Source organism: Streptomyces sp. NPDC050617, assembly GCF_040654795.1.
Classification (GTDB): Bacteria; Actinomycetota; Actinomycetes; order Streptomycetales; family Streptomycetaceae; genus Streptomyces.
Map to the genome: position 1 here is coordinate 114,672 of NZ_JBFAIS010000001.1, position 57,671 is coordinate 172,342.

Genomic DNA, 57,671 nt, shown 5'->3' on the forward strand with positions numbered 1-57,671 from the left:
GACATCATCCCCGGCGACGGCGACGTCGTCGAGGGCGTCGCGTCCGTCGACGAGTCCGCCATCACGGGCGAGTCGGCGCCGGTCATCCGCGAGTCCGGCGGCGACCGGTCGGCGGTCACCGGCGGCACCAAGGTGCTCTCCGACCGCGTGGTCATCAAGATCACGACGAAGCCGGGGGAGACCTTCATCGACCGCATGATCAACCTGGTCGAGGGCGCCGCCCGGCAGAAGACGCCGAACGAGATCGCGCTCAACATCCTGCTCGCCTCGCTCACCATCGTCTTCCTGCTCGCCGTCGTCACCCTCCAGCCCTTCGCGATCTACGCCAAGGCCGAGCAGACGATGATCGTGCTCGCCGCCCTGCTGGTCTGCCTCATCCCGACCACCATCGGCGCGCTGCTCTCCGCGATCGGCATCGCGGGCATGGACCGGCTGGTGCAGCGCAATGTGCTGGCGATGTCCGGGCGCGCGGTCGAGGCCGCGGGCGACGTCTCCACCCTGCTCCTCGACAAGACCGGGACCATCACCCTCGGCAACCGCCAGGCCGCCGAGTTCGTACCGGTCAAGGGCGTGACGGCGGCCGAGGTAGCCGACGCCGCCCAGCTCTCCTCACTGGCCGACGAGACGCCGGAGGGCCGCTCGATCGTCGTGCTCGCCAAGGAGGAGTACGGGCTCCGGGAGCGCCACGAGGGCGAGCTGGAGCACGCGGAGTGGGTGCCCTTCACGGCGCAGACCCGCATGTCGGGCGTCGACCTCGAAGAGAACGGGGTGGCCCGCAAGGTCCGCAAGGGCGCCTCCGGTTCGATCATCGCGTGGGTCCAGGAGCGCGGCGGCGCCGTCGCCGAGGACGCCCGGCAGCTCACCGAGACGATCTCCGAGGCGGGCGGCACACCGCTGCTGGTCGCCCTGGAGGACGCGGACGGCGCACGCGTGATGGGCGTCATCCACCTCAAGGACGTCGTCAAGGAGGGCATGCGGGAGCGGTTCGACGAACTGCGCCGGATGGGCATCAAGACCGTCATGATCACGGGGGACAACCCGCTGACGGCCAAGGCGATCGCCGAGGAGGCGGGCGTCGACGACTTCCTCGCGGAGGCCACGCCCGAGGACAAGATGGCGCTGATCAAGCGGGAGCAGGCGGGCGGCAAGCTCGTCGCGATGACCGGCGACGGCACCAACGACGCCCCCGCGCTGGCCCAGGCCGACGTCGGCGTGGCCATGAACACCGGCACCTCGGCCGCCAAGGAGGCCGGGAACATGGTGGACCTGGACTCCAACCCCACCAAGCTCATCGAGATCGTCGAGATCGGCAAGCAGCTCCTGATCACCCGCGGCGCGCTGACGACGTTCTCGATCGCCAACGACGTCGCGAAGTACTTCGCGATCATCCCGGCGATGTTCGCGGTGGCCTACCCCGGCCTCGACAAGCTCAACATCATGAGCCTGCACTCGCCGCAGTCCGCGATCCTCTCGGCGGTCGTCTTCAACGCCCTGATCATCGTGGCGCTGGTGCCGCTCGCCCTCAAGGGCGTCCGCTACCGCCCGATGAGCGCCGACTCCATGCTCCGCCGCAACCTCGGCCTGTACGGGCTGGGCGGGCTCGTCGCCCCGTTCATCGGCATCAAGATCATCGACCTGCTCATCTCCCTCATTCCTGGCATCGGGTGACGTCATGAACAACTCCCTGCGCAGCACGGTCCGGCTGCTGGGGGCGGGCCTGCGCGCCATGCTCGTCCTCACCCTGGTCTGCGGCGTGATCTATCCGCTGGTCGTCACCGGCATCGCCCAGACGGCCTTCCACTCCAAGGCGAATGGCTCGGAGGTGAAGGCCGACGGCAAGCCCGCCGGCTCGTCGCTCCTCGGCCAGACCTACACGCTCGACAAGAAGGACAAGGACGGCAACCCGCTGCCGGACCCGAAGTACTTCCAGCCCCGCCCCTCGGCGGCCGGCCTCAACACCGAGAACACCCAGTACCACCTCACCGTCTCCGGCGCCTCCAACCTGGCCGCCGACAGCAAGGTCCTGCTCGCCTCGGTGCAGCAACGCCGCGCGGACGTCGCGAAGTTCAACGACGTCTCCCCGTCCGCCGTCCCCCCGGACGCCCTGACCGCCTCCGCCTCCGGCATCGACCCGGACATCTCCCCGGCCTACGCCAAGCTCCAGACCGAGCGCGTGGCCAAGGCCAACCACCTGCCGGAGGCCAAGGTCGCCCAACTGGTCAAGACCCACACCGACGGCCGCCTCGCGGGCTTCCTCGGCGACCCGCGCGTCAACGTCCTGGAACTCAACATCGACCTCCAGAAGCTCACGAAGAACTGAGGCAGTCAGGGCGGCCACTACGGTCCTGAACGGCGTGCCGTGCCGCATCACTCGTCGCCTTCGGCGCACGAGACTGGTGCGGGCACGGCACGCCGCGCTGTCATGGGCCATGGACACTCGATACGCGGTACGCCGTGCACGGCGGTGGGCGCGGGTGCGGCGCCTGCAACTGCTCGCGGGCGCGGGCGCGGCAGCGTTCATGATCGCCGTGGTGTTGCTGATCTGGCGCGGGCCCTGGTGGGTCGACGGCGAGTACCTTGACGCGAAGGGGCTGCGGTCCGGCTCGGCGGCCCTGGTCACCGGATTCCGCATGGCGGTCGTTCAGATCGCCGCGGTCTTAGGGGCCGGGCTGGCCTTGCTCTTCACCATGTTCAACTACCGCCTCGCCCGCCGGGGACAAGTCACGGACCGGTTCACGACGGCGCTCGAACGTCTCAGTTCCGACGATCTCTATGGGCGAATCGGCGGCGTCCTCGCGCTGGAACAGATCATTCGCGACGCGCCCGAGCAGGGGCTGCACGCGGCTCAGGTCCTCAACGCCTTCGTCCGACAGCGCGCACCTCACCACCAGGGCCGGCCCGTTCCGCGCGGCGCCGGCACGGCAGGGCACCGGGCGGCGCTCCGGCGTTCCCTCTCGACGCCCGGCCCGAGGCTCCCCGCCGAACCGGCCCCCGATGTGCAGCAGGCTCTGACGGCCTTGTTGTACCCCCTGCTGGCGACTTCGCGGCACCAAGTGTCCGGTGCTGTCGTCGACTTGTCCGGGCTGCATCTGGCAGGTGCTTGCCTCACCGGGGAGAACGCGTGGGCGAGACGGGGCTTCCGCTTCACCGGCATGTACCGGGCCGGTCTCGCCTTCTCCGATTTCGCCGGATCGGACCTCTCCCGCGCTGATCTCGCCTATGCCGATTTGCTCGGCGCGGACTTCACGCGGGCCGTCTTGGCCCGAGCGAAACTCACGGGGGCGAACCTGATGCGGGCCCGGCTCGCCCACGCGGATCTCATCAGGGCGGATTTCGCCGGGGCCGACCTCAGGAAGGCTGACTTCACCGGCGCGGTGCTCGCGGGAGCGCAGTTCGCCGGGGCCGACCTTTCCTTTGCCGACTTCACGGGGGTTGACCTGGCGAACGTGAACTTCGGCGACGCGCTGCTGATGGGTGTGCGAGGCGTGAGTGCTCGGCAACTCGAGGCCCTCGACATCGTCGATACAGATTTCTGAACCGCGCGAGGACCCCGCGATGGACCCGGCGTTCGAGGAGAAGACGGCCGGACTGCCGCCCTATCGGGAAGGCGAGTGGGTCGGCCGCGCGCCCAAGGACCATATGCGGACCATCTCCCCGGAATTCGCCGCCGAGTTCGTGGTGTGGGCGACGCGAGCGCCGGAAGTCGGGGCGAGTGAATGCGACTTCTACCACGCGGAGGATTTCCATCTCGCGAGAACGGCGCGCTGACGCCCGTATCCACCCGGTGGGAAGACGCCCGGCCGCGCGGCGTGTTCTCGCCGGATGGATCGTCAGGTATCGGGATCAGTCGGCCGGCCGTTCCCTGACCGCCGTCGATCGGGCGCCGCGCCGCGCGCCCGGCAAGGGGGTCCGCAGGGCACCCTTGACGTGTGTCCCCACTACCTCAGCAGTCCCAACAGCTCGCGGTCGCCACCCGTATGGTCGTCTGCGGCGACGACGGATTGGTGCACCGGCTGGCCGCCGAGCTCTCCGGCGTCTACAGCGAGAGCGTCACCGCGCTGCTGCCGGGAGCCCGTACGGACCGCCGTCAGCCCTCCGTCATGGCGGTCCGGGCGGCGGCGCTGTTCGGGCGGGTGACCGGGGCGGTGGGCGTCAGGGGCCAGGCCGCGTCCGGTGGCGCGCCCGCCCAGCCCGTACGGATCGTCGAGGCCGCCGAACCCGACGACGAGGCGCTCATCGAGGCCGGGGTGCAGCACGCCGAGGCGCTGGCGCTGGTCTATGACGACGACGAGACCAACATCCACGCCGCGCTGCGGGCCCGGCGCCTCAACCCCCGGCTGCGACTGGTCATCCGGCTCTACAACCGGCGGCTCGGCCAGCACCTGGAGCACCTCCTCGACCAGGCCGCCCTGGTCTCCGCCCCCGACCTCGACCCCGAAGCCACCGACGCGTCCACCACCGTCCTGTCCGACGCCGACACCGCCGCCCCCGCGCTGGTCGCCGCGGCCATCGCGGGCAGCAGCAAGGTCATCCCCGCCGGCGGGGCGCTGCTGCGCGCCGCCGAGCGCCCGCCCGCGGCCGAAGGCGGCGGGGGAGCGGCCCGCGAGCGCGCCCTGTGCGCTCTCGCCATCCTCTCGGCCCCGCGCGATGCGGCCGCGGGCGGCGGTTCGGGTACGGACGGCGGCTCGGGCTCGGGCTCGGGCGCGGGCGCCGACGAGCCGCTGCTCCTGCCCGACGACGAGGAGGTCGCGCGGGCGGCCGACCGCGGCACGATGGTGCTGGAGACGGTCACGCACACCGGCCCGACGCTCCCGCCGTCCCGGTTCGCCGCCCGCGCGCTCCCGCTCGGCTCGTTCTTCTCGCGCCGCCTGCGCTGGTCGCTCGCCGGGCTCGCGGCCGCCGTCGGCGCGCTGGCCGTCGCCTCCTGGCTGGTCACCGACGAGGACCCGGCGCACGCCGCCTACCTCTCGCTGCTCGACCTGTTCGCCATCGACGACCCGGCGATCGGCGAACCCCTCGGCCGCCAGATCCTCCAACTCCTCTCCGGACTCACCGGGTTGCTGCTGCTCCCGCTGCTGGTCGCCGCCGCCCTCGAAGGGCTCGGCACCTTCCGCTCCGCGTCCACGCTGCGCCGCCCGCCGCGCGGGCTCTCCGGCCATGTGGTGCTGCTCGGGCTCGGGAAGGTCGGTACGCGCGTACTCGCCCGGCTGCGCGAACTCGACATGCCCGTGGTGTGCGTCGAACAGGACCCGCAGGCGCGCGGCATCGCCCTCGCCCGGAGCCTGCGGGTGCCGACCGTGATCGGCGACGTCACGGAGGAAGGCGTCCTGGACGCCGCGAAGATCCGTACCAGCCTCGCCATACTGGCCCTGACCAGCAGCGACACCACCAATCTGGAGGCCGTGCTCTCCGCCCGCGCCTCCAAGCCCGGCGTACGGGCGGTGATGCGGCTGTACGAGGACCGGTTCGCCGCCGCCGTCTACCGCACCCTGCGCGACTCGCACCCGCAGGCGCTGACGCGCAGCCGCAGCGTCTCCTCGCTCGCCGCGCCGGCCTTCGCCGGGGCGATGATGGGCCGCCGGATGCTCGGCGCCATCCCCGTCGAACGCAAGGTGCTCCTCTTCGTCGCCCTGGACGTCAAAAGCCACCCGGAACTGGCCGGGCTCAGCGTCGCCCAGGCGTTCCGGCCCGGCTCCTGGCGGGTCCTCGCCCTGGACACCACCGCCCCCGGCGACCGCCGCCCCGACCTCGCGGAACCCGCGCCCCCGCGGGGCGGCGAGCGCCGCTCCGGCCTCGACTGGAACCTCCCCGCCGACTACGTGCTGACCTCCGACGACCGCGTCGTCCTGGCCGCCACCCGCCAGGGCCTCGCGGACCTGCTGGGTCGCCGCGACCGCACCGCCCCGCCGCCGTCTGCTCCGGACGGCCGCACCGCCGACGCGGGACGGGGCTGACGCCGGTCCGGCCGAGGGCCGGGGGAGCGCCGCCGACCCCGGCCCATGCCCGCACCGCCCCCGCTGCCGGCCGCGCCCGTGACGGGGGCCCGTACCGTCGGCGCCGAGCCCGGTCGTAGGCCGGGGCGCGGGCTGGACACCGCTTTGCCTCCGGCCCGTGCCCGTCGGCCGCGGGGGCGGACCGTACCGCCGGCGCCCGGCCCGGCCGCAGGCCAGGTGAGCGCCGCCGACCCCGGCCCATGCCCGTACCGCCGGCGCCGGACGGGCGAGCCCCCGCCCGGCCTCAGCCGCAGGGGAGCCCTGGGACGACTCCGCCCCCGCTACCAGGCGTCCCCCGACCGCCAGTCGCACGCCAGGTCCCCGTCCAGCGACAGCTCCGTGGTCACGGGCAGGACGAAGACGCCGCCCTCCTCGTCCGGCAGCCGCTCGATGCCCGTCGGGGCGAGTACCGACGTGGTGCCGGGCCAGAGCTGCCAGCCGCGCGCCGAGTAGAAGCCGACCGCCTCGTCGGAGGCCGAGAGGGCCCCCAGTTCGTAGCCGCCGCGCAGCAGCCGTTCCGCCTCGTCCATCACCGCGGAGCCGTGGCCCCGGCCGCGCCGGTCCGCCCGTACGCCTACGCCCTCCACGTAGCCCGCGCGCACGGCCCGGCCCGCGTGCAGGAACTGCCGGCGGACCACCGCCCCGTGTCCGATCAGCTCCCCGTCCTCCCACAGCAGCACATGCATCCCGCCGAGTGTGTGGTCCCAGTCCTCGTCCGCCATGTCCCCGTCGAAGGCGTCGTCGAGAAGGGCCCGTACGGCGTTCAGCGTCGCCTGGTCCAGATCCGCCGTATGTGCGGTACGTACGTCAGCCATACGGGGCATCCTGGCAGCGCCGGACGGCGGAGGCAGCCGAATTACCGGCGGCGGGACGTGCGACGGGACCCCGGCAGGGGCGCCGCCTCAGCCGAGGCCGTACCCCTGCCGCGCCCCCGCGGCCCCGGCGTCAGAGCTGCGTCAATACCCGGCCGGACACCGTCCCCCAGGCCATTTGTCCGAATCCTTGGCCGTAAGGTCGACAGTGCGTGGAGATAAACAGGGCGCAGAGTCGGCCCGGGACAGAAGATGGGGCCATGGGACGCGGCAAGCTTCGGATCTATCTGGGGGCGGCACCGGGGGTCGGGAAGACGTACTCGATGCTGTCGGAGGCACACCGCCGCGTGGAGCGCGGCACCGACGTCGTCGTCGGGTTCGTGGAGTGCCATGACCGTCCGCGCACCGAGGTCATGCTGCACGGCCTGGAGGAAGTGCCCCGCCGCGAGCTCGAATACCGGGGGACCGTCTTCCCCGAGATGGACGTCGACGCGGTCATCGCCCGCCGCCCCGCCGTCGCCCTCGTCGACGAGCTCGCGCACACCAACGTCCCCGGCTCCCGCAACACCAAGCGCTGGCAGGACGTGGAGGAGCTGCTCCAGGCCGGCATCGACGTCGTCTCCGCCGTCAACATCCAGCACCTCGAATCGCTCGGCGACGTCGTCGAGTCCATCACGGGCGTGCGCCAGCGCGAGGCCGTGCCGGACGAGGTCGTGCGCCGCGCCGACCAGATCGAGCTGGTCGACATGTCGCCGCAGGCGCTGCGCCGCCGCATGGCGCACGGGAACATATACAAGTCCGCCAAGGTCGACGCCGCCCTCTCCAACTACTTCCGGCCCGGCAACCTCACCGCGCTGCGCGAACTGGCCCTGCTGTGGACCGCCGACCGCGTGGACGAGTACCTGCGCCAGTACCGCACCGAGCACAGCGTCTCCACCATCTGGCAGGCCCGCGAGCGCATCGTCATCGGACTCACCGGCGGCCCCGAGGGCCGCACCCTCATCCGCCGCGCCTCCCGGATGGCCGCCAAGGGCTCCGGCAGCGAGATCCTCGCCGTCTACATCGCCCGCAGCGACGGGCTGACGTCCGCCTCGCCCAAGGAGCTGGCCGTCCAGCGGACCCTGGTCGAGGACCTCGGCGGCACGTTCCACCACGTCATCGGCGACGACATACCCAGCTCGCTCCTGGAATTCGCGCGCGGCGTCAACGCCACCCAGATCGTGCTCGGCTCCAGCCGCCGCAAGAACTGGCAGTACATCTTCGGACCCGGCGTCGGCCAGACCGTCGCCCGCGACTCCGGCCCCGACCTCGACGTGCACATCGTCACCCACGAGGAGGTCGCCAAGGGCCGCGGCCTGCCGGTGGCGCGCGGCGCCCGGCTCGGCCGCCCCCGCATCATCGCGGGCTGGTGCGCCGGCGTCATCGCCCCGATCCTGCTCTCGCTCTTCCTCACCCAGCTGGAGGACGACGGGCCGGGCCTCGCCAACGACGTGCTGCTCTTCCTCTTCCTGACCGTCGTCGCCGCGCTCCTCGGCGGGCTGCTGCCCTCCCTCGCCTCCGCGGCCGTCGGCTCGCTGCTGCTGAACTTCTACTTCACCCCGCCCACGCACAACCTCACCGTCCAGGACCCGCAGAACATCGTCGCCATCGTGATCTTCTTCGCGGTGGCCGTGTCGGTGGCCTCCGTCGTGGACCTCGCGGCCCGCCGTACGCACCAGGCCGCCCGGCTGCGCGCCGAGTCCGAGATCCTCTCCTTCCTCGCGGGCAGCGTGCTGCGCGGCGAGACCAGCCTGGACGCCCTGCTGGAGCGGGTCCGCGAGACCTTCGCGATGGAGTCCGTGGCGCTGCTGGAGCGGGCCGGCGACGTCGAGCCCTGGACCTGCGCGGGCAGCGTCGGCGCCCGGACGCTGACCCGCCCCGAGGAGGCCGACGTCGACATGCCCGTCGGCGACCACATGGCGCTCGCCCTCTCCGGCCGGGTGCTGCCCGCCGAGGACCGCCGGGTGCTCGCCGCCTTCGCCGCCCAGGCCGCCGTCGTACTCGACCGGCAGCGCCTGGTCGGCGAGGCCGAGCGGGCCCAGGCGCTCGCCGAGGGCAACCGCATCCGCACCGCCCTGCTCGCCGCCGTCAGCCACGACCTGCGCACCCCGCTGGCCGGCATCAAGGCCGCCGTCACCTCGCTCCGCTCCGACGACGTGGCCTGGTCCGAGGAGGACGAGGCGGAACTGCTCGCGGGCATCGAGGACGGCGCCGACCGCCTCGACCACCTGGTCGGCAACCTCCTGGACATGTCCCGGCTGCAGACCGGCACCGTCACCCCGCTGATCCGCGAGATCGACCTCGACGAGGTGGTCCCGATGGCGCTCGGCGGCGTGCCGGAGGGCAGCGTCACCCTCGACATCCCCGAGACGCTGCCGATGGTCGCCGTCGACCCCGGCCTGCTGGAGCGCGGCGTCGCCAACCTCGTCGAGAACGCCGTCAAGTACAGCCCCGACGACGCGCCCGTCCTGGTGTCCGCCAGCGCGCTCGGCGAACGCGTCGAGGTGCGCGTCGCCGACCGCGGCCCCGGCGTCCCCGACAGCGCCAAGGACCGCATCTTCGAGCCGTTCCAGCGCTATGGTGACGCACCCCGCGGCGCGGGCGTCGGCCTCGGCCTCGCGGTCGCCCGCGGCTTCGCCGAGGCCATGGGCGGCACCCTCACCGCCGAGGACACCCCCGGCGGCGGAATGACCATGGTGCTCACCCTGCGGGCCGCGCCCGGCCGCCCGCCCGTACGCCCGGACCTCCCGGCCCAGGCCATCTCATGAACCCCCTCACCGACAGGACAACCCCAGAAAGGCGGGCCACCGAATGAACCGGGTGCTCGTGGTGGATGACGAGCCGCAGATCGTCCGCGCCCTCGTGATCAATCTGAAGGCACGGAAGTACGACGTGGACGCGGCCCCCGACGGCGCGACCGCCCTCCAGCTCGCCGCCGCCCGCCACCCCGACGTGATCATCCTCGATCTCGGCCTGCCCGACATGGACGGCGTCGAGGTCATCCGGGGCCTGCGCGGCTGGACCCGCGTCCCCATCCTGGTCCTCTCCGCCCGCCAGACCTCGGACGAGAAGGTCGAGGCGCTCGACGCCGGCGCCGACGACTACGTCACCAAGCCCTTCGGCATGGACGAACTCCTCGCCCGGCTGCGCGCCGCCGTGCGCCGCGCGGAGCCCGCCGGCACCCCCGACGACGCCGTCGTCGTGGAGACCGACGGCTTCACCGTCGACCTCGCCGCCAAGAAGGTCAACCGCGGCGGCCGGGATGTCCGGCTGACGCCCACCGAGTGGCACCTGCTGGAGGTGCTGGTCCGCAACACCGGCCGTCTGGTCAGCCAGAAGCAGCTCCTCCAGGAGGTCTGGGGCCCCTCCTACGGCACCGAGACCAACTATCTGCGGGTCTACATGGCGCAGCTGCGCCGCAAGCTGGAGGCCGATCCGTCGCACCCCAAGCACTTCGTCACCGAGCCCGGCATGGGATACCGCTTCGAGCAGTGACGCGGGGCGTTCACCGGGCCCGCCCCCGGTACGCTGGCTGCATGAGTGCCGTACCCCGAACCGACAAGCCGACCGGCCGCTTCCGCCGGATGCTCGACCGGCTGTCCACCTCACAGGAGGAGCTGCACTCCGCCGAGCTGCAGCAGGACACCCAGTCCGCCGGCTGCACCCGGATCTGCGACTGCGACGACCGCCAGATAGTCAAGGTCACGGGCACTCTCCGGACCGTCACGCTGCGGCCCCGGGCGGGCGTGCCCGCGCTGGAGGCCGAGCTGTTCGACGGGTCCGCCGCGCTCGACGTGGTGTGGCTCGGCCGCCGTTCCATCGTCGGGATCGAACCCGGCCGCAAGCTGATCGCCTCCGGCCGCATCTCCATGAGCCACGGACGCCGGGTGCTCTTCAATCCCAAATACGAACTCCGACCGCTCGGACAGGAGTAGCCGGTGCCGTCTACCGACAAGCCGACCACCACCGATGAGGACCCCGTCGCGCACGATCCGGCGGCGTCCGGCAAGGCGGCGGCCGACACCGCGCTGCTGGAGGCGTTCGGCGGCGTGTGGGGCATGGTGGACACCACCGTGCCCGGACTGGTCTTCGTGCTGATCTACACGATCAACCGCGACATCCACTCCGCCGCCATCGCCTCCCTCGCGCTCACCGCGGTCCTCGCCGTGGCCCGCCTGGTGCGCCGCCAGACCCTCAAGCACGCGCTCAGCGGCGTCTTCGGGGTCGCCTTCGGCGCGATCTTCGCGATGATGTCCGGCGACGCCAAGAACTTCTACCTGCCGGGCATGCTCTACACGCTGGGCCTGGCCGTCGCGTACATCGTCTCGGCGCTGGCCCGGTTCCCGCTGATCGGCGTGCTGCTCGGCCCGATGCTCAAGGAGAACCTCTCCTGGCGCACCCGCAATCCGGGCCGCTTCCGCGCGTACACGAAGTCCACCTGGGCGTGGGGCGTCATCCTGCTGGCCAAGTCGGCGGTGCTCTTCCCGCTGTACTGGTGGGGCGACGCCACGCAGCTGGGCTGGGTCAAGGTGGCGCTGGGCATCCCGCCGTTCCTGCTCTGCGTCTATCTGACGTGGATCTTCCTGGCCAAGGCGCCGCCGCCGATCGACGTGATCGCGGAGATGGAATCCGCAGAAAACGCAGAGAAGGCGGCGGCCGGCGACGGCGCCGCGCGCGACGCCGTCGTGACGACCGGGGCCGAGCCCCAGCCGCGCGGCCAGGCGCGCCACCGCCGCTGAGGCCCGTACGCCCCGTCTACGACCCGTGCCCCCGGAAACCATGTGGTTTCCGGGGGCACGGGCTTTGATACGGGCAAGGCCTGGCCGTCAGGCCGAGGCGTCCTCCCTGCGGACCGACAGCAGGTCCTCCAGCTGCTCCTCGCGCGCGGGCGCGGCCACGAAGAGCAGCTCGTCGCCGGCCTCCAGCGCGTCCTCCTGGCTCGGCGTGAGCACCCGGTTGCCGCGGATGATCGTGACGAGCGAGGTGTCCTCCGGCCAGTCCACGTCGCCGACGCGGGTGCCGGCCAGCGCCGCCTCGGGCGGCAGCGTCAGCTCGACGAGGTTGGCGTCGCCCTGGCTGAAGCGCATCAGCCGCACCAGATCGCCGACGCTCACGGCCTCCTCGACCAGCGCGGACATCAGCCGCGGCGTGGAGACCGCGACGTCGACGCCCCAGGACTCGTTGAACAGCCACTCGTTCTTCGGGTTGTTCACGCGCGCCACGACCCGCGGCACGCCGTACTCCGTCTTGGCGAGCAGCGAGACGACCAGGTTCACCTTGTCGTCGCCGGTCGCCGCGATCACCACGTTGCAGCGCTGCAGCGCCGCCTCGTCCAGCGAGGTGATCTCGCAGGCGTCGGCCAGCAGCCACTCCGCCTGCGGCACCCGCTCCACCGAGATGGCGGTGGGCGTCTTGTCGATGAGCAGCACCTCGTGCCCGTTCTCCAGCAGCTCGCCCGCGATGGAGCGGCCCACCGCTCCGGCTCCGGCGATAGCGACCCTCACAGCACCTCTCCGTTCGCTTGTGGGCGCGTCCGGCGCGGGCGCGCGCCGGCGGCCTGCGGCCCGGCGGCCGCGTCGTGCACGCCGCTCACCGCTGGCCCTCCTCGGGCCCGTCCGAGAACGCCGCCTCGACCTGTCCGACCTCGTCGGTGCGCATCATCACGTGCACCAGGTCGCCCTCCTGGAGGACCGTCTGCGAGGTCGGCAGGATCGCCTCGCCCAGCCGGGTGATGAACGCGACGCGCACCCCGGTCTCCTCCTGGAGCCTGCTGACCTTGTGGCCCACCCACGCGTCGGAGGTGGGCACCTCCGCGAGCTGCACGCCGCCGCTGGGGTCCCGCCACAGCGGCTCCGCGCCGGACGGCAGCAGCCGGCGCAGCATCTGGTCGGCGGTCCACCGCACGGTGGCCACGGTCGGGATGCCCAGGCGCTGGTAGACCTCGGCGCGGCGCGGGTCGTAGATGCGGGCCGCGACATTCTCGACGGAGAACATCTCGCGCGCCACCCGGGCCGCGATGATGTTGGAGTTGTCGCCGCTGGAGACCGCGGCGAAGGCCCCGGCCTCCTCGATGCCCGCCTCGCGCAGCGTGTCCTGGTCGAAGCCGATGCCGGTCACCCGGCGCCCGCCGAAGCCCGCGCCGAGCCGCCGGAACGCCGTCGGGTCCTGGTCGACCACCGCGACGGTGTGCCCCTGCTGTTCGAGGGTCTGCGCGAGGGCGGACCCCACCCGGCCGCAGCCCATGATGACGATGTGCATACGCCCTTACCTCGCACCTTCCCTGAGTGCTGTGATGTGGGCAGCCATCGTTCATCATCCTTCCGAGCCCCTGCCGGGGCCACCACGGGGGCAGTGCCGGTCGGCCGTGCCGTTTCGGCGACCACGCTACCTGGGATCGCGGCCACTGCCTCCATTCAGTCGTAGTGACGAGACTCGGACACACGGTCACGGGGGTGGTTAGGATGATCACCGCGTTCCGCTCGACGGCGGGCGCCGGGACGCCGACCCGTCTCCCCACACGCCCATGTCCCCTTCGTTCCTGAGGAATTGATGTCTGATCACATACCGGCGGCGGTGATCTGGTGCCTGGCGGCGGCTCTGGCGGTGACCCTGGTCCTGCTGGTGCGGCAGCGGCAGATCACCGCGGGCGCCCGTAAGCGCGCCGCCGCCCTGGAGAGCAGCCTGCGGGCGCGGGACGAGGAGATGCACCACCTGGCCACGGTCCGGCTCCCCGCGATCGAGGACTCCGCGAACCAGCCGGCGCCCCCGCCCGGCCTGCTCGACCAGCGGCTCACCGGCACCGCGTACGCGCACAGCCTGCAGACCGTGATGGACCTCTTCCACCGGGCCGGGGACAAGGCCAAGGCGCGCGCCGAGCAGTCGGCCAAGGCGGCCCTGAAGGCGTCGATGCGCGCCCTCCAGGGGCTCGCCCACGAGCAGCAGCTGTCCATCTCCGACATGCAGGACCGGCACGACAACCCCGACGTGCTGCGCGACCTGCTGGAGATCGACCACGCCAACTCGCAGTTCGGCCGCCGCGCCCAGGCCATCGCCGTGCTCTGCGGCTCCTGGCCGGGCCGCCAGCGCGCCGCCTCCGCCATGACCGACGTGGTGCGCGGCGCGAAGTCCCGCATCCGCGACTACCGCCGCGTCCAGGTCCACAGCCAGGCCGACATCGCCGTCGTCAGCCGGGCCGTGGAGCCCGTGGTGCTGGCCGTCGCCGAGCTGCTCGACAACGCGGCCCGCCACTCGCAGCCCAACACCACCGTCGAGGTCAGCCTCCAGCCGGTGCACAACGGCGCCTGCGTGGTCATCGACGACGCCGGCGTCGGCATGGACGGCCACGAGGTGCAGCAGGCCACGGCCCTGCTCAGCGGCGAGCGCGTCGCGGACGTCTCCCGGCTCGGCGACCCGCCGCAGTTCGGTTTCGCCGTCATCGGGGTGCTCGCCGCCCGCTACGGCTTCAGCGTCTCCGTCGATACCCGCTCGCCCTACGGCGGCGTACGGGCGGTGGTCTTCCTGCCCAGCGCCCTGCTCACCCACCTGGACGCGGACGCGCCGGGCGCCGCCCAGCCGGCCCCGCAGGCCGCACCGGCCCCGCACCCCCCGCAGCAGCGCCCGCCCCGGCGCGTACCGGCCCCGGCGCCCACGGCCGACGAGCTCCCCGACCCGTACGAGGCCCCGCGCCCGTACGAGGCCCCGGCCCCGCCCCAGGCCCCCTACGCGTCCCACTCGGGGCAGCCCGGCGCGGTCCACGGGTCCACCGCGGGCGGCCTGCCCAAGCGGCGCCGCAGACAGGCCGCGCCCCAGCCGACGGACGGGCCCGGCGCCGGATACGGCCACGACGCCGGATACGGAGCCGACGCCGGATACGGCGCGGCGCCCGCCGCCGGCCCCCCGCAGGAACGCACCGCGGAGGAGACCGCCCGCCGCATGGGCGCGTTCGCCCGCGGCACGAGGTCCGGCCGCAGCGCCGCCGACGCCACCGAAGACGAAGGGAACCCCCACGCGTGAACGACCACATGAACAACGAGCTGGGCTGGATGCTCGACGAGGTCGTGAAGATGCCCGAAGCGCGGCACGCGATCCTGCTCTCCGCCGACGGCATGCTCCGCGCCCACTCCCAGGGCATCGGCCGCGACGAGGCCGAGCGGCAGGCCGCCGGTCTCTCCGGACTCCAGTCGATCAGCCGCTCCACCGGCGAGTTCTGCTCGCACGAGGAGAGCCCCTGGCGGCAGACGCTCGTCGAGTTCGCGCACGGCTACGTCTTCCTGATCGCCGCGGGCCCCGGCGCGTACCTCGCGGTCTCCGCCACCGACGAGGTCGACATGGAGGCCGTCACCTACCGCATGCAGAAGCTCGTCGACCGGCTCGGCAAGGAGCTCACCAGTCCGCCGCGGCAGGACGCCCCCTGGCTGGGTACCGGCAGCCCGGCATGACCCCGCCCCGGCGCGACCCAGGACGCGACAAGGGACTCGTGCGGCCGTACGTCGTCACCGACGGCCGCGCCTACCCGACCCGCAACACCTTCGACCTCGTCACGCTGGTCATGGCGCACGGCGACCGGCCGCTCGGCGGCCTCAGCCCCGAGAAGCGCAGGCTCATGGACCTCTGCCTCGGCGGCGCCCTGTCGGTCGCCGAGGTCTCCGGCCACCTGATGCTGCCCGTCAGCGTCGTCAAGGTGCTGCTCGGCGACCTCGTGGACAGCGGGCATATCACCACCAGGTCCCCCATCCCCTCGGCCCAGCTGCCCGAGGCCCAGCTCCTTCAGGAGGTGCTCGATGGACTCCGCGCTCGCCTCTGACGGAGACCTCTATCTGCGGCAGAGCGTCCGTACCGCGGCGAAGCTCCTGGTCGTGGGGCATTTCGCGGTCGGCAAGACCACGTTCGTCGGCGCGCTCTCCGAGATCCGGCCGCTGCGCACCGAGGAGACGATGACCCAGGCCGGGGCGCACATCGACGACCTCGCCGGCACCGAGTCCAAGACCACCACCACGGTCGCCATGGACTTCGGCCGCCTCACGCTCAGCGACAGCCTCGTCCTCTACCTGTTCGGCGCGCCCGGACAGAAGCGCTTCACCCGGCTCTGGCAGGACATGACCCGCGGCGCCCTCGGCGCGCTCGTACTCGCCGACACCCGCCGCCTGGAGCAGTCCTTCGACGTCATGGGACTGCTGGAGGAGCACGGCCTGCCCTACGCCGTGGCCGTGAACCACTTCGACGGCGCGCCCGTCCATCCGGAGGAGGAGATCCGCGAGGCCCTCGACCTGCTCCCCGAGACGCCCCTGATCACCTGCGACGCGCGGGACCGGGTCTCCTCCACCCGCGCGCTCATATCGCTCGTCGAGTACCTGCAGACCCGTACCGCCCAGGAGTACGCGTGACCTACCGACCCGACACCGGCGCCCCGCCGCCGGGCTGCCCCGCCCACGCCGGCGGCGGCCCGCTCCCGGGGCTCGCCCAGCCGGGCCCCACCCCGATGTACGGGCCCGACTTCGCCGCCGACCCGTCCGCCGTCTACGAGCGGCTGCGCCAGTACGGGCCGACCGCCCCCGTCGAACTGTCGCCCGGCGTGCACGCCACCCTGGTCACCGACTACCGGGCCGCCCTCGAAGTGCTGCGCAGCCCGGAGAAGTTCGCCAAGGACGCCCGCCGCTGGCGCGCCCTCGCCGACGGCCGCGTCGGCGCCGACAACCCCGTCGTGCCGATGATGGGCTACCGGCCCAACTGCCTCTTCTCCGACGGCGAGGCCCACCGGCGTCTCCGCCAGGCCGTCACCGACAGCCTCGGCCGGGTCGACCCCGCCGCCCTGCGCGGCTACGTCGAGCGCAGCTCCGACACGCTCATCGACCGGTTCTCCCCGTACGGCGAGGCCGACCTCCTCGGCTCGTACGCCAAGGTCCTGCCGCTGCTCGTCTTCAACCAGCTCTTCGGCTGCCCGCCCGCCATCGGCGAGCGGCTCATGGGCGCGATGTCCGCGATCTTCGACGGGGTCGACGCCGAGCGCGCCAACGCGCAGGCCACCCAGAGCTTCATCGAGCTCATCGGCCTCAAGCGCGAGCAGCCCGGCGCGGACGTCACCTCCTGGCTGCTGGCCCACCCCGCGAACCTCGGCGACGAGGAGATGATCCACCAGCTCGTCGTGCTGATGGGCGCGGGCACCGAGCCCCAGCAGAACCTCATCGCCAACGCGCTGCGGCTGCTGCTCTCCGACGACCGGTTCGCGGGCGACCTCTCCGGCGGCGCCATGCCCGTCGAGGACGCCCTCGACGAGGTCCTCTGGCTCGACCCGCCGATGGCCAACTACGGCGTCCACTACCCCGTGCACGACCTCGACTTCGGCGGCGTCCGGCTGCGCGAGGGCGAGCCCGTCGTGATCAGCTACGCGGCCGCCAACAACGACCCCGGCCTCCTGTCCGACCAGCGCGGCGGCAACCGCGCCCACCTCGCGTGGAGCGCCGGCCCGCACACCTGCCCGGCCAAGGACGCCGCCCGGCTGATCGCCGCCGTCGCCGTCGAGAAGCTCCTCGACCGCATCCCCGACCTCGAACTCGCCGTCCCCGCCGACCGGCTCGTCTGGCGGCCCGGCCCCTTCCACCGCGCCCTCACCGCGCTCCCCGTCCGGTTCCCCCCGGTACCGGTGCCCATGCCCGCACCGGTACGCGACCAGTTCGACGAGACACCTGGAGACAGTCGATGGAACGTCAGACCTGCCCAGTCGCAATCGACCCCGCCGGCCACGACATCCACGCCGAAGGCGCCCGAATCCGCGAGCAGGGGCCCGCGGCGCGTGTGGAGCTCCCTGACGGCGTGGTGGCGTGGGCAGTAAGCAGCCCCGCCCTCCTCAAGCAGTTGCTCACCGATCCGCGGATCTCCAAGGACCCCCGGCAGCACTGGCCCGCGTGGATCAACGGTGAGATATCCCCCGAGTGGCCGCTGTTCACCTGGGTCGCGGTGCAGAACATGTTCACCGCCTACGGCAGCGACCACCGGCGGCTGCGCAAGCTGATCGCCAAGGCGTTCACCGCCCGCCGCACCGCGGCCCTGCGCCCCCGCATCGAGGAGATCGTCAGCGGTCTCCTCGACACGCTCGCCGCGACCCCGCGCGGCGAGACCGTGGACCTCCGGGAGGGCTACGCCTACCCGATCCCCATCCAGGTCATCTGCGACCTGTTCGGCATCGACGACGAGGCCACCCGCGAGGGCCTGCGCGACTGCGTCGACTCCGTCTTCCACACCTCCGCCGACCCCGCCGAGGTCACCGCCACCTACGCCCGTATCTACGAGATCCTCGGCGCCCTCGTGGCGGAGCGGCGCGAGAAGCCCGGCGACGACATGGCCAGCGTGCTGATCGCCGCGCGCGACGAGGACGACGGCGCGGGCCTCAGCGAGCAGGAGCTCGTCGACACCCTGCTGCTGGTCATCAGCGCCGGCCACGAGACCACCGTCAACCTCCTCGACAACGCCATCCACCTGCTGCTCACCCACCCCGAGCAGCTCGCCCTCATCCGCGAGTCCAAGGCCGGCTGGGGCGATGTGATCGAGGAGGCGCTGCGCGTCGAGGCGCCCGTCGCCAACCTGCCGCTGCGCTACGCCGTCGAGGACATCGAACTGGACGGCGGCGTCACCTTCCGCAAGGGCGACGCCATCATCGCCGCCTACGCCGCGGCCGGCCGCGACCCGCAGCGGCACGGCGCGGACGCCGACCGCTTCGACCTCACCCGCGCCGACAAGGAACACCTCGCCTTCGGCCACGGCGTCCACTTCTGCCTCGGCGCGCCGCTGGCCCGGCTGGAGGCCGAGATCGCGCTGCCGGCGCTGTTCGAACGCTTCCCGGACCTCGCGCTCGACTGCCCGCCGGAGGGGCTGCGGCCGGTGGAGTCCTTCATCTCCAACGGGCACCGCAGCCTGCCGGCGCGGCTGCACGCGACGGTGCCGGCGGTCTGAGCGTGATCCGCGGGCCCGGCCGTGATGGTACGGCCGGGCCCGCGGACGCGTCCGGGGCCGGACGGGGCGCGTGGGAAGGCTCGTACGGGCACGGGAACCCATCGGACGGAACGCCCCATGGGTGGCGGGTGGGCGACCGTAATCGCGAGCGCTTACGATCCTCTGCGTGTCCAAACTGACCGACGTGCCGAAACGGATCCTCATCGGCCGAGCGCTGCGCAGCGACAAGCTGGGCGAGACGCTCCTCCCCAAGCGCGTCGCGCTCCCCGTCTTCGCCTCCGACCCGCTGTCCTCCGTGGCGTACGCGCCGGGCGAAGTGCTCCTCGTGCTGTCCGTGGCGGGCGTGTCGGCCTACCACTTCAGCCCGTGGATCGCCGTCGCGGTCGTCGTGCTGATGTTCACGGTGGTCGCCTCGTACCGGCAGAACGTGCACGCCTACCCGAGCGGCGGCGGCGACTACGAGGTCGCCACCACCAACCTCGGTGCCAAGGCCGGACTCACCGTCGCCAGCGCCCTGCTCGTCGACTACGTGCTGACCGTCGCGGTCTCCATCGCCTCGGGCATCGAGAACCTCGGCTCGGCCATCCCGTTCGTCGCCGAGCACAAGACGCTCTGCGCGATCACCGTCATCGTGCTGCTCACGGTGATGAACCTGCGCGGCGTCAAGGAGTCCGGGAAGCTCTTCGCCATCCCCACCTACGTCTTCGTGGGCGGCGTCTTCCTGATGATCCTGTGGGGAGTCGTCCGCGGCCTCTTCCTCGGCGACACCATGAAGGCCCCCACCGCCGACTACACCATCCACGCCGAACACCAGGGCCTGGCCGGCTTCGCCCTGATCTTCCTGCTGCTGCGCGCCTTCTCCTCCGGCTGCGCGGCGCTCACGGGCGTCGAGGCGATCAGCAACGGCGTGCCCGCGTTCCGCAAGCCGAAGAGCAAGAACGCGGCGTCCACGCTGGCGCTGATGGGCGGCCTCGCCGTCACCATGTTCTGCGGCATCATCGCGCTGGCCATGACCACCAAGGTGCGGATGGCGGAGCACCCGGCCACCGATCTGCTCAGCAACGGCAAGCCCGTAGGCTCCGGCTACACCCAGAACCCCGTCATCTCGCAGGTCGCCGAGGCGGTCTTCGGCCACGGCTCGCTGCTGTTCGTCATCCTGGCCGCGGCCACGGCGCTCGTGCTGTTCCTGGCCGCCAACACCGCGTACAACGGCTTCCCGCTGCTCGGCTCGATCCTCGCCCAGGACCGCTACCTGCCGCGCCAGCTGCACACGCGGGGCGACCGGCTGGCCTTCTCCAACGGCATCGTGCTGCTGGCCGGCGCGGCGGCCGTGCTGACGTACATCTACGGCGCCGACTCGACCCGGCTGATCCAGCTCTACATCGTCGGCGTGTTCGTGTCCTTCACCCTCAGCCAGATCGGCATGGTCCGGCACTGGAACCGCCACCTGCGGATCGAGGGCGACCCGGCCAAGCGCCGCCACATGGTCCGCTCCCGCGCGATCAACACCTTCGGCGCGTTCCTGACCGGGCTGGTCCTGGTCGTCGTGCTGCTGACGAAGTTCACGCACGGCGCGTGGGTCGCCCTGCTCGGCATGGTGATCTTCTACGCGACGATGACGGCGATCCGCAAGCACTACGACCGGGTCGCCGAGGAGATCGCGGTCGAGGACGAGCGCGACGACGAGACGGTCCGCCCCTCCCGCGTGCACTCCATCGTCCTCGTCTCCAAGGTCCACAAGCCGACGCTGCGCGCCCTCGCGTACGCCAAGCTCATGCGCTCCGACTCGCTCGAAGCGCTGAGCATCAGCGTCGACGCCGCCGAGACGAAGGCGCTCCAGGAGGAGTGGTCGCGGCGCGGCATGGACGTACCGCTCAAGGTCCTCGACTCGCCCTACCGCGAGATCACCCGGCCGATCATCGACTACGTCAAGAGCCTGCGGAAGGAGAGCCCGCGCGACGCGGTCAGCGTCTACATCCCCGAGTACGTGGTCGGCCACTGGTACGAGCACCTGCTGCACAACCAGAGCGCGCTGCGCCTCAAGGGCCGGCTGCTCTTCACGCCGGGAGTGATGGTCACGTCGGTGCCCTGGCAGCTGGACTCGTCGGAGGCGGCGAAGAAGCGGGCGCGCAGGCGGGCGGAGTGGAACGCGCCCGGGTCGGTGCGGCGCGGCCCGGTGGCGCCGCCGAAGCGGGAGAAGACGGGGACGAAGAGGTAGGGCTGCGTGGACACGTAGACTGGTGGGCTGCTGCGCAGCGCGTACGCCCCACCCACCTCGCCCCACCCCAGCTCAGGAGCAATTCGCCATGCCGCAAGAGACCGAAGCACCGCAGGTAGCCGAATCGCTGGTGGGCGAGGAGTACGAGGTGGAGGTGGGGCCGGTCGCGCACGGCGGGCACTGCGTCGCGCGTACGGACGGCGGGCGGGTGCTGTTCGTACGGCACACGCTGCCGGGGGAGCGGGTGATCGCCCGGGTCACGGAGGGCGAGGAGACGTCGCGTTTCCTGCGCGCGGACGCCGTGGAGATCCTCGAACCGTCGAAGGACCGGGTGGAGGCGCCGTGCCCGTTCTCCGGACCGGGCAAGTGCGGCGGCTGCGACTGGCAGCACGCGGCGCCGGGCGCGCAGCGCCGCCTGAAGGGCGCGGTGATCACCGAGCAGCTGAGCAGGCTGGCGGGCCTGACGCCGGAGGAGGCGGGCTGGGACGGCACGGTGATGCCGGCGCCCGGCGACAAGGTGGCGAAGGGCGAGGTCCCGGCGTGGCGCACCCGCGTGCAGTACGCGGTGGACGCGGAGGGCCGCGCGGGGCTGCGCAAGCACCGCTCGCACGAGGTCGAGATCATCGACCGCTGCCTGATCGCGGCGCCCGCGGTCACGGAACTGGGCATCGAGCAGCGCGAGTGGCCCCAGATCGCCTCGGTGGAGGCCATCGCGGCGACCGGCTCCGCCGACCGCCAGGTCATCCTCACCCCGAAGCCCGGCGGTCGCCTCCCCATCGTCGAACTGGACAAGCCGGTCTCGGTCCTGCGCGTGGGCGAACGCGACAAGGCCGTCCACCGCGTCCACGGCCGCCCCTTCGTCCGCGAACGCGCCGACGACCGCACCTACCGCGTGGGCGAGGGCGGCTTCTGGCAGGTCCACCCCCAGGCCGCCGACATGCTGGTCAGGGCCGTCATGCAGGGCCTGATGCCGCGCAAGGGCGACATGGCCCTCGACCTGTACTGCGGCGTCGGCCTCTTCGCGGGCGCCCTGGCGGAGCGCATCGGCGACAAGGGCGCGGTCCTGGGCATCGAGTCCGGCAAACGCGCGGTGGAAGACGCCCGCCACAACCTCCAGGACCTCGACCGCGTCCGCATCGAACACGGCAAGGTCGAACAGACCCTCCCCCGCACCGGCATCAAGGACGCCGACCTCATCGTCCTGGACCCCCCGCGCGCCGGCGCCGGCAAACAGACCGTCCACCACCTCGCCTCCCTGGGCGCCCGCCGCATCGCCTACGTCGCCTGCGACCCGGCAGCCCTGGCCCGCGACCTGAAGTACTTCGCGGGAGAGGGCTACCACCCGGTCACGCTGCGGGCATTCGACCTCTTCCCGATGACTCATCATGTGGAGTGCGTGGCGATCCTGAAGCCGGTGGCGAAGGACGGCTGACCTGCGGTTTTGTCCGCGCGCAGTATGTGCGGTGTGGGCTCGCTCCAGCGGGGTTCTGCATTCGATGGTGGTCGCGCGGTGCGGTAGGCGGGTACTGCCACGACCCCGCGCGCGGGGTCGTGGCCTTGCGGTCTGGCCGACCTCTAACTGCTTTCCGGCCCGTGGTCCTCCGTCCGCTCGCCGTCCGCCGAGCTCGCGGCTACCCCGTGCATGCGGATCACCGCGTACGTTTCGCCGTCCCCCGGCGGTCTCGTCCACGAACGAGTGGCGAACGTGTGAAGCCGTCCGTTCACGAGAGCGTGGCGCGGCAGGCAAACACCGAACTCCCCGGTCACCGCTTCCAGTAGCGACCGTTCCGCCTCGGCACCGTTCTCCGGATCGCTGAAGAACCGTCCCGGATCCAGCGCCTGCGGTATCTCCCCGCTTTTGTGGATCTCTCCGTTGACGTACGTGAATGCGTACTGCTGGGCGCCGTCTTGCGCCACTGAAAGGTGGAAGAACGGGTCTCCGTACCATGACCGCAGGCCGCTCCACACCACCACCGCGCGGGTGCCCGTACTGGCGGCCGCGGCCGGGGAGACGAACCGCTGCGAGTTGAACGGGGCGGGGTCGCTGTCGAAGGCGAAACTCCATCCAGTTCCGGCCCGGCCGGCCGCCACGAGAGCCCTGTCGTCGTAGGACGAGAACTCTCTCCGACTGTGCAGCGCATGGTCGCGCGCCTCCCAGAAAGTCATGGGTTCGTTCAGTACGGTGCGGTCCCCGTCCGTGAGACGTCCGGGCAAGTCCTCAGGCTCCACCCCCTCCACCAGGACGAACCGGTAGGACGTGAGGCTATTGCCCGGGTCCGGCTCTGCGAGCCACACCAGGTCGCCCGGGTCGAGTCCGGCCGTCGGACTCGGCGGCTCACCCACGTGCCCGCCCCTTGGGCGGGACAGCAGCTCCTCGCCTCGCTCCGGGGTGAGCAGCGGTCCGAGGACCGGGTCGGCCACCCACCCCAGCGGCGCCAGATGGTCCGGTCCCAGCGGCTCCCACAGGGGCAGAGCGTCCATCATCGCCCGCCATGCCCCGTCGGTGTCTCCCCACCGCGCCAGCTCCCGCGCCCGCTCGACTGCTTCCCCGAACGGTCCGGTCGCCGTGTACCGATACGTGCCGCTGCGCACCTGTTCCAGCGTCGCGTAAGCCTGGGAGACCAGGTCGTCGTCGGCGCCCCGCAGATGGAACATCAGCGAGGAGTCGCCCCGGTATGAGTGCGCCGCGTGCTCGGCGACCAGCGGCGGCAGCAGTTCGGGTGCGTACCGCGGGTCCGCCACCAGTCCGTCGAAGTACACCATGTAGGTCTGTCCGAGCAGGCGGCGTATCTGGTCGCCCAGCCCCGCGGCCCGCGGCCTGCTGTACGCCTTGGCCTCGTCCAGCGCCTTCGCGGCCCGTTCCCAGCCGCCGCGCAGCGCCTCCAGCCGGGCTTCCTCCACCAGAGCGTCCAGCTCTCGTGTCGTGTCGCTGACGAACACCTCTTCCCCGTCGCTCGGGCGCGCGCGCAGGCTGTGGAATTCCCGGTACATGTCCCGCATGAAATCGAGGAAGTTCGCGTGCCGGTCGGGTGGCTCAGCCCGCCAGCTCGCCCAGGTGCGGACGGCCCACTCGCCGTCCTCACCCACATCCTCGGGATCCAAGAGGACGTGGGTCACGTCGGACTCCACGTCGAGCTGCAGCCCGCGCCGCCAGACATCCGCCTCCTGCCTTTCCTCGGGCTCGGCGTCCTCGTCCAGGTGCTCCTCGAACATGTCCGCGAGCCCCGACTCGTTGTTGTGCCAGTGCGCGTCCTTCGTCCCCGCTAGCAGCCATACGAATCCGCCCGCGTGCCGCCACCCGTCGGTGACCTTGAGGAACTCCCGGTACGACGGGGGCATCCGCCGGCCCAGGCGTGCCTCCATGGCTGCGATCCGCTCCTCGGGCGCGGGCGGGAACCCCAGCCACCGTGCCCGCCGTGCGGCCTTGTCGTCCTCGTCCCGTGTCTTGCTGTCCGGCAGGGAATCCGCCCACTCCCCGCTCCACCTGAGCAGGAAGGACCGCCAGTCGAATGCCGTGGTGTCTGTCATGCCGGCGATGCTGCCACCCGCCACTGACAATGCTCCGTCCCATGCCGCGGCCAACGGCTCCTCCCGTACGCAGGCCAAGCCTGCGGCTGATCGGCAGACGGGGAGGCAGCAGAGCCACGCGGCTTTGGCGAAGTTCGCTGTGGATCCCCGGATGCGGGTTCGTCGGGGCCGATGCCCGGCTCACGGTCCTCATAGATGGCCGCCGCCGCGGGCCAGATGTGCTCGATGTATTCACCGGAACTCCGCCTGCCTATCCCGGTGATGCGTTTCCCGCGTCCTGGCTCGACCAGCAGGGTGGTCGAGATGCCCCACCACCCACGTGCGGACTTCGCTGCCCCCTCGGCACTGGTGGCGGCATCCGCGGTGACCGAGGCCCACCGTCTGGCGTGGCTGGGGGACCGGCTGGGGGATCTGCCAGGTTCGGGAATCGTCTACACGCTGATGGTCGCGGCGGCGGAGGAGGTCGCGGCATTCCTGGGGCAGCGCGGATATCCGGTGGCCTCCAGCACGGGGAGACGGAGAACGCTGATCGGTTGCAGGCGGAGGAGGATCTGCTGGTGAACCGAGTGAAGGGCGGGTGGCGGCCTCGACGCTGGGGATGGGCTTTGACGAGCCGGAACTGGACGACGAGAAGCCGGCCCCGTGCGGTCGTTGCGACAAATGCGCCAGGCCCTGGTTGGAGGCGGGCCATGTCTCCCGCGGCCCTCGCGACGGCGGCAGACGAGCTGTCCCGCTTGGGTAGAGATCGAGCCTTGCAAGATGTGGCTGACCGGGCTCTCTCTCCGCGGTCGGGCTGGGTTTGAAGGGCCGTATTCCTGTTGCCAACAGGCGACCACCGGCACGCGCTGGGCACCGCCTGCGTCCTTTCCTGTCAGCGCAGGTTGGGGATGGGCCGGTCCCGGACGACGTGCTGGCCGTCCTCGTGACGGTGGTAACTGACTGGGCCCGCTCGCCGGGCGACTGTGCCGGCAATCCCCCCGACGCGGTGGCCTGGCCGGTCAGGGGCGTCGCCATGCCGTCCCACACCCGTCCACAGCTGGTCGCCTCACTAGCTGAGGCAGTGGCCCGGGTCGGTCGGCTCCCGTCGCTGGCCAGCCTGGCCTACACGCCGCAGGCGGACGAGTACACGGCACATCGCAGCAACTCCGCTCAGCGGCTACGCGCCCTGGCCGCCTCGTACGCAGTGCCCGACGAACTCGCCGCCGCCCTGGCCGGCGCCCCCCGGGCCCGGTTCTGCTCATCGACGACTACACCAACTCCGGCTGGACCTTGGCCGTAGGCGCACGCCTCCTGCGCCGAGCCGGTGCCGGACAGGCGCTCCCATTGGTCTCGCCCTGGTCGGCAGACACCGGCACTTGAATCGCGCACTGGCCCACACGTGGCGCGGGACGACGCCATTTTTGAGGCCAAGCCAGAGCTCTGCTATGGAGTGTGAGCTGCCCAGTCGGTGGGGTTGACCTTGCCCTCAAGAATGAGTACTCGAGTCGCCACGCCTAATCGGCGTGATGACTGTCGGGGCCGCACCGCTTTCGCGTGCGGCCCCGACAGTCCACATCTGTTAAGCCTCGACTTCTTTCAAGCGCCGAGTTTCAGCTCAGCGCCATTCAGGAAGGATGTTCGCTAGCTGCGCCACCAGATCCCAGTCCGCTGGCTTATCGCTTGGCCTGAACCATTCTGCACTGTGGCACACCCAGTATCCGCGAAATTCTCGTACGCCCTGGAGTGTAGTGTCTTCAATTCCCGATTCCGAGCCGCAACAACCGCATATGACATTGAAAGCGCACCCTTCGTTCCAGAATGGCGTGTCCTCGATGAAGCCGCAGATGCGACATGTGTACTCTTCGCCGCAATCTTCCACGTCTCTTCTCCTGCCAATTCTTTCGGTTTATTGCTCGCTGTCGAACCGGGAGTTCCTCGCAGCGGACCAGTTCGAGGCGTGGGCCAAGGGTGAGGCGGACGCCGCTGCCGCCCGCTACAGGCCCGCAAGGGCCACGACGGCGACAAGAGCGGCAAGGACGGCAAGGACGGCAAGGACGGCAAGGACGGCAAGAACGGCAAGGACGGCAAGGGCGCCGAGTCCGTCACCGACAGCCCGGAAGCCGCTGGCGCCATCGGTGGCACTGCTCCGCTCCCTCCCCCGGGGGCGTTGGCGGGATCGCTGTAGCCCGCATCGCCGGGGCGGCCTTCATACTGGCCATCCGTCGTCGCCCCTCCGCCGAGCGCTGACGGCTCCGGCCCTGTAACCGCACAGCTCTGGCGGAGCCGCCGGCCCAACAACTCATAGCTCCCGGCCGGAAGCACTCGAATAGCAGACAAGCATTTCTAAACATGGAACTCGGGGCCGCACCGTGTCGCGTGCAGCCCCGACGACCCTACCTACTACGCTCCGACCCCTTTTCAGGGGCAGGTTTCATCGCCATTCGGGGGGCACGTTGGAAATCTGCTTCAGCAGATCCCAGTCTTCCGGCTTGTATTCAGGCTCGGACCACGGAGCACCCTGACCAACCCAGTATCCCCGAAACTGACGTACCCCTTCCAGCATGGTGTCATTAAGTCCTGATTCTGACCCACAAGCGGGGCAAATGTCATTGTCGGGGACTCCGTACGCCCAGATGGGTTCACCACCGTCGAATCCACAGACGCGGCATACGCATTCACAGTCTTCGATGTTCGCCATCTCCACCTCCATCGTGATGCCGATCAGTGTCGACGTTCAGACCCAAAATGACCCTGTGTCTCCAAGTGTCTTTCAAGGCTTGGCTCCTTGTAACCTCGCAGGTTACTCGGCGAATAAGGGGATGGTCTGTACATGGTAGAGGGAATTCCGTCCTTAGTGAAAGCGGTCAGCGTGTTCGTTTTCTCTTCGTAAACCGCCCACCCTGAGTCTATCCCCCGATTATCCTTTCGGTCCCACACTCGATACCCTTTCGGTGGACGCCCCGGATCTGTATACTTACAATAGCCGTGCGCTTTCGTGACATAATCACCTATCTGCTTCATCTCAGGAAACTCACTTGTGTGATTTCTGAGATGGATTGTCGCGAGCTGAATGTGCGTCCTGTTCCTCTTCTCGGCCCAGATCGCGGCCGGTCGGCCAGCGTCACGGTTCGCCCTGAGGTAGGAAAGAAGGCTATCGGCGCCCTTCTTTCCCAGCTGCTCTTGGACGGCCTGGATGTCCTGTTTCGTTCCCCAACTGAGCCCCTTGCTGCCTCCGGCGACACCTCCCACCTTGCCGAGGATGACGGCTATGCAGGATGCGCTGGCATCAGCTTGCATCCCTCTGGCGCTGTAGACGGCGCAGTTGAATCCGTCGAAAAATTTGCCGAGAACGGGGGCGTTGCCGGCCCATTCGCTCCCAGTCTGGAAATCGTCTAGGGCATTGGAGAGGTCGAAGAACTTTTCCCAGAACCCGCGGGCGTCGTTATCGTTCAGGGCGAGCCGGAGCTGGTCTTCCAGGAGTTGGAGTTGGTTGTAGTCCTGCTTCGCCTTGTCGTCGCTTCGCTGGCTCTCTTCCTGCTTCCTGTACAGATCGGAGACACGCTTCAGAGTGTCCCCGACTGCCTTGTTGGCCTCGTCGCGGTCCTTGCCCGCTGCTTCGGCAGATTTACGGGCATCGGCGGCCGCAGTCCACGCCGCGTTTGCCGAGACCTGGGCCCACTCTGCTGACAGCTCAGCATGGGCCGCTGCATTGGTTGCTTTAGCGGCGGCCTGGTGGGCGTCCGTCTCGGCATTCCGGGCAATCCTGGCCGACTCGGCGGCACGGGCAGCGGATGCCTCGGCGTCCCTGGCCGAGCTCTTTGCCTCGGCAAGATATTTGTCAGCCAGCTGGGATGACTAGAGTAATTGTCAAGAGTTGTGGATGGGGCCGTTGATGTCTATCGAGGCTGTTCCCACTCGGTCAGGGTGAGTTCGTACTCGACTTCACCGTGCTCGGAGCCCTCGATCGCCTCCGGCCAGTCCCCGGTGAAGTTCCGGACGAAGGACAGGCCCGACTTCTCCATGACGCGACGTGAACGGCTGTTGACGGCCATCGTGTTCGCCGTGACCCGCTCGACCCCCAGTTCCGCGAACCCCTTGTGGACCAGGGCCCGGGACCCCTCGGTGGCATAGCCGCGCCCCCATGCCACCTGGTTCAACCGGTAACCGAGTTCGACCACGGCGGGGCTGTGCTCCTCCAACGGCCGGAACTCGAACCAGCCCAGGAAGGTGCCGGTGGGCTTCTCCTGCGCGGCCCAGTAGCCGCGGGTCTTCCAGCATGGGTAGTCGTGCAGGAGCCGTGGGAGGGTCCTTGTCTCGATCGACTCCCGACTTGTGGGGCGGCCACCGTTGATGAAGCGCATGACCTCGGGGTCGTCGTCCAGAGCGAGCAGGTGGTCGGTGTCGGCCGCCGTGAACGCGCGCAGGACGAGCCGGTCGGTCTCCAGGAAGTTGGCCATGCCGCGATCTTCACCACGGGCGGGCCGGGCCTGCCACCGATTTTCCGACCTGTGGCAGGCGGTGATGTTCATGCCGCGCGGGCCTCGGATCGCTCGACCAGGACGCCCCGCTCGAAGCGGGCGCCGGCCCGGACCAGGGCGACGAGATGGGGCGCATTCACGGCCCGCCGGCGTTCCTGGGCTGACTCGATGAGCTTGAAGACCATGGCCAGGGGGGGCGGCCCGGCTGCCGGCGCCCTTGGTGACCTTGGTCCGCAGGCGCACAGTGGCGAAGGCCGACGCGATCGGGTTCGTGGTCCGCAGGTGGATCCAGTGCCCGGTGGGGAAGTCGAAGAACGCCAGCAGCTCTTCCTCGTCGTCGGTGATCCGCTTGACGACCTTGGGGTATTTCGCCCCGTACTGCTTGGCGAACGCGGCGACGGCCTTGGCCGCACGCTCCTCGTCCTCGGCGTTGTAGATCTCCTGGATCGCGCGCTTGGCCGCGGGCTGGGCCGACTTCGGCAGCGCGTCGAGGACGTTCGCGGTCTTGTGGACCCAGCACCGTTGACGGCAGGTCTGGGGGAACACCTCGTTCAACGCGTTCCAGAAGCCGAGTGCCCCGCCGCCGACGGCCAGGACAGGGCCCCGCATGCCCCGGCGGGCGCAGTCCCGCAGTTGTGCCGCCCATGCCTCGGAGGATTCGCGGTAGCCGTCGGTCATCGCGATCAGTTCCTTGGTGCCGTCGGCCCGCACGCCGACCATGACCAGGACGGCGGCCTTCGCCTCTTCCAGGCGTATGCGCAGATGAACACCGTCGGCCCAGACGTAGACGTAGTCCGTGGCGGACAGATCGCGGTCCATGAACGCCTTGTGGTCGGCCTGCCACTGCGCGGTCAGCCGCGTGATGGCCGCTGGTGAGAGGCCGGCGGGAGAGCCGAGGAACTGCTCCAGCGCGGGCACGAAGTCGCCGGACGACAGGCCGTGCAAGTAGAGCAGCGGCAGCACCTCGCTGATCTTCGGGGATTTCCGCGCCCAGGGCGGCAGGATCGCCGAGGGGAACCGCCTGCGCTCGCCCGGCGTCTCGTCGACGCACTCGACGACACCCCGCAGACTGACACTTTGGAACGGTGGGATGTGGCCCCCGGAGGTGGCCCACTTCGGGACGATAACTGTCCACGGGGCAGATGGAATGGCCGGGGCGGGGGGGGCGATTGACGGCGTCAGAGGGGTACGGCCGTGGCGGTCATGTGACGCTCCGATCCGGGGCAGGCCGTTCCGGAGCCGGGAAAGGCCCTCTTACCTGCGGTTTTCTCCGGATGGGGAATTCGGACATATTTCCGATGACGCACCATGTGGAGTGCGTGGCGATCCTGAAGCCGGTGGCGAAGGACGCCTGACCTGTGGGTTTGGGTGATGCGCGCTATGTGCGGTGTGGGCGTCGGGGGTGTCGCGAGCGATATCCGACGGCGCCCTCAGTCCGCCGTCTGCACCAGCCGCACCCGGCGCTTTTCTGAGGTTCGAAGGGGCGATGCCCCGTGCGGGTTTACTGGTGCATGGGGCTTGTAAAGGTCATGGGCACCCTGTCACTCTCCACATGTTGACCGATCTTGTCAGTCATCACGTGCTGTCTCATTTGATATGAGGAGGAACCATGCTCGATCAGGATCGTTCCCAGGACATTTTCGACTTGGACGTGCGCGAGATCGTGGACGCGAACGAGAGCACGATGCCTGTCGCCATGACGCAGACCGAGGCTGTGACGTGCCCCCAGACGTGTGCGTGGACGTGCGCGTGATCCGCTGTCGCTCGTCTCTGTTCTGTACCTGCGCCAGCTGATGAGCCTTAGCTGAACAGGAGGCGACTGCCCGAGCCGGAGAGGGGAGTCGCCTCCTCTTTGTCGTTTTTGTTGATGCCGACCGAACGCCGAAGAGAGCGACGTGCCTGACGGGATTTCCTTCTCATGCGCTGGTGTTGTCCTGCTCCGTGCTCCGGCTCAGTCCGTGCGCCACGCCGCGGTTACTCACGCCGACATCGTGGAGGGCGACGCGGACGAGGTTTCCAAGAGCGTGGGGTACTTACGTTCCCTGGCCCGAGACGCGCTGTTGCGGGAGGCGGTGGGAGTTTCCAGTCCGTCTTTGGCGCGTCGTTGGGATGAGATTCTGCGCGGTGAGAAGGATCGTCTTTCCGACGTGCGGCGGGTTGTGCGCGCGCTGACCGCGTACCGGTTGCGGATGGCGACGCGGTGCACGCCGTTCGGACTGATGGCCGGGGTCGCCGTGGCGCGATTCGCTGCCGCCGCGGAGTCCGCTGAGGTACGGCTGGGAACGGCGCATCGGAAGTCGGTTCGGCTGGAGCGCGGTTGGATCACGGCGCTCGCGGCTTCTTGGGCCGGCAGAGCGGATGTGCTGAACGAACTCCGGGTCTCGGCCAACAATTTGTGCCGTGTGCGAGGCGACCGTCTCGCGTTGTCGTATCTGCCTCTGGAGGACCAGAGCGGCGAGGCGGCTGTCCCGCAGGAGAACGTGCGTGAAGTCAGCGTGCGCTACACCGCCGCGGTGCGGGCCGCGTTGGAGGCAGTGCGCGGCAGGACGTTGCGCTACCCGGAGCTGAAGCGGCAGTTGACCCAGCGGTTCCCCGCGGCCCCCGTGGGCGCGGTCGAGCGCATGCTGACCGACCTGATCGGAAAGGAGCTCCTGCTCACCGATCTTCGTCCGCCGGCGGAGACATCGGACGCGGGGCAGTACGTACGGGACGCTCTCGCCGCTGTGAACTCTGCCGAGTTCTCGGCCCCGGCCGCGCTGGACGACGTCGTCCGCTCCCTCGCCGACTACGCGGCCGCGCCGCTGGGGCAGGGGCAGGACGCCTGGCGCGACGTCGTCTCGCGCATGCGTCGGCTGCGGTCCGCGCAGCGGGGTGTGCAAGTGGACCTGGCTCTGGACGCGAGCGTGCGACTGCCGCCTGCGGTGGCGGTGGAGGCCGAGCGGGCGGCGGACCTCCTGTGGCGGCTCGCCCCGGCCTCCTCCGGTTCCACGGGACTCGACCAGTACCACAGGGAGTTCGTGGAACGCTACGGCACGGGGCGGGCCGTTCCCGTGACGGAGCTGCTGGATCCCGAAGCCGGGCTGGGCGCCCCCGCCGGGTACATGCAGCCGCCCGGTACGCGGATCGCCCCGACGGCGCCTTCGGACGCCACCGAGCGGGACCGGCTGATGATGGAACTCGCCCAGGAGGCGCTGCTCTCCGGCGCCGATGAGGTCGTGGTCGATGAGACGCATCCGCTGGTGGCCCGGGTCGCCGACCGCCGGGAACAGCGGCCGCCGTCGGCCGAACTGTTCGCCCAGCTACTGGCCGCCTCGGTGGAGGCGCTGCGGGAGGGGGAGTTCCGGCTCGTGCTGACGGGAGGCGCGACTGGTTCGGCCGTCTCGACGTTCGGCCGGTTCGCCTACCTCCTTCCTGACGAGCTACGGGCCTCGTTGGGCCGGCTCGCCCAGGCCGGCGGCGCAGGGGATGCGGCGCCGGACGCCCTGCGCGCCCAACTCGTGTTCCAGGCCCGCCACGGCCGCGGTGACAATGTGGCCCAGGTTCCCCGACTGCTGGAGCACATCATTCCGGTCGGCGTGTTCGCCGACGACTCCGCGCCCGGCACCCTGCCTCTGGAGAACCTCGCCGTCTCCGCCGGTCCGCACCGGCTGCGGATCGTGGAGGCCGGCAGCGGCCGGGAGGTACTGCCGACCGTGCTGCACCGGCTCAACACCCACTCCCTGGCCCCCAACGCCGTACGTCTGCTGGCCGAGATCGGCCGAGGCGACGTCCGCGGCGTCCACTGGGACTGGGGCCAGGCCGGGAACCTGCCGTACGTACCGCGAGTACGTTACGGACGCGTCGTCCTCGCTCCGGCGCGCTGGCGTCCCTCCGAGGCCGTCCGGGACCAGGACGCGCCGTTCGGCGAATGGGCCGATGCGCTGCACGCGTGGCGCAAGCTCTGGCGGGTGCCCGACCGGGTCTGCTCGGTCTACACCGATCAGCGCCTCGAACTCGATCTGACCCGACCTCTTCATCTGCGGCTGCTCCGGCACGAGTTGAAACGCCGCCCCGCCACCGTCGTACAGGAACTGCTGGATCCTGACGGCACCGGCGCGGGGTGGCTGACCGGACCGGACGGCTCGCACCGCAACGAACTGGTGATTCCTCTGGTAGCTCGGTCGGCGCCGGGCGCGCCGCCTGCCGAGCAGCACTCGGCACCTCTCCGCCGGGAACCGGCCCGCCCCTCGCCGCGGCGGCTGCACGACTTCGCACACGCCCCGGGCGGCGAATGGCTGTACGCCACCGTGCACTGCAGCGCCGCCCGGCACGACGAGCTGCTCGCGCACTCCATGAATTCCCTGCTCGCCGGCCTGCCCGACGAGGTGGACCGCTGGTTCTTCATCCGCTACCGGGATCCGGACGACCACCTCCGGCTACGGTTCCACGGCACGTCCGAGGCGCTGACGACAGCGGTGCTGCCGAGCCTGCACCACTGGGCCGGTGCACTCCGGGCGAGCCACCTGATCCGCGGGTACGCCCTGCGCACGTACGACCCCGAGCTGGAACGCTACGGAGGCCCGGAGGCCATCACGGCGGCCGAACGGTTCTTCCACGCCGACAGCACCGCCGCCGTCGAAGCGCTCGCGCTGCGGGAGTCGGGCCGCCTTTCCCTGGAGCCCGTGCTGATCGCGGCAGTCGGCCAGGCACACGTCGCCCGCACCTTCTGGACCGCGTACGACACCGCACCCGGCTTCCCGAACAGCGGCGAACCAGCCTGGATCCCTCGGATCCTCGACGCCGTCCCCCGCGGCGCGACGCACCGGGCATTCCAGGAACGCAGGCGCGAAGCCCTCGGTCTCATCGACGCCGACGGCAGCTGGGAGGGGCTGCGCGCCCAGCCCGGAGGCGAGAAGCTGCTGGCCGCCTGGCAAGGCCGGGCAGCGGCCCTGACCGAGTACGCGCACACCCTGCGCGAGCTCGGTGACCGCGGCTGGACACCGGTCACGCCCATATTTCTGTCCCTGCTCCACATGCACCACAACCGGCACATCGGCATCAACCCCGAGGCAGAGCGAGCCGCGACGGCGATCATGCGCGGAGCCCTGCAAGCCCACCGCGACCGCATCAGGAGCACCACATGACCGCCGTCGGCGAAGCGGACGCCGATCGATCCGGGGCAAGGACGGCCGGCGAGCTGCGCGACATCGGCGAGCTACGCGACGTCGGCGAGCTGCGCGACATCATGGACGACCTGGCCGGGCGCCTCACCGATCCGGAGTACGTGGCCGCCGCCGCGACCGCACCCGACAACGTCGACCAGCATGCCGGCATGCCACAGGCGCGGCCCCCGTGGCGCCCGCTGGGGCTGGGCGAGGCCCACCCAGGCGTCGCCCTGCTGTACGCCGAACTCTCACACCACGACAGCCGCCACCGGCGCGCAGCGCACGCGCACTTGGCAGCCGCCGCCCGAGGACTGGACGGGCCGGCCGGACCGGGACTGTTCGGCGGCGCCGCCTCCCTCGCCTTCGCCGCCCTCACGGCCCGGCACAGCGACGACGACTACGCCGACCTGCTCACCACCCTCGATTCCGAGGTGGCCGGCCAACTGCGCAGCCTGCTCGACCAGGAGGCGAAGCGGCTGGCCACGGGCCGACCCGGCGTCGACATGCACAGCTACGACGTCGTCTCCGGCGCCACCGGACTGGGACGCTACCTGCTGCTCCGGGGCGACGAGCACCGCCCCCTGCTCATCGACACCCTGACCTACCTGGTCCGCCTCACCGAACCCGTGACCGCCAACGGGCACCAGGTGCCGGGCTGGTGGGTTCCGACGAAGCCGGGCGTCGGACCGGAGTACCCCCGCGGCCACTTCAACCTCGGGCTGGCACACGGCATCAGCGGCCCCCTGGCCCTGCTCTCCCTCGCCTGGCGGCAAGGCGTACGCGTCCCCGGCCAGCAGACGGCCGTCATCCGCATCGTCGACCACCTCATCAGCCAACAGACCCCACACGGTCTGTGGGCCGCGACCATCGACTTCGACACCTTCGTCGACGGACACGGCCGGCACGCCCACCAGACGCCCAGGGCCGCCTGGTGTTACGGAACCCCCGGTACCGCCCGCGCGGTCCAGCTCGCCGGCATGGCCATGGAGCGCGCCGACTGGCAGGCCCTGGCCGTCGACGCCATGGCAGCGGCCCTCGCACAACCGCTGGGGGACTCCGTCACCGACAGTTCGCTGTGCCACGGCTGGGCCGGCGTACTCCACGTCACCGGCCTGATGGCCCGGGACAGCGGAAGCCGCCGGCTCGCTGGACGACTCCCCGCACTGGCCTCGTCCCTGCGGTCCGCCTACCGGCCCGACCTCCCCTTCGGGTACGTCTACAACCACGCCACCCTCGGCCCCGGAATCCGGAACGCCATCCACCGCGCGGGCTTCCTGGAGGGCAGCGCCGGCATCGCCCTCGCCCTCCACGCCTACCTCGACGACTACCCCGCCTCCCTCTGGAACGCTGCCCTGCTCGTGGCATGACGCGACTCCTTCAAGGACACCAACAGACTCCGCACAGTCGGAACCCGTACTTCAAACTCCTCCTTCAGCTCCATCACCGGTGATCCGACCCGCAGTCCTTGCATGGCGGACAGCACGCTGACGCGGTGCCGGGCGAACGAACCGCCGCACGTGCTCGTCGCGCAGTACCTGCGGGGCCCGGACGACGCCCTTCGCAGTGCGCGAGGCATCAGGCGATGTCGGACGCCGCACTGGGGACGGGACGGGACGGGGCGGGACCGTTTCGGTGGGAATGGTCAGCTGCTACGTTTCCCGGATGAGGAAAGGACCTGCCACGCGAAGCGTCGGCGCGGATGAGCCGCTCGGCTTCGTGATCGCTTCGGCGGGCAACGCGGCGGCTCTCGCGTTCGAGTCCGCCCTGGCCGCGGAGGATCTGCACCCACGGCACTTCGCCGTGCTGCGCGGCCTGCGCGACGGCGAGGAGCACGCGCAGCAGCAGCTCGCCTCCGCACTGGGCATCCCGGCCAGCCGCCTGGTGGGGCTGCTCGCGCTGCTCATCGACAGGGGCCTGGTGGCGCGGCGCGAGTCGCCGGCCGACGCCCGGGTGAAACTGGTCCGCCTGCGAGCGGAGGGCCGCAGGGAACTGGAGAAGCTGATCCGGCTCGCGGGCGCCTCGGAGGAGCGGCTGACCGCGGGACTGACGGCCGAGGACCGGTCCGAACTGCGCCGGCTGCTCGGCATCGTCTACGCCAACGTCGCCGACGAACCCGAAGGCCGACCCGCCCGGGCCTGGTGACCGGCCTTCTGACCTGACTGCTCGATCGGGTGACGGGCGATCGACGCCACCACAGCGGTGACGCGACGCGCTGACCGCTTGAGGTCACACCCTCTCGACGTCCTCCACCGCGACCAGACGGCACTGCGTATCCACGACGGCGCGTTCTCCGCGACGGGCCTCGCCGCCCACCACCCGTGCACCGGCGAGCTGCTGTCCACCGAGAAGCTCATGGTGCAGCCCCTCGCCGCCGCCGGCGCACTTCAACGCGACCTCCAGCGTGAACGTACCTACGACGGACGCGCGCTGCCGAGGCCAAGGCAGCAAGGGGCGGACGCCGCTCCGCCGCGACGGCCGCGAAGACCGGCACCGTCCGCACCGCACACCTGGAAGGCCGCCCCATCGCCGTCCTCGCCCGCGGTCACCGCGTCTGGCGCAGATCTGCGACGGAGCCGACGCGCTGCTGGAAGAGGTGCGCGGTGTGCATCACGCCGTCGTGCAGTTCGCCGGGGGCCACGTCCTCCACCCAGTCGGTCAGCGGGCTGCGGTCGGGGTGCAGGGCGCTGTCGGTCGGGCCGCAGGGCGCGCGTCCCAGCATCGCTGTTCGTCGCCGTCGGGTTCCAGCGGTCTCGTGTACGGCAACGGACAGCAGGACAGCAGCATGGCGAAGACGCGCCCGCTCGGGGAGAGCGCCCACACGCAGGTGGCGGCTCGTGCCGTAGGACCGCGCGCCCCCGCTGCGCCGGAGTGGACCAGCCGGCCGCACAGCGAGTGCGGCTACCGGCCCCCTTCCGTATGGCCACTCGCTCTTCCGTATGGCCCCTCGCTCGGGCTTCGCGGGCGATGTGCAGGAGCGGCGAACGGTGTGGCGCACGACGCCTGAGTACGGTGCGCCCCGGCCTGAGTATCCGAGCGGACGCGCGGCGCTGTCGGCTCCCGTTGGATGGAGCCATGATCGAATCGCCGTCAGCCCCCGCGCCCCCGGCCCCGAGGCCCCCGGAAGAAGACCGCTTCACCCGGTTGTGGGCTGCCGTCATGGCCGTCTTGTTCATACCCGCGCTGGCGATCTCGGTTCTTGCCGCCCTGTCCTCCGAGCGGGCTTCACGGTGCATGACATACGGCGAACAGTGCTCCCCCGGCCTCCTGCCGGGGTGGATGTTCGAGTGGGGTCTCGGCCTCGGTGCGGTGGCGCTCGTCGTCGCCTTGGCCGCCCCCTGGAAGCGAGTTCGCCAGGTGGCGCTCACCACGCAGATCATCGCCGAGGCTACGGCACTGCTGGTCATCCTCAGCAGCTCCTGAAAGCCGGCGAAGGCCGCCCATCGGCGAATCCGCGATGAAGCCCCTGACCTGCCGGTGCCGTTGTCGGCAGTTGAGGCTACGTCACGCCATAGGAGCCCGGTGGCGTCAGCGCGGCAGCCGATATCGCCGATGCCGGGCTTCGCGGTCCAGTGCGGCGAGGCGTTCGTCCAGGGCTCGGGTGCCCGGGCGGCCGGCCGATGCCTCCCGGTTTCCGTAGTCGAGTTGCAGCGCGAACCGTTCTGGAAGGGGTTCGCCGCATGCAACAGGGGATATCCGGCCACGGACACCGGTCCCCAAGGCTGGGCTCGGGGCAGAGACGCGGAAGGCCCCGCAGGGAACCGGGAGGGGTTCACGTGCGGGGCCGCTCACGGGGCGGAACCCGTCAGACTCCGGTCAGGTTGTACGTACCCGTACCGTCCTGCCTGCCGCCGGAGTACTGCCGGATGAACTCGCCGTCCGCGTACCGGTCGTGGCCCATCATGGAGCCGGTGTACTTGTTCTGCACACCGATCTTCGGGCTGCCGGGTACGTCGCGGTAGATGTAGAACCGCTGGAGGTCGTCCTCCGCACAGGGGGCCGTCTGCAGAGCCGCCCCTTCGTTGGCCGCGTTCTGCGCGGGGACGGTCAGGCACCATTGGCTGCGGTGGTTGACGAGGGTGGCCTCGATGACGCCGTTGCGCTCCACTTTGTTGCACAGCGACCACTGATCAAGGTCTCCACTGAAGATCGTCGAGGGCCGCAGGCGAACACCGTCGGCCCCCAGGAGGGGCCCGGTCCAGTACAGCGGCCTGTCGGGTACACCGATCTTGTAGAAGCCGGGGTCACAGGTGAAGCCCTGCGCCGCGCGGGAGACGGCCGTGCTCCCGGACGCCTTCTTCGCCGCAGCCTCCTCGACCGCGTCCCGGGCGACGGTCTTCGCCGACGGCACCGGACCGGCCTCGTGCTTCGCCGTGGCGGTGGCAGCGCCGCAGTCGAGCAGGCGTTGCGCCCTGGCCATGATGCTGCTCGCGGGGACCTTGTCCTCGCAGCGCACGGCGCCCTCTTCGAGGGTGGTGTAGGTGGTGTAGCTGCCGGTGTCGGGCCCTTCGACCCACTTCAGCGCCCAACTGCCGTCGCCCTGCTGGACGCGGTTGCAGTTGAGGCTGCCGTAGGTGCCGGTGACCTTCTTCGTTCCTTCGTACAGGCCGTAGTAGCCGGGCTGGCGGAAGTTCCACGAGATTGACTGGGAGGTGCTGGATGTGTGGGTGTAGTTGACCTGGACGTTCAGGCCCAGGCTCGCGCCGACGGAGCCGAGCGCCTCGACGGCGAAGCTGCCCTGAACAGTGCCGTTGAGACCGACGGAGACCGAGATGGTCTCCGTGGTGCTCGTGTTGACGCTCTGGGTGCCGGTCGAGCCCTCGGTGACGTACCAGCCCTTGAAGTGCGTGATGGTGGGGGCGACTTCGGACGTCTTGATGATCGGGTGGCGCTTGCCGAGATCGTCTGCGGTGCAGGTCTGGCCGGGCTGGACCGCCTGCCCGGCGGCGGGCGCGGCCGACGCGGCGGCGGCCGGTGCGGCGGATGCCGGGGTGGCGGCCAGGCCCACGGCGGCCGTCGCGGTGGCTATGAGCGCTCCGAGCCCTCTGCCCAGGCGGGTTCTTGTGCGGCGCATCGTCGTTTCCCCCTGTTGTGTGTGGCCTGTGAGGTGAGTGTGAGTGAAATCAGCGCCGGGGGCGGCAGGGCGACGCCACAACTGGCCAAATACGATCAAAGGCTGTCCCGTTCTCGGTAGGCACGAACGGGAGTTGCCCGGTTCCATGCCTTCGGTGTGCCCGCAAAGGGACCACCGAAGGAAAGGACCACCTTTTGAAACACGTCAGACGCGGCATGGCGGCGATAGCCTCGCTCGCCCTCACCGCAGCCCTGCTCGCTGTGGGCGCCTCACCGGCCACAGCCGCCCCGGCCGCTCCCCAGGGGTACGGAAAGTGCACGGCCGTCCCCAACGGATCGGACCTGCAAAAGCGCGGTGCGGCCTGGTCATGCTCCGGGCCGGACTCTGCCGACCGCCGTGTCCCCGCCCGTGCCCTGACCACCCCGGACCTCGCTTACGCCCCCGCCGACGGGGCGAATGCGGTCAAACTCTGTCTCAAGGACTCCAGCGAACGCGTCGTCTCCGACCGGCACGCGTACTGCACGCGGATGTTCATCAGAGAAATTCTCCTCAACAAGGAGAACGTGGCGATCGGCGAGGGCCACATCAGCGTTCTCGCCGTGGGCCTGCTCGACTCCTACGCGGGGAAGTGGACCGAGTCCATCATCGCTGTCCCCGGCGATATGACCGGCGAGGTGAGCGGCGTGGAGGTGTCCCTGGATTCCATGTGCAGCGGCATGTGCAGCAGGCAGGGGCCGGCCTGGGGCGGCGGATACGCGACCGTGGAAAAGGGCGGCGACAACCAGACGGGCACCATCACCTACCTGTCCAGCGTCGCCGCCAAGACGGACATCTCCTACATCAACGTCACCTACACCGTGACCGCCGCCGCTGTCGGCGGGGTCGGCGTCCCCGGGTACGACACCGCGATCTACGACGGCCCCCAGGTGCGCTGTGACGCGACGATCGGTGATGCCAGCCCCGTCCCCGGCTGCATCGTCTTCGCCGGGCACACGCCCGACGTGACGTTCTCCAGGGCGAAATACCGGGGGGCGGCCGTCGCCTACGAGTGGGCGCAGAAGAACCTCACCGGCCAGTACGGCGCCCCCGGCCACCTGCTGTCGCGGTATATCGACCCGCTTGACCCGGAAGCCAAGGACAGGCGTGCCCTGACCTGTGACCGTGGGCCGTACAAATTCCCCCGGGGCGCCACCGGTATCCCCAACGACTCCTGTGACGAGTACCCCTTCGCCCGGTCCTGGCAGGGCGGGAAACCCGGCGACCAGTGTGTGGACATCACCCCGCGCCCCGTCGGCGGCGTATGGGACGTCTCGGGCGTCACCGTCGACCGGGGCACCGGCGTAAGCCCGTACAACGCGCCCTGCATCCGGGCTCATGTCGACAACAAGGACAACACCGCTGCGGGCGGCGAGTTGGGGCGGGCTGTGCAGTCCGACCGCATCCTCGACGGTGAGTGGTACCAGGTGATCATCGTCCCGTAGACGGCGGCTCTGCCTCCCCGCGCACCCGGGGAGACAGACCCGGGGCCGGTCAGGTTCCGTCTGACGGGTCATACGCGAAGCCACAGGCGTATGGCCGCAACGGTCACAGCGCCGTGGAAGAAGACATAGACCCGCTTTTCGAACCTCGCGCCAACCACCCGGTTGATCTTCAACTTCCCGATCAGCCGCTCCACTTCGTTCCTGCGAACGTAGCGGACCTTCTCGAACGTAACGGACCTTCTCGAAAGTAGCGGGTCTTCTCGAAACGGGTGGGCCTTCTCGAAACGGGTGGGCCGGCCGGACTCGTCTGCCCGGACCATCGGGGTCGGTGACGGGCACCCGCAGGGTGTTGGTGGGCCCCGCAGATCGTCGAGTCCACGCTCGCCATTGACCAGTCGATCCGCCCCTGTGTATTGGCATCGGCTTGTACGGCTCGCAGGAGCATTCGCACGAGTACCGCCGTGGTGACTACGGGCGGCTGGCGCGGTTCGTCCTGGCCGATCCCATCAGCGTCGGCCTGCTCCTGATGCCCCTGCCGGCGCAGGCCGCGGCGCCTTTCGCCGGGCGACGCCGGTCGAGTCTCCAACGCGCCGAGGCGTAGCTCCGCCTCCGCACAGGAGTCGCTGAGGCAGCAGAAATCCGAGCGGTGCCCCGCCCTGGACGGTCTGGCGCAATCGCTACCGCGAGGAAGTCGCCACCGCGATCGAGCGATATTCAGGCCGACAGCCGCAAACACCGGCGGGTCCACAGCGGTGTCGGTTGGCGTCGTACGCTGCCTCAGCCCGGCCGGCGACGACATGCGTCCGATCCGGCCCGACACGCGCCGGACTCGTCACCCGCCGCCGTTCCGGCGACGACCAGAGCAGCCGGGCAACCGAATCGTCGCCTTCATCCCGGCCTGGACGCGAACTGATCGACCAGGCATTCACCGACCGCATGCGCAACGAACGCCGCCTGCTGGACCCGCTGACGCCCGCCGAGCCGAAGCACTCGAAGGACTGCTCACGACCTGGCTGTCACACGTGGGAACCCCGCCTCCCTCCGACAGCAAGCGATCCGCCGTCCTCCGGCCGCACCCCGTGTCTTGAGGCTCGGACGGACACGGACACAGGCACAGGCACGGGCACTGACTGCGACTGTCAATCCTGGTCGCTGGGTTTATCCGTGCCGGTTCACAGTGTGATCACGATTTTGCCGTGGACATGCCGTTCAGCCTGTGTCGTCACGGCTTCGCGAATCCGCTCGACGGGGAAGGTGGCCGCGATCGGCACTGTGATCTCGCCGGAACGGACGGCGTCGGCGATCTGTCCCAGGTTGCTCGGGGCCACGTCGAGGGCGCCTGTCTTGCGCACGCCGGGCGGTGGGGTGGGGCCGTCGGCTACGACGGAGATCCGCTCGGGTGCCACGCCGAGCTTGAGCGCGGTCTCGGCTGTCTCCCTTCCGAACAGGTCGGTTGCGGCGGTGATCCCCTCGGGCGCCAGGGCCCGTACCCGGTCCGTCAGGCCGGGGCCGTACGCCACGGGTTCGGCGCCGAGTCCGCGCAGGAATTCGAACGTGCCCTCGGAGGCGGTGCCGAGTACCCGGGCGCCCGCGAGCTTCGCCAGCTGCACGGCGAAGACGCCCACGCCGCCCGCCGCCCCGCCGATCAGGACGGTGTCCCCGGCGCGGAGCCCGAGCGCGGCGAGCGCGGCCCAGGCCGTCAGGCCGGAGACCGGAAGCGTGCACGCCACTTCGTCGCGGATGCCCTGCGGGGTGGGCTGTAGCGTTGCCGTGGGTGTCTTGACCAGTACGAATTCGGCGACGGACCGGCCGATCGCAGCGCCGTACACCCGGTCGCCGATCGTGAATCCGGTGGCTTCGGCGCCCATCTCGTCCACCACTCCGGCGAAGTCGCTGCCGAACCCGGCGGGCAGGGTGATGCCGAACCGCGCCGCCATGTCGGGCTGTGTGGTGATCTGCCAGTCCATGGGGTTCAGCCCGGCGGCGGTGACGCGGACGCGCACCTCGTCCGGCGCGGGGTGGGGCTCGGGTATCTCCTGCAGTTCGAGTACTTCGGGGCCGCCGAATCGACGGTAGCGGACAGCTTTGCTCATCGGTGATCTCTCCAGGCCAGTGATGGGACTTGGTCTCATCGACCATACATCAGTGATGGGACGAAGTCCCGTACACTGGTTTCATGGCTCGCTGGCAACCCGATGCACCAGGACGACTCGCCGCCGCCGCCCTCGACCTCTTCGAGGAGCGCGGCTACGAGAACACGACCGTGATCGAGATCGCGGAGCGCGCAGGGCTCACCAAGAGCACGTTCTTCCGGTACTTCCCGGACAAGCGCGAGGTGCTCTTCGACGGGTCCGCGGTGACCGGTCTGCTCGTCGAAGGGATCGCCTCCGCGCCGCCGACGGCCGGGCCGCTCGACGCCGTGGCGAATGCCTTCGATGCGCTCGACCGGGCGTTCTTCACCCTCGACCGCCGCGAGTTCAGCGGCCGGCGCCAGGCCGTGCTGAACGCCAATACGGAACTGCGTGAACGCGAAGCCCTGAAAAGGATTGACCTCACCGCCTCGATGATCGAGGCCCTTGACCGCCGCGGAGTCCCGATCCTGACCGCCCGCGTGGCCGCGCAACTGGGCTCGCTCGCCTGGGAGATCGCTTTTGATCAGTGGATCGACCCCGGCAACGGCGAGGGCTTCGGCCCGCTGGCACGGCAAGCGCTCACCGACGTACGCGCAGCCGGAGCAGCGCACTAGGTTCCGACCTCGTTCCGACCTGGCGTACGGGCGGCCTTCCCCAGGGGATGCCCCGCGCGGCGGGGGCGGCCTTCTGCTCTGAGATGAGCCTCCCCTGACGCTGGGCTGTCGTACGATCTCTCGTCCACGGCGGCCAGGACGCCCGGCCGTCGCCGCAGCGCGGCACCGCGGGCGCCTGGCAGAAGATCCTGCGGACGGAACGGAACGGATCGGAATGAGAAGAGCCGCATCAACCTCCTTCACACCATCGGTGAGGCCCGCGCTGTCATCGACCGCCTTATGGCCTTGGGAGTAATTGAGCGGGGCGAGTCATATCCCCTGATCGATCTTGCTGTCGTGATGGCAGCCGAGTGTCTCGTCGCGAGTCATGCCTGGCCGCCGATGGGGCCTGTAGGGGAACCAGTCGGGTGGGTGCAGGCGTCCAGAGGGGCATGGATCAAGGTTTCCGACTGCGTGAGGCGACCGCCGGGGACGCTGACGTCCTTGCCGACGTGCACACCCGAACCCGGACCGCGTACTACACGGCGGGCGGCCTGCCCGAGGAGGAACTCACCGACCCGAGCGCATGGAGGGAACGGCGCGACGCCTGGGCGCGGGTGCTGGTCTCGCCGGCGCGCACCACGCTGGTCGCGGAAGACCTGGACGGGACGGTGGTCGGGCTGCTCACTGCCGGGCCATCGCACCACGAAGACCTGGACGCCTCGACGTACTACGAGCTGTACCAGATCGGGGTATTGGCGCACACCTGGGGGCGCGGGGTGGGTGGGGCCCTGCACCGGGAATTCGTCGCACTGGCCGCGGCCGCCGGATGCGCTGAGGGTGTGCTGGAGTGCTGGGCGTCCAACACCCGCGCGCAGCGGTTCTACGCCCGTAACGGGTGGCGGCCGGATGGAGCGCGCCGTCCAGGACCGCTGGACCACGACTACCTCCGGATGCGGTTGAAGCTTGTACCGCATAGCTGAGCGGGACTGACGCAGTGTCAGGGTTGGGCGGCGTCAGCACTTCGTCGAGCTGGTTGTCGAGTTGGCGCCGCACCGGGAGGCGGCGCGGGAGTCGGACCGGGCCGAGAGGCGTGGGGGTCTTCGCAAGCGTCCCGCCGGGGCGGGACGCAAGGTGAAGCTGGTGTTCACCGACAGGCTGCTGGTCGCCCTGATCTGGCTGTGTCACCGGCTGCCGCACGCCGCGTTGGCGGAGTTGTACGGGGTGGACCGGCTCCAGGGCCCCGGCGGTGGTGCGGGAGATACGGCCCTGCTCGCGGCCCGCGGGTTCGCTCTCCCCGATCGGCCCGGCATCCGGATCCACACCTTGGAGGACCTGTTCACCTACGCGGGGGCCGAGAATATCGAGCTGCGCATCGACGGCACCGAGACCCAGGTACGCCGATCGCAGGCTCACCGGCCGGTCCGGAAGGTGTTCGTCTCGGGCAAGACCAAGCAGAACATGATGAAGACCATCAGCTTCAGCGATGCTGAGGAACGCGCTCTGTTCTCCGGCGTGGTCAGGCCCGGCCGGATGCACGACCGGACGGCCGAGCGGGGAGGGGGGATCGCCGAACAGTTCCGGCTCCGCCCGCAGATCAAGGCCGAGGCCGACGACGGCTACCGCGGGCTAGCAGGCGAGTTCCCCGACCAGATCAGCGCGCCGCCGAAGAAGCCCGGCCGGCGGGGATGCCTGTGACGGAGAACACCGGGCCTGGCGGGAGGCCGGCAAGGAGCCATGGCCGGTAGCCGGGTCCGGGGTGAGGTGGGCACGATGGTTTCCTCCGGGCAACACGAAGCCTCCGGCCGGGTGGCCGGGGGCGGGGTGGTTGTTCGTGCGGTGAAGGCGCGTCGGTGACGTGATGTGCTCAGTAGCGGTGGGTTGGTTGGGGGAGTGGAGTGGGGCGCTGGTGATCGCTCGATGACGGTGGAGACGGTTGTTTTGGGGCTTGGGGCTTGGGGCTTGGGGCTTGTTGCCCGCGCCCGGGCCGGGCAGCGCGGTGACGGGACGACGATCTGTTCGGCGACGCCGATGAGCAGCTCGGGGATCCGAGGCTCCTCGGTGCTGGCGAACTCGCGATCGGCTCCGAGCTCTGCGCCGCTGTCCTTCGACAGCGACGTCGGACCGACTGCCATCGAAGTAGGGCCTTCCCTCTGGGGTATCCGCCGGTTATGAGGCGATGGTGGCTGTGGGTAGGAGTGCCTGTCGTCCTGGGCATTGCGGCGGGTACCGCCGTAACCCTTCTGACAGACAGGGCATGGAGCTCTGAGCTGGCGTCCCGCTGCGCGGTGTTTTCGATCATGTACTTGGCAATCAGGCCGGCGATGCTCTTGCGACGCTCCCTGCGGCGAGAGAAGCAAACGCGGGTGGTGGACGACGAAGAGACCTCGCATGATCGAGGCAGGTAATTTCAGAGACCGGCCTGAGCTTCGACACCGACGCCGTCCTCGCGCTGCCGACCAGGACCAGCGAGGTGCGCCTTCGTTTGGATTACCTGCTCGCTGGTCCGGTGTGTCGTTGACCGACGTGCAGTGGGCGTGAACTGAGCCGTTGCTCCCCGCGCCTGACGACAAGGTTCGGGAACTCCCCACCCCAGGACGAGGGATGGCCCCCGTGACCTGCGGAGAAGCAGGGTGTGGGGTGGGCGTACGGAACTGTTCGGCACACGACACCAAGGGGCACCATGCGCGTCTCCCGGACCCTGCTCACCTGCCTGCTCGCCACTGCGGCGGTGGGCTCACTAACCCTCCCCACCGCGGCGGCGTCCGACCCTGGTGCAACTGGTACAACCGGTACGGCCGACGCGATCCAGCGCGATCTGGACCTGCTGACCCGGAGCGGCGCGGTCGGGGCGCAAGCGAGAGTGACCGAGGGGGGTCGGACCTGGCTGGCCAGGTCCGGCAGCGCGACGAAAGCCGGGAGAACTCCGGTGCCGCGCGACGGACAGTTCCGCATCGGCAGTGCCACCAAGTTGTTCACGGCGGTGACGCTGCTCCAACTCGTCGGAGAAGGGGAGGTGTCGCTGGACGCGCCCCTCTCGCGCTATCTGCCGTCGGGGCTGGTGGGGCTGGTACCCCAGGGCGACGAGATCACCGTAAGGATGGCGCTCCAGCACACCAGCGGGCTGCACGACATCGCGCGGGACCTGCCGCAGGGCGATGAGTTCATCCGTACGCGCTTCCGCCACCACGACATGGCCGACCAGGTGCGGCGGGCCGCGGCCGAGACCGCCGACTTCCCGCCCGGCACGGACTACGGCTACTCCAACACCAACTACCTCATCGCCGGACTGATCATCGAGCGCGTGACCGGCCACTCGTACGCCGCTGAGGTACGGGACCGGGTCATCGCGCCGCTGGGGCTGCGCCACACGTTCGTACCCGGCGACCGCTCCGCCATCCCCGGCCCACACGCCCACGGCTACCTGGGCAAGGCTGACATCAGCGCCCTCAACCCGTCCTTCGCAGGCCCGGCCGGGGAGATCGTCTCCACCCCGCGGGACATGGACAGGCTGCTGACGGCGCTGACGTCCGGGGAACTGCTGCGGCCCGCGCAGTGGAAGGAGATGAACCGCACCGTGGCCACCGGGGAGACCGGCGAGCGGTACGGACTCGGGCTCAAGGAACTCAAACTGAGCTGCGGGCGCACAGCGATCGGCCACACCGGCGGCATCCCCGGCTACGCCACGCTCGCGTTCACCTCGCGGGACGGTGAGCGGCGCGTGGTGCTCTCCGCGAACCTCGCCGACTGGCCAGCCGACGAGCGCATCGGCAAGCCCATCGACCAGACCCTCGACGACGCGCTGTGCGGCTAGGCAGTTCGTCCGGACCGGCTGGTCGTCGGTTCAGGTATGCCGTTAGGCCCTGTCCGGCGGATCGTGTGCCTGACCTGGCGTCGTCGCAGGTCACTGCGATCGCGAGGGGGCGGGAACGCGCGGGGGCGGTTCGGGCCGCCCGCGCGGTCCGGTCGCTCACGGCGCGCGGGCCGGGGCCTGTGAGTTGCGTGGCAGGGTGGTTCTGGGTCCACCTCTGTGGGGGTGCTGGACCGCTGGTGGGCCGAACGGGCCGTTCGTAGCGTTGTGTTTATGATGAATGACACGAACGAAGAACGAGAAGGCACCACTCGGCGGACGGCGCTGCGTGGGCTGGGGCTCGCGGTGGGGGGCATGGCGCTGTCCACCGGGCTCGGGACCTCGCCCGCCGCGGCGGCCTCGCGGCGCGGGCGCGGAACGTACGTGCTGGTGCACGGTACTCACAGCGCCGGTGCGTTCTGGATGCCGGTTGCGCGGGAGTTGGTGCTGCGCGGCCATCGCGTCGTGATGGTGGACCAGCCGGGGCACGGGGCGGAGGCTTTCGTGGCGGAGTCGTACCAGCGGCAGGACCTCGCGGCGATGGCGGTCGAGCCCTCCCCGCTGAAGGGTCTCGGGCTGGACGACTACGAGGCGCGCGTCACGGGCATCGTGCGGCAGGCCGCACGGAACGGCCCGGTGGTGCTGGTCGGGCACAGCCTGGGCGGCGTGTCGGTCAGCCGTGTCGCCGACGCCGTTCCGCACCTGCTGCACCACATCTGCTACATGGCGGCCTTCTGTCCCAGCCGCGTCCTGCCCACGGCGGACGCCTGCACGGCGGCGCCCGAGAACGCGAACGCCGTCAGTCCGGTGGAGCTGACGGTGGGCGACCCGGACCGGCTCGGGGTGCTGCGGCTGAACTTCCGTACGGGGGTCAGCGGTGAGTTGGCCCTCCTGAAGGAGATGATCTGTGCGGACTACCCCGACGCCGACTTCCGCCGGATGCTGGCCGGCATGCAGACCGACGAGCCCGTCGCCGCCTATGCGGGCCGGGCGGTCGGCCGGGCCGGCAGCTGGGGACGCATTCCCCGTACGTACCTGCGTTTCGGCAGGGACCGTACGATCGCCACCGCGCTCCAGAGCAGAATGATCGCGGAAGCCGACGCGTCCACACCCGGCAACCGCTTCCGCGTGCACGATTTCCCTGGGGCGTCACACGTCGGCCCGCTGGATCCCACCCCGGTCGCGGACGTCCTGGACACGCTCGCAGGGTAGGGAGGCTAGGTTCTGTCCGACGGACGGCGGATGACGTGGCCTTCTGATTGGCCGCTCCTTCGGTGGTCCGGTCATGCGTCGGGCGGTCATGTGTCGGGAGATCTGACGCACCGCGAGTGGTCGCTTCTGGAGCCGCACTGCTGCCGTCGGGTGGTCGGGGGCCGGTGGAGTGACCACCGCACGTCGACTCGGCATCCTGCCGGGCCCATCAGCACGCGGCCGGCGCCCGAAACGAAGCCGACCGGACAACCAACCAGCACACGAACTCCCGGGCGGTCGCCGCCCGATGGCCTGGGGCACGGTCACGCCAGTGCTCTTGTCGCCCACACGCTCGCGGAGCCGACGCACAGTAGAACAGTAGAAACGCCTCCGGGGCGGCTCGTCTCGACGGTCGGTTGATGGACAACTGTCGCCATCTGGCGTCGGCCTGGTCCACCGTGACGGGACGAGACGGTCGTCACCGCGCCCGAGGGCGCGGTTGTGAGACGGCTCCCCGGGCCGCGTTCGGTTGTCTGGCGCTGTCCGCGCTCGTCACATGGGGAGTGAGAGCAGCCGCACTGGGCCTGAGGGCCAGTGGGCGCCGTCGTGCAGGGGCGTCACCATGGTCCGTAGCGGCATGGTCACCAGGCGGGCTTCGGGCTGTTCGACGAGTACGTCCGTGTCGAGCGGGTGCCATCCGAGGCGCTGGTAGATCGGTAGGAGAGGAGGTCGGCAGAACAGGAGCGCGTGCTGAGGGCCCATCGTGCGGGCGTGTTCCAACGCGGTCGTGAGGACGAGTCGTGCCAGACCCTGGCCTTGCATGCGGGGTGCGACGGCCACCCCGCCGACGCCCACCACTTCCGTCTCGGTGTCGCCGATCGCGATGGGCAGCCGCAGCAGTCCGACGTGTGCCACGAGCCGGTCCGCGTCTCTGGCGCCGAAGTGTTCTTCTTTCGGCAGCCAGGTCAGGCCGGTCCAGGCGACGCCGAAGGGATCGTCATCGTTGCCGAGGATCTCTTCCTGGTCCGTCTTCGTGTACTGGGCAAGCCGCACCACAGCGGGTGCGGCAGAGGGCCGGGTCTCAGACATTCCCACATGGTGATCTCTCTGCCGGGCGTCGGCCAAGCGATTCGCCGGCCGATCTGCGCCGTCCGGGGCAGGGGCTCCGGACGAGGCCGGCCGCGTTGACGAACGAGCACGGCGCCGACGTACGGCCGGCTGTCCGCGCAACTGGCGTTCCCCGACCTGATCGACACCGTTCGGGAGGCTCACGTTCCGCCGGCATGGCCGGGTGCGGACGCGTTTGAGGGCGTCGTTGGCGTCATGCTCGGGCGGGTACCCGGGCCCGGGCGTCGGCCGTTCCAGCGGTCAGCGGGCGGTGCGCCGGTGTCGGAGACGAGCCAGTCTTGGCAGGACGGCGAGCAGCAGCAGGCTGTAGTACTGCAGGACGGGTACGGCGAGAGCGATGGCGATGGCGAGAGCGATGGCGATGGCCAGGGCGAGGACGTTGAGGTAGCTCTCGGTGTACAAGTCCTCGGTCCTCTGGCGGGCTGCCTGGCCGTCTTCGTCGAGGAGTGCCGGAGTGGTTTTCAGGATCCTCAGCATCGCGTACCGGCTGACCACGTCGGCCAGGAGGGTTGAGTTGAGTAGGAGAACGCTCCCGCGAATCGGTCGTGGCCGAAGGCGCCGATCATCTCCGTCGGTACAGGAAGCACGACGACGGAGAGCAGCCACCCCATGTTCCACGCCATCAGGGAGCGGGTGAACGTCGTGACCGGTGAGAAGGTCCGGTGGTGCTCCCGCCAGATGTTCGCGGCCCCGGCCCTCGCCGGGCCCGCCGCACTCTCCGTGCTCTCCGTGCTCTCCGTGCTCAAATAAGTCGTTGACCAGTACTGCTGGGTAGGTCCGGCTGGAGTACTAGGCCAGTGGCCTGCGTTCGGGCCACCACCGCTGGACGGCCTCGACGGTTGTGGACGGGCTCACGTTGAAACAGAGCTGCGCGCGGGGTGCGAGTTCGCGGGTGGCGTCGACCAGAACTTCGAAGACCGGGGTCAGCACCGGGTCCAGCCGGATGCCGGCGCCGATCACCACGATGTCGTAGTCCTTCCCGGTCAGCGCGGCGCGATAGACCGCCTCGGCCGTCTGGCCGTAGTCGAGCAGGCATGCTTCGACGGTGAAGCCGAGCTCCTCGAGCCGGGCTCGCTCCTTGGCCACGTCGACCACGACCACTTCGGCGTTGATCTCGGGGAACGCCGCCCGCGACGAGGGCGCGTCGTCCACCAGCGCGGGATCAAGTCCGACAATGAGTATGGACGGTGACATGTGCCAATACCTCCTGTTGCCTTCTGCTGCCTTATACCTTCTGGCTTCCGGACCGATGGTGGCATCGGAGCATCCGCGAGGCCATCCCACACCTCCGGGATACCCTACGGCCGGTGAGTTCCCCGGTGGCCCAGCGTGAGACCGCGGTTGACATCGAGGCGATCTGCCGTCTCGACCTCGGCTCCCGGGAACTGCGACGCCGGATCGCCGAGCGGCTGACGCGGCTCGTCCCGGCCGACTCCTACTGTTTCGGCACGATCGCCCCGACGACGTTGCTGATCACCGACGACGTGAGCGCCGGGCTCACGCCGGCCGCGACCGTAGCCGCTGCGCACAATGAGTATCTGGTGGGCGACGTACTGAAGTTCGCGGCGCTCGCCCGTTCCGAAGTGCCCGCGGGCACGCTCGGTGCGGCCACCGGCGGTGACCCGGAGTCCAGCCACCGGTACCGGGCCGTGCTCCCGATGATCGACACGCGCCACGAGCTGAGGGCGAGCTTCGTGGTGGACCGCCGGTGCTGGGGCGCCATCGCCCTGTTCCGCGGCGGTGAGCGGCCCGACTTCACCTCGGCCGACGTCGATGTTCTGCGGCGGCTCTCCGTCCCGGTGGCCGCTGCCCTGCGCCGGGCCGTCCACCGGGCCGTCCACCGGGCGCCCGTTGACGCCGCTCCCGGCCCGGCCGAGGCGGGTGTGCTCCTGCTCGATCAGGACTTGCGGCTGCTCTCGGAGACTCCGGCCACGAAACTCTGGCGGAATGAACTGGCCTGGTCCAGGGCGGAACTGCCCATCGCCGTCCTGCCCATCGCCGTCCTGGATGTCGCCGCGCGGGGGAGGGGCGCGGCACCGGTACTGCCGGCCTACGGGCGGATCCGCGGCCGGTCGGGCCGGTGGCTCTCGGTCCGCGCCTCGCCGCTGAGCGACGGCCGCCTGTGCCCGGCACCCCTCGCCGTGACGATGCACCCGGTGCCGGCCGCCGACGTGACCGAGGTACTGCTGCTCGCCTACGGGCTCGCGCCGCGCGAACGGGACGTTCTGGAGCGGGTCGTCGCCGGCCTGTCCTCGCGGGCCATCGCCGGGGGACAGCAAATGACCGTAGCCACCGTGCTGGACCACCTGAAGAGCGTCTTCGCGAAGACTGGTGTCCGCAGCCGCCGCGAACTGGTAGCGAGCATCCTGGAACTATGAGCGAACCGTTTCCACGGTTCCGCTTGCCACGACGACGGCATCGGCACGCCTAGGACCACCACGAACGGCCTCGGTCAACCCTCCGCTACCGCCGAGGCCTGTCCCCGGAGTGCGGCGACCCATGGCCCGCCGCGCCCTCAGCCCGCCCGGTCCATCGCGGCCCGGTGTCGAGGGTCGTCCTCCTCCTCGTCGGCGTGCGCCATCTCATCGAGGAGGGGGTAGGGGTACGGCGGCTTGGAGCACGCCGATCGGCACGGGGGCGGTTCGCAGGGCGGGCGCCGGCGCTGTCGCCGCGGCGGAGCACGGCTGAACTGGTGTGGCCACCGCAGCACTGTTCCCCAACTGTGCGCGGGGTCGCGGTCGGCCCGTTGCTCGTTCCCGTCTGCGCCGGTGTTCACCCGCTGTGGCGGATGCGTGGATTCCACGCGAACTCGATTCGAGGCCGTCCAGGAGGACGTCCTCCAACAGCACGCCCTCCAGCGCCTTGTTCCACTGGCTGCGGATGAGGAACGGGTCGGTGTCCATGCATTCGCAGGTGACCGGGCATTCCGGCTGCCCGACGAGTGCGTACCGGCCGTGCGAAGCGGGCTTGCTTTGCGGGCCGTACGTGCGCAGCAGTTCCTCCCGCCGCACGCGATGCCGCTCTGCGAACTCCTCCAGGCAGGCGCGCCGCGTACTCCTCGCGATCTTCGTCGTTCCCCGCGCGCAGGGTGACGTCGAGGAACTCGCGGGGTGACGAGAGCGGCCAGCCCCGCTCCCCGAGCGAGGTGAGGGCTCAGGTGAACTGCTCCGCGGCCGCGACGCCTTCGTGGGGAGCGGCTCCGGCTTGGGCGCCGCCGTAGGAGTCGCGGCGTTCAGGAGCAAGGCCACTGAGGGGGCGACGCGCTGACTACTCCCCGTCGCGCTCAAGCGGGGGCCCGGCCACCCCACGCCGCCGCCACCGCTCGGCGAGGTGCGGAAAGCCGCCTGAGCGGCTTCCGCTGTGGCCCTCACTGCCGGCCGTACGGGATGGTCGGCAGTTCAAGGTCGGTCCCCCAAGGTTCTCTGTCAGTCGTCGAGATCGAACCAGCGGTTGTGGTGGTAGGAGGCTCCGGTCTTGTAGCCGCTGTCGGTCGCGCCGGAGTAGGTGACCCCGTAGGGGCCGCCCACGTTGTAGCTCTCGTGGCCGGCGTGACGACCCTCGTTGTAGTAGCGGCCGTTGTCGGTCCGGCCGCCGCCGTCGTTGGCGGCCGTAGCAGGGCCCGCTGCCAGGAATCCGGCGACGGTCGCCACGGCGAGGGCGGTTGCGATGCGACGCAGCACTGTTCTCTCCTTCTGTGGAAGTGAAGATGCACTGCCAGGCTTCGCACCGGGACACTCAGCGAACCTTCGGTTCACTCTTCGGAGCAATCCAAACCACACCGGAGGGGGACGACACTCGGCATGCCCCTTCGAAGCACGTTTTTCGACGCGCGTTCTCAGCAAGAAGGCATGGAGCGCCCCCCCCGCGTCCCAGGCGACACGGCACACCCGGCGGGTACGGGCCGTGGCAGGGAGCCGACTGTGATGACCTGGTACCCCGGCATTGCCGATGGCGGGCGGCTCGATCGTTGACCGGAGGTACCGGCTCGCCGCCGTGATGGTGCGGTTCGTGGACAAGTACAGGCATTGGGGCAGCCTCGATGGGCCGTAAGGGCGCCATGCAGGCCGATGCGACCGATCTTGCCGCTCTGGCGGTGAGGAGGCCATCGTCGTGACCGTGCGGTTCGGGGGGTGGGCTGGAGTGAGTAGACGATGCTGGTCGTGACGTGGCCGAGTTCGGCGATTCGGCCCGTTGTTGTTTGGAGATGGCGCATGGAACGGGCGAGGGACTTGAGCACGAAACAGTCTTCACCTGTGATGTGGGGTCCACCTGCCCACCGCCGACATCCTGACCCGAGCCGCGAGCCTGCTCTACCCGGAGGTCCCGGTCATCACCTACTGCTGGAGCGGCCCTTCCCGGCGGTGCTGTACGCCTTCGCCCCGGCCCCGGCTCCGCGCCGTGCGGCCTCGGCAACGAGGGAGGCCGCCTTCCACGGCCGCGCCCGCCCCCCCGCCGACTCGGCCCGGCGGCCCCGGCCCCAGACAACCCTCTGGCCCCGCCCCTGCCCTGACAGCCACCGGCACTGGCCGCCCCCCCCCACGAGGCACTCTCCGCATTCAGGTTCTCAACGGCGCAGGGCGGTCTCCCGCTCCAGACGTGAGAGCTTCTCGGGATTGCGCACGGCGTAGAGCCCGGTGACGAGGCCGTCGTCGATGCGCATCGCCATGACGGTGTCGATCTCGCCGTCCCGCCGGATGATCAGTGCCGGGTCGCCGTTGACCTGTGCCGGTTGCAGGGACATGGCGGCGGCGATCTTGCCCAGTACGTGAGCCACCTGGCCGGCTCCCACGACGGGCGCCAGTGCGGCCCGTACGGCTCCGCCGCCGTCGGTCAGCAGGACGACGTCCGGCGCGAGGACGTCGAGCAGGTGCCGCAAGTCGCCCGTTTCGACTGCCTGCTGGAACGCCTCGACGGTGCGGCGGGTCCCGGCAGCGGAGGCAGCGGAGGTACCGGAGGCGGCCCTGCGCGGTCGGCGGGCGGCGACGCGGGTGCGTGCCCGGTGGGCGATCTGGCGGACCGCGGCCGGGTTCTTGTCGACGGCCTCGGCGATGTCGTCGTACCCGAGGCCGAACACCTCGCGCAGCACGAACACCGCCCGCTCGGTCGGGGCGAGCGTCTCCAGTACCAGCAGCATCGCCATCGAGACGCTGTCGGCCAGCTCGACGTCCTCGGCCACGTCGGGCGCGGTCAGCAGCGGTTCGGGCAGCCAGGGGCCGACGTAGGACTCCTTGCGTCGGCTGAGCGTGCGCAGTTGGCTCAGCGCTTGCCGGGTGGCGATCCTGACCAGGTACGCACGTTGGTCCCGCACGGTGTCGTGGTCGACGCCCGCCCACCGCAGCCAGGTTTCCTGGAGGACGTCCTCGGCGTCGGCGGCCGAGCCGAGCATCTCGTAGGCGACGGTGAACAGCAGGTTGCGGTGGGCGACGAACGCCTGGGTGGCGCTGTCCGTGCGGTCGCCGCGAGTGACCGGCTCGGATGTGTCCCTTGTCCGGCCGCTCGTAGTCGGGAACTGGTACAGCTCCGGGTCGGCCAGCTCAACGGCTGCGGCTTCTGTGTCGACGCCCACGCCAAGGAGGCCGCGGGGCCGCCGGGGAGACCGCGCTCCGGCTGGGCCTGGTGGCCGCCTGGCGGCACAGCACCATGTTCACCGAGGCCGAGCAGGCCGCGCTGGCGCTCACCGAGGAAGGCACCCGGCTCGGCGACCACGGCGTGTGCGACGAGACCTGGGCCGCGGTGCGCAAGCACTACGACGATGACCAGGTCGGGGCACTGGTCTGCCTGGTCTCCCTGATGAACGCGGCCACCCGGATGAACGTGATCGTGCACAACCCGGGGGGTTCGTACGAGCCCGGTATGTTCGCCAGCACGTAGGCCCGAGCCCGGCACGTAGGCCCGGTGCCAGCACGTAGGCCCGAAGCCAGAACGTAGGCCCGAGGCCAGAACGTAGCCCCGGAGCCGGCACGTAGACCCGCGGTCAGCACGTAGGCCCGCAGCGTCGAGGTCGAGACGATGACGCGCCCGGCTCCGCCTGCGGACGTCCGGAGTGCCCGCAGCGCGCCGTACCACCCCTCACTCGACCCCCGCGGATCGACCAGAACTCCAGCACCTTCGTGCTGTATTCGGTGCCGTATCCGGTGGCGTCTGCGGACCCGCATAGAGCGCTTCCGGGGTGCGGGCCGCCCGGCGGGCGCGGCTGCGGGCCCCGATCCGCCGTCTGGCACACTGTGCTCACTCAACCGAGGCGGCCAGGGCCAGGAAGTCGGTGCGAATCCGGCGCGGTCCCGCCACTGTGACCGGTCGGCCCCTCGTGGGCGCGGCCGGAAGCCAGATACTGTCTGGCCGCCTTTCCGTACCGACCGGGGACGAGGATCCCTCGGAAAGGCATGTACATGCTCCGCATAGGCGCGGCCTCGCGCACGCTTCTGACGTCTCTGCTGCTGCTTCCGCTCGCCGCGTGTGGCACGTCCGGTTCATCCGGTGCGGACAAGAGCGACGACAAGGCGGGCGGCGCGTCCGCCGGCTTTCCGTACACGGTCACCAACTGCGGAGTGAAGACCACGTTCACGCAGGCGCCGAAGCGAGCCGTCGCGCTCAACCAGCACACCACCGAGATCCTGCTCGCCCTGGGCCTGCAGGACCGCATGGCGGGCACCGCCTACCTCGACGACAAGATCAGCCCCGAATACCGGAAGGCGTACGACTCGGTGAAGGTGCTCGCCGAGAAGTACCCGTCGAAGGAGACCCTGCTCGGCGCGAATCCGGACTTCGTGTACGGCGGCTACGCCAGCGCCTTCGACAAGGGCGAGGGCCGCGATCGCGCCGGATTCCAGAAGTCCGGGATCAACACCCGCCTGAACATCGAGAGCTGCGCCAAGGGGCCGATCGACGTCGATGACCTCAAGACCGAGGTCACGCAGGTATCGCGGATCTTCAACGTCCCCGAGCGCGGCAAGAAGCTCATCGCGCGGGAACAGAAGGGCCTCGACTCCGTCGCCGCACGCCTCAAGGGCGTCGAGCCGGTCTCCGTGTTCGTGTACGACTCCGGTGACTCCAGCGCGTTCACCGCGGGCGGTCAGGGGCTCGGCAACGACATCATCCGCCGCGCGGGCGGCCGCAACGTCTTCGCGGACGTCGAAAAGTCCTTCGCCGACGTCTCCTGGGAACGCGTCATCGCCCGCAAGCCCGACGTCGTCGTGATCTACGACTACGGCGGCACCAGCGTCGCCGCGAAGAAGGAGCGGCTGCTGAACGACCCGGCGCTCAAGAACGTACCGGCGATCAAGAACAAGCGGTTCGCGGTGCTGCCGCTGTCCTCGGCCGTGCTCGGGGTGCGTGCCGCCGACGCCGTCGACGGCCTCGCCGCGCAGCTGCACCCCGGCGCGAAGTGAGCGGCGCCCGCACCCGGTGCTTTCCGTTGCTCGTCGCCGCGCTGGTCCTGGCGGTGGGGGCGGCGGCTGTCGCCGGACTCGCCATCGGGGCCGTGGGGATCCCGCCGGGGGAGGTGCTGCGCATCCTGGTCTCCGGTGAGCGCGGCGGCGCGTTCGCGTCCATCGTGTGGGACGTGCGAATGCCGCGCGTCATCCTCGCCATCGTGGTCGGCGCGGGGCTCGCCGTCGCCGGGACCGTGCTGCAGGCCGTGGTCCGCAACCCGCTCGCCGACCCGTACCTGCTCGGCGCCTCATCGGGCGCCTCCTCCGGCGCGGTCCTCGTCATCGTGCTCGGCGTCGGAGCGGGCACCGCGAGCACCGTCGCGCTGCCGGTGGCCGCGTTCATCGGCTCCATGGGCGCCCTCGTCGTCGTGTACGCGCTCGCGCGGCGCGGCGGCACCATGACGGCCGGGCGACTCGTGCTCGCCGGGGTCGCCGTGCAGTACATCCTGGCCGCGTTCACCAGTCTCGTCCTTGTCCTCTCGGCGCAGGCTGAGCACGCGCGGGCCATCATGTTCTGGACGCTGGGCGGTCTCGGCGCCGCCCGTTGGAACCAACTCCCGCTACCAGCCGTCGTGTTGATGCTCGGCACGGTGCTGCTCGTCGCGCTCGCCCGCCCGCTCGACCTGCTGCTCGCGGGCGAGGAGGGGGCCCAGGTTCT

The 57,671-nt window shown here is 70.4% G+C and carries 48 protein-coding genes, 5 pseudogenes and 1 riboswitch (2 of these 54 cut by a window edge); of the genes and pseudogenes, 35 read left to right on the top strand and 18 right to left on the bottom strand.

Annotated elements, in window-relative coordinates; genetic code table 11:
- The 5 genes from kdpB to AB0I49_RS00520 form a co-directional block, all read left to right on the top strand.
- Positions 1-1,668, top strand: the 3' portion of a protein-coding gene (gene kdpB / locus AB0I49_RS00500) for a potassium-transporting ATPase subunit KdpB (protein WP_363224494.1). It extends 459 nt beyond the left edge of the window; 1,668 of the gene's 2,127 nt are visible here — the last part of the coding sequence; its start codon lies beyond the left edge, outside the window; it ends in the stop codon at positions 1,666-1,668.
- 4 nt (positions 1,669-1,672) lie between these two features.
- On the top strand, positions 1,673-2,320 hold the full coding sequence (gene kdpC / locus AB0I49_RS00505; protein ID WP_363224495.1) for a potassium-transporting ATPase subunit KdpC: 648 nt from the start codon (positions 1,673-1,675) through the stop codon (positions 2,318-2,320).
- Positions 2,321-2,474: 154 nt separating this feature from the next.
- Positions 2,475-3,536, top strand: coding sequence for a pentapeptide repeat-containing protein (locus tag AB0I49_RS00510; protein WP_363224496.1), 1,062 nt, complete (start codon positions 2,475-2,477; stop codon positions 3,534-3,536).
- A gap of 19 nt (positions 3,537-3,555) precedes the next feature.
- Positions 3,556-3,768, top strand: coding sequence for a hypothetical protein (locus AB0I49_RS00515; protein ID WP_363224498.1), 213 nt, complete (start codon positions 3,556-3,558; stop codon positions 3,766-3,768).
- A gap of 209 nt (positions 3,769-3,977) precedes the next feature.
- Positions 3,978-5,954 (top strand): NAD-binding protein, encoded by a 1,977-nt coding sequence (locus AB0I49_RS00520; protein ID WP_363224945.1) that lies wholly within the window; start codon positions 3,978-3,980, stop codon positions 5,952-5,954.
- A 320-nt stretch (positions 5,955-6,274) separates the two neighbouring features.
- Here AB0I49_RS00520 and AB0I49_RS00525 read toward each other — a convergent pair whose 3' ends face one another.
- Positions 6,275-6,808 carry a GNAT family N-acetyltransferase gene (locus AB0I49_RS00525; protein WP_363224500.1) on the bottom strand — a complete coding sequence of 178 codons (534 nt, stop codon included), beginning with the start codon at positions 6,806-6,808 and terminating at the stop codon, positions 6,275-6,277.
- Positions 6,809-7,065: 257 nt separating this feature from the next.
- Between AB0I49_RS00525 and AB0I49_RS00530 the strand changes: the two genes are divergently transcribed.
- The 4 genes from AB0I49_RS00530 to AB0I49_RS00545 are packed head-to-tail and all read left to right on the top strand — an operon-like array spanning position 7,066 to position 11,583.
- On the top strand, positions 7,066-9,612 hold the full coding sequence (locus AB0I49_RS00530) for a sensor histidine kinase KdpD (RefSeq protein WP_363224501.1): 2,547 nt from the start codon (positions 7,066-7,068) through the stop codon (positions 9,610-9,612).
- Positions 9,613-9,655: 43 nt separating this feature from the next.
- On the top strand, positions 9,656-10,339 hold the full coding sequence (locus AB0I49_RS00535) for a response regulator (protein ID WP_363131037.1): 684 nt from the start codon (positions 9,656-9,658) through the stop codon (positions 10,337-10,339).
- A 41-nt stretch (positions 10,340-10,380) separates the two neighbouring features.
- Complete coding sequence (locus AB0I49_RS00540) at positions 10,381-10,779, top strand: OB-fold nucleic acid binding domain-containing protein (RefSeq protein ID WP_363224502.1); 399 nt, start codon at positions 10,381-10,383, stop codon at positions 10,777-10,779.
- A gap of 3 nt (positions 10,780-10,782) precedes the next feature.
- The gene (locus AB0I49_RS00545; RefSeq protein ID WP_363224503.1) at positions 10,783-11,583 is read left to right on the top strand and encodes a DUF3159 domain-containing protein; all 801 of its coding nucleotides are present in this window, start codon (positions 10,783-10,785) and stop codon (positions 11,581-11,583) included.
- Between the two features lie 87 nt (positions 11,584-11,670).
- Here the strand turns inward: AB0I49_RS00545 and AB0I49_RS00550 are convergent, their stop codons facing one another.
- Complete coding sequence (locus tag AB0I49_RS00550) at positions 11,671-12,348, bottom strand: TrkA family potassium uptake protein (RefSeq protein WP_030884277.1); 678 nt, start codon at positions 12,346-12,348, stop codon at positions 11,671-11,673.
- 85 nt (positions 12,349-12,433) lie between these two features.
- Positions 12,434-13,102: a TrkA family potassium uptake protein gene (locus AB0I49_RS00555; RefSeq protein ID WP_363131035.1), complete on the bottom strand. Its 669-nt coding sequence runs from the start codon at positions 13,100-13,102 to the stop codon at positions 12,434-12,436.
- Between the two features lie 291 nt (positions 13,103-13,393).
- Here AB0I49_RS00555 and AB0I49_RS00560 point away from each other — a divergent pair, with 291 nt between their 5' ends.
- The 8 genes from AB0I49_RS00560 to AB0I49_RS00595 all read left to right on the top strand — a co-directional run bounded on the left by AB0I49_RS00560 (position 13,394) and on the right by AB0I49_RS00595 (position 22,440).
- Positions 13,394-14,857, top strand: a complete 1,464-nt coding sequence (locus AB0I49_RS00560; RefSeq protein WP_363224505.1) for an ATP-binding protein — start codon at positions 13,394-13,396, stop codon at positions 14,855-14,857.
- Entirely contained in the window at positions 14,854-15,282 is a 429-nt protein-coding gene (locus AB0I49_RS00565) for a roadblock/LC7 domain-containing protein (protein ID WP_363131033.1), read from the top strand. Before AB0I49_RS00560 ends, AB0I49_RS00565 begins: the two co-directional genes overlap by 4 nt.
- Entirely contained in the window at positions 15,279-15,647 is a 369-nt protein-coding gene (locus AB0I49_RS00570) for a DUF742 domain-containing protein (RefSeq protein WP_363224506.1), read from the top strand. The genes AB0I49_RS00565 and AB0I49_RS00570 overlap by 4 nt, the downstream gene beginning before the upstream one ends.
- Positions 15,625-16,227 carry an ATP/GTP-binding protein gene (locus AB0I49_RS00575; RefSeq protein WP_363224507.1) on the top strand — a complete coding sequence of 201 codons (603 nt, stop codon included), beginning with the start codon at positions 15,625-15,627 and terminating at the stop codon, positions 16,225-16,227. Before AB0I49_RS00570 ends, AB0I49_RS00575 begins: the two co-directional genes overlap by 23 nt.
- A gap of 95 nt (positions 16,228-16,322) precedes the next feature.
- On the top strand, positions 16,323-17,672 hold the full coding sequence (locus AB0I49_RS00580; protein ID WP_363224946.1) for a cytochrome P450: 1,350 nt from the start codon (positions 16,323-16,325) through the stop codon (positions 17,670-17,672).
- Positions 17,636-18,790: a cytochrome P450 gene (locus AB0I49_RS00585; RefSeq protein WP_363224508.1), complete on the top strand. Its 1,155-nt coding sequence runs from the start codon at positions 17,636-17,638 to the stop codon at positions 18,788-18,790. Before AB0I49_RS00580 ends, AB0I49_RS00585 begins: the two co-directional genes overlap by 37 nt.
- A 166-nt stretch (positions 18,791-18,956) precedes the next feature.
- Positions 18,957-21,008, top strand: a complete 2,052-nt coding sequence (locus tag AB0I49_RS00590) for an APC family permease (RefSeq protein WP_363224509.1) — start codon at positions 18,957-18,959, stop codon at positions 21,006-21,008.
- An 88-nt stretch (positions 21,009-21,096) separates the two neighbouring features.
- Entirely contained in the window at positions 21,097-22,440 is a 1,344-nt protein-coding gene (locus tag AB0I49_RS00595; protein ID WP_363224510.1) for a TRAM domain-containing protein, read from the top strand.
- 143 nt (positions 22,441-22,583) lie between these two features.
- Here AB0I49_RS00595 and AB0I49_RS00600 read toward each other — a convergent pair whose 3' ends face one another.
- Positions 22,584-24,536 (bottom strand): SMI1/KNR4 family protein, encoded by a 1,953-nt coding sequence (locus AB0I49_RS00600; RefSeq protein WP_363224511.1) that lies wholly within the window; start codon positions 24,534-24,536, stop codon positions 22,584-22,586.
- Between the two features lie 372 nt (positions 24,537-24,908).
- Between AB0I49_RS00600 and AB0I49_RS00605 the strand changes: the two are divergent.
- Positions 24,909-25,895: pseudogene (locus AB0I49_RS00605) on the top strand (hypothetical protein); the annotation flags it as partial.
- Between the two features lie 1,605 nt (positions 25,896-27,500).
- Complete coding sequence (locus AB0I49_RS00610; RefSeq protein ID WP_363224512.1) at positions 27,501-27,911, top strand: hypothetical protein; 411 nt, start codon at positions 27,501-27,503, stop codon at positions 27,909-27,911.
- 500 nt (positions 27,912-28,411) lie between these two features.
- Here AB0I49_RS00610 and AB0I49_RS00615 read toward each other — a convergent pair whose 3' ends face one another.
- Positions 28,412-28,972: a GNAT family N-acetyltransferase gene (locus AB0I49_RS00615; RefSeq protein ID WP_363224513.1), complete on the bottom strand. Its 561-nt coding sequence runs from the start codon at positions 28,970-28,972 to the stop codon at positions 28,412-28,414.
- Between the two features lie 68 nt (positions 28,973-29,040).
- Positions 29,041-30,025: pseudogene (locus tag AB0I49_RS00620) on the bottom strand (IS256 family transposase); the annotation flags it as partial.
- Positions 30,026-30,602: 577 nt separating this feature from the next.
- Between AB0I49_RS00620 and AB0I49_RS00625 the strand changes: the two are divergent.
- From AB0I49_RS00625 to AB0I49_RS00640, 4 genes are all read left to right on the top strand, one after another.
- Positions 30,603-30,746, top strand: coding sequence for a hypothetical protein (locus AB0I49_RS00625; RefSeq protein WP_363224514.1), 144 nt, complete (start codon positions 30,603-30,605; stop codon positions 30,744-30,746).
- A 271-nt stretch (positions 30,747-31,017) separates the two neighbouring features.
- The gene (locus AB0I49_RS00630) at positions 31,018-34,116 is read left to right on the top strand and encodes a lantibiotic dehydratase (RefSeq protein ID WP_363224947.1); all 3,099 of its coding nucleotides are present in this window, start codon (positions 31,018-31,020) and stop codon (positions 34,114-34,116) included.
- On the top strand, positions 34,113-35,504 hold the full coding sequence (locus AB0I49_RS00635; protein ID WP_363224515.1) for a lanthionine synthetase C family protein: 1,392 nt from the start codon (positions 34,113-34,115) through the stop codon (positions 35,502-35,504). Before AB0I49_RS00630 ends, AB0I49_RS00635 begins: the two co-directional genes overlap by 4 nt.
- A gap of 295 nt (positions 35,505-35,799) precedes the next feature.
- The gene (locus AB0I49_RS00640; protein ID WP_363224516.1) at positions 35,800-36,279 is read left to right on the top strand and encodes a MarR family transcriptional regulator; all 480 of its coding nucleotides are present in this window, start codon (positions 35,800-35,802) and stop codon (positions 36,277-36,279) included.
- Positions 36,280-36,363: 84 nt separating this feature from the next.
- Here the strand turns inward: AB0I49_RS00640 and AB0I49_RS00645 are convergent, their stop codons facing one another.
- Complete coding sequence (locus AB0I49_RS00645) at positions 36,364-36,585, bottom strand: hypothetical protein (protein WP_363224517.1); 222 nt, start codon at positions 36,583-36,585, stop codon at positions 36,364-36,366.
- A 94-nt stretch (positions 36,586-36,679) separates the two neighbouring features.
- Positions 36,680-36,856 (bottom strand): hypothetical protein, encoded by a 177-nt coding sequence (locus tag AB0I49_RS00650; protein WP_363224519.1) that lies wholly within the window; start codon positions 36,854-36,856, stop codon positions 36,680-36,682.
- Between the two features lie 437 nt (positions 36,857-37,293).
- Here AB0I49_RS00650 and AB0I49_RS00655 point away from each other — a divergent pair, with 437 nt between their 5' ends.
- Positions 37,294-37,557 (top strand): hypothetical protein, encoded by a 264-nt coding sequence (locus tag AB0I49_RS00655; protein WP_363224520.1) that lies wholly within the window; start codon positions 37,294-37,296, stop codon positions 37,555-37,557.
- A gap of 382 nt (positions 37,558-37,939) precedes the next feature.
- Here the strand turns inward: AB0I49_RS00655 and AB0I49_RS00660 are convergent, their stop codons facing one another.
- A complete protein-coding gene (locus AB0I49_RS00660) occupies positions 37,940-39,208 on the bottom strand; it encodes an RICIN domain-containing protein (protein WP_363224521.1) in 1,269 nt (422 codons plus the stop codon).
- A gap of 194 nt (positions 39,209-39,402) precedes the next feature.
- Between AB0I49_RS00660 and AB0I49_RS00665 the strand changes: the two genes are divergently transcribed.
- On the top strand, positions 39,403-40,689 hold the full coding sequence (locus tag AB0I49_RS00665) for a hypothetical protein (protein WP_363224522.1): 1,287 nt from the start codon (positions 39,403-39,405) through the stop codon (positions 40,687-40,689).
- 68 nt (positions 40,690-40,757) lie between these two features.
- Here the strand turns inward: AB0I49_RS00665 and AB0I49_RS00670 are convergent.
- A pseudogene (locus AB0I49_RS00670) lies at positions 40,758-41,131 on the bottom strand (hypothetical protein); the annotation flags it as partial.
- A gap of 730 nt (positions 41,132-41,861) precedes the next feature.
- Positions 41,862-42,782: an NADP-dependent oxidoreductase gene (locus tag AB0I49_RS00675; RefSeq protein WP_363224523.1), complete on the bottom strand. Its 921-nt coding sequence runs from the start codon at positions 42,780-42,782 to the stop codon at positions 41,862-41,864.
- A gap of 83 nt (positions 42,783-42,865) precedes the next feature.
- On the opposite strand from AB0I49_RS00675, the gene AB0I49_RS00680 reads away from it, so the two are divergent.
- From AB0I49_RS00680 to AB0I49_RS00705, 6 genes are all read left to right on the top strand, one after another.
- Positions 42,866-43,435 (top strand): helix-turn-helix domain-containing protein, encoded by a 570-nt coding sequence (locus tag AB0I49_RS00680; protein WP_363224524.1) that lies wholly within the window; start codon positions 42,866-42,868, stop codon positions 43,433-43,435.
- Positions 43,436-43,926: 491 nt separating this feature from the next.
- On the top strand, positions 43,927-44,397 hold the full coding sequence (locus tag AB0I49_RS00685; protein WP_363224525.1) for a GNAT family N-acetyltransferase: 471 nt from the start codon (positions 43,927-43,929) through the stop codon (positions 44,395-44,397).
- Positions 44,398-44,557: 160 nt separating this feature from the next.
- On the top strand, positions 44,558-45,112 hold the full coding sequence (locus tag AB0I49_RS00690) for a transposase family protein (protein ID WP_363224526.1): 555 nt from the start codon (positions 44,558-44,560) through the stop codon (positions 45,110-45,112).
- Positions 45,113-46,097: 985 nt separating this feature from the next.
- Complete coding sequence (locus AB0I49_RS00695; RefSeq protein ID WP_363224527.1) at positions 46,098-47,228, top strand: serine hydrolase domain-containing protein; 1,131 nt, start codon at positions 46,098-46,100, stop codon at positions 47,226-47,228.
- Positions 47,229-47,492: 264 nt separating this feature from the next.
- Positions 47,493-48,476, top strand: coding sequence for an alpha/beta hydrolase (locus AB0I49_RS00700; protein ID WP_363224528.1), 984 nt, complete (start codon positions 47,493-47,495; stop codon positions 48,474-48,476).
- A gap of 207 nt (positions 48,477-48,683) precedes the next feature.
- On the top strand, positions 48,684-48,875 hold the full coding sequence (locus AB0I49_RS00705) for a hypothetical protein (RefSeq protein ID WP_363224948.1): 192 nt from the start codon (positions 48,684-48,686) through the stop codon (positions 48,873-48,875).
- Between the two features lie 132 nt (positions 48,876-49,007).
- Here the strand turns inward: AB0I49_RS00705 and AB0I49_RS00710 are convergent, their stop codons facing one another.
- The 4 genes from AB0I49_RS00710 to AB0I49_RS00725 all read right to left on the bottom strand — a co-directional run bounded on the left by AB0I49_RS00710 (position 49,008) and on the right by AB0I49_RS00725 (position 50,777).
- The gene (locus tag AB0I49_RS00710; RefSeq protein ID WP_363224529.1) at positions 49,008-49,544 is read right to left on the bottom strand and encodes a GNAT family N-acetyltransferase; all 537 of its coding nucleotides are present in this window, start codon (positions 49,542-49,544) and stop codon (positions 49,008-49,010) included.
- Between the two features lie 279 nt (positions 49,545-49,823).
- On the bottom strand, positions 49,824-49,985 hold the full coding sequence (locus AB0I49_RS00715) for a hypothetical protein (protein WP_363224530.1): 162 nt from the start codon (positions 49,983-49,985) through the stop codon (positions 49,824-49,826).
- Between the two features lie 68 nt (positions 49,986-50,053).
- Positions 50,054-50,329, bottom strand: a complete 276-nt coding sequence (locus AB0I49_RS00720) for a TMEM175 family protein (protein WP_363224532.1) — start codon at positions 50,327-50,329, stop codon at positions 50,054-50,056.
- Between the two features lie 43 nt (positions 50,330-50,372).
- Complete coding sequence (locus AB0I49_RS00725; protein WP_363224534.1) at positions 50,373-50,777, bottom strand: hypothetical protein; 405 nt, start codon at positions 50,775-50,777, stop codon at positions 50,373-50,375.
- 113 nt (positions 50,778-50,890) lie between these two features.
- Between AB0I49_RS00725 and AB0I49_RS00730 the strand changes: the two genes are divergently transcribed.
- Complete coding sequence (locus AB0I49_RS00730; RefSeq protein ID WP_363224535.1) at positions 50,891-51,961, top strand: helix-turn-helix transcriptional regulator; 1,071 nt, start codon at positions 50,891-50,893, stop codon at positions 51,959-51,961.
- Positions 51,962-53,008: 1,047 nt separating this feature from the next.
- On the opposite strand, the gene AB0I49_RS00735 is transcribed toward AB0I49_RS00730, so the two are convergent.
- From AB0I49_RS00735 to AB0I49_RS00745, 3 genes and pseudogenes are all read right to left on the bottom strand, one after another.
- Positions 53,009-53,263 carry a hypothetical protein gene (locus tag AB0I49_RS00735; RefSeq protein ID WP_363224536.1) on the bottom strand — a complete coding sequence of 85 codons (255 nt, stop codon included), beginning with the start codon at positions 53,261-53,263 and terminating at the stop codon, positions 53,009-53,011.
- Between the two features lie 428 nt (positions 53,264-53,691).
- Positions 53,692-53,844, bottom strand: a pseudogene (locus AB0I49_RS00740) (Lrp/AsnC ligand binding domain-containing protein); the annotation flags it as partial.
- Positions 53,845-54,147: 303 nt separating this feature from the next.
- Positions 54,148-55,101, bottom strand: coding sequence for an RNA polymerase sigma-70 factor (locus AB0I49_RS00745; protein ID WP_363224949.1), 954 nt, complete (start codon positions 55,099-55,101; stop codon positions 54,148-54,150).
- On the opposite strand from AB0I49_RS00745, the pseudogene AB0I49_RS00750 reads away from it, so the two are divergent.
- The 3 genes and pseudogenes from AB0I49_RS00750 to AB0I49_RS00760 form a co-directional block, all read left to right on the top strand.
- Positions 55,015-55,454 (top strand): annotated as a pseudogene (locus AB0I49_RS00750) (carboxymuconolactone decarboxylase family protein). The gene AB0I49_RS00745 and the pseudogene AB0I49_RS00750 overlap by 87 nt on opposite strands.
- A gap of 351 nt (positions 55,455-55,805) precedes the next feature.
- Positions 55,806-55,937: riboswitch (cobalamin riboswitch) on the top strand.
- A 35-nt stretch (positions 55,938-55,972) separates the two neighbouring features.
- Complete coding sequence (locus AB0I49_RS00755) at positions 55,973-56,971, top strand: ABC transporter substrate-binding protein (RefSeq protein WP_363224537.1); 999 nt, start codon at positions 55,973-55,975, stop codon at positions 56,969-56,971.
- Positions 56,972-56,997: 26 nt separating this feature from the next.
- Positions 56,998-57,671 carry the 5' portion of an iron ABC transporter permease gene (locus AB0I49_RS00760; protein WP_363224538.1) on the top strand. It continues 328 nt past the right edge of the window, so only the first 674 of its 1,002 coding nucleotides appear in the window; the start codon lies at positions 56,998-57,000; the stop codon falls past the right edge of the window.

Excerpts from the sequence above, each read along its gene's own strand:
- AB0I49_RS00710 (WP_363224529.1), bottom strand. The coding sequence starts at position 49,544 with ATGTCTGAGACCCGGCCCTCTGCCGCACCCGCTGTGGTGCGGCTTGCC.
- AB0I49_RS00525 (WP_363224500.1), bottom strand. The coding sequence starts at position 6,808 with ATGGCTGACGTACGTACCGCACATACGGCGGATCTGGACCAGGCGACG.
- AB0I49_RS00755 (WP_363224537.1), top strand. The coding sequence starts at position 55,973 with ATGCTCCGCATAGGCGCGGCCTCGCGCACGCTTCTGACGTCTCTGCTG.
- AB0I49_RS00660 (WP_363224521.1), bottom strand. The coding sequence starts at position 39,208 with ATGCGCCGCACAAGAACCCGCCTGGGCAGAGGGCTCGGAGCGCTCATA.
- AB0I49_RS00595 (WP_363224510.1), top strand. The coding sequence starts at position 21,097 with ATGCCGCAAGAGACCGAAGCACCGCAGGTAGCCGAATCGCTGGTGGGC.
- AB0I49_RS00650 (WP_363224519.1), bottom strand. The coding sequence starts at position 36,856 with ATGCTGGGACGCGCGCCCTGCGGCCCGACCGACAGCGCCCTGCACCCC.
- AB0I49_RS00570 (WP_363224506.1), top strand. The coding sequence starts at position 15,279 with ATGACCCCGCCCCGGCGCGACCCAGGACGCGACAAGGGACTCGTGCGG.
- AB0I49_RS00555 (WP_363131035.1), bottom strand. The coding sequence starts at position 13,102 with ATGCACATCGTCATCATGGGCTGCGGCCGGGTGGGGTCCGCCCTCGCG.
- AB0I49_RS00530 (WP_363224501.1), top strand. The coding sequence starts at position 7,066 with ATGGGACGCGGCAAGCTTCGGATCTATCTGGGGGCGGCACCGGGGGTC.
- AB0I49_RS00560 (WP_363224505.1), top strand. The coding sequence starts at position 13,394 with ATGTCTGATCACATACCGGCGGCGGTGATCTGGTGCCTGGCGGCGGCT.
- AB0I49_RS00540 (WP_363224502.1), top strand. The coding sequence starts at position 10,381 with ATGAGTGCCGTACCCCGAACCGACAAGCCGACCGGCCGCTTCCGCCGG.
- AB0I49_RS00515 (WP_363224498.1), top strand. The coding sequence starts at position 3,556 with ATGGACCCGGCGTTCGAGGAGAAGACGGCCGGACTGCCGCCCTATCGG.
- AB0I49_RS00640 (WP_363224516.1), top strand. The coding sequence starts at position 35,800 with ATGAGGAAAGGACCTGCCACGCGAAGCGTCGGCGCGGATGAGCCGCTC.
- AB0I49_RS00615 (WP_363224513.1), bottom strand. The coding sequence starts at position 28,972 with ATGGCCAACTTCCTGGAGACCGACCGGCTCGTCCTGCGCGCGTTCACG.
- kdpC (WP_363224495.1), top strand. The coding sequence starts at position 1,673 with ATGAACAACTCCCTGCGCAGCACGGTCCGGCTGCTGGGGGCGGGCCTG.
- AB0I49_RS00580 (WP_363224946.1), top strand. The coding sequence starts at position 16,323 with ATGTACGGGCCCGACTTCGCCGCCGACCCGTCCGCCGTCTACGAGCGG.
- AB0I49_RS00725 (WP_363224534.1), bottom strand. The coding sequence starts at position 50,777 with ATGTCACCGTCCATACTCATTGTCGGACTTGATCCCGCGCTGGTGGAC.
- AB0I49_RS00680 (WP_363224524.1), top strand. The coding sequence starts at position 42,866 with ATGGCTCGCTGGCAACCCGATGCACCAGGACGACTCGCCGCCGCCGCC.
- AB0I49_RS00575 (WP_363224507.1), top strand. The coding sequence starts at position 15,625 with ATGGACTCCGCGCTCGCCTCTGACGGAGACCTCTATCTGCGGCAGAGC.
- AB0I49_RS00535 (WP_363131037.1), top strand. The coding sequence starts at position 9,656 with ATGAACCGGGTGCTCGTGGTGGATGACGAGCCGCAGATCGTCCGCGCC.
- AB0I49_RS00625 (WP_363224514.1), top strand. The coding sequence starts at position 30,603 with ATGCTCGATCAGGATCGTTCCCAGGACATTTTCGACTTGGACGTGCGC.
- AB0I49_RS00695 (WP_363224527.1), top strand. The coding sequence starts at position 46,098 with ATGCGCGTCTCCCGGACCCTGCTCACCTGCCTGCTCGCCACTGCGGCG.
- AB0I49_RS00600 (WP_363224511.1), bottom strand. The coding sequence starts at position 24,536 with ATGACAGACACCACGGCATTCGACTGGCGGTCCTTCCTGCTCAGGTGG.
- AB0I49_RS00655 (WP_363224520.1), top strand. The coding sequence starts at position 37,294 with ATGGCCGTCTTGTTCATACCCGCGCTGGCGATCTCGGTTCTTGCCGCC.
- AB0I49_RS00635 (WP_363224515.1), top strand. The coding sequence starts at position 34,113 with ATGACCGCCGTCGGCGAAGCGGACGCCGATCGATCCGGGGCAAGGACG.
- AB0I49_RS00520 (WP_363224945.1), top strand. The coding sequence starts at position 3,978 with ATGGTCGTCTGCGGCGACGACGGATTGGTGCACCGGCTGGCCGCCGAG.
- AB0I49_RS00675 (WP_363224523.1), bottom strand. The coding sequence starts at position 42,782 with ATGAGCAAAGCTGTCCGCTACCGTCGATTCGGCGGCCCCGAAGTACTC.